Annotated in this window: 36 protein-coding genes (1 of these 36 cut by a window edge); 11 read left to right on the top strand and 25 right to left on the bottom strand. The window is 70.8% G+C overall.

Translation table 11 applies throughout. From position 1 onward, the window contains the following. Positions 1-229: 229 nt before the first annotated feature. On the bottom strand, positions 230-1,459 hold the full coding sequence (locus ACIGCK_RS09990; RefSeq protein ID WP_396665762.1) for a PrsW family intramembrane metalloprotease: 1,230 nt from the start codon (positions 1,457-1,459) through the stop codon (positions 230-232). Between the two features lie 37 nt (positions 1,460-1,496). Here ACIGCK_RS09990 and ACIGCK_RS09985 point away from each other — a divergent pair, with 37 nt between their 5' ends. Further along, positions 1,497-2,372, top strand: a complete 876-nt coding sequence (locus ACIGCK_RS09985) for a fumarylacetoacetate hydrolase family protein (RefSeq protein WP_396665760.1) — start codon at positions 1,497-1,499, stop codon at positions 2,370-2,372. Between the two features lie 12 nt (positions 2,373-2,384). Here ACIGCK_RS09985 and ACIGCK_RS09980 read toward each other — a convergent pair whose 3' ends face one another. The 5 genes from ACIGCK_RS09980 to ACIGCK_RS09960 form a co-directional block, all read right to left on the bottom strand. Further along, positions 2,385-3,851 (bottom strand): aspartate ammonia-lyase, encoded by a 1,467-nt coding sequence (locus ACIGCK_RS09980; RefSeq protein WP_396665758.1) that lies wholly within the window; start codon positions 3,849-3,851, stop codon positions 2,385-2,387. A gap of 115 nt (positions 3,852-3,966) precedes the next feature. After that, the gene (locus ACIGCK_RS09975) at positions 3,967-4,470 is read right to left on the bottom strand and encodes an aldo/keto reductase (protein WP_396665756.1); all 504 of its coding nucleotides are present in this window, start codon (positions 4,468-4,470) and stop codon (positions 3,967-3,969) included. Beyond that, positions 4,412-5,338: a metallophosphoesterase gene (locus ACIGCK_RS09970; RefSeq protein WP_396665754.1), complete on the bottom strand. Its 927-nt coding sequence runs from the start codon at positions 5,336-5,338 to the stop codon at positions 4,412-4,414. Before ACIGCK_RS09970 ends, ACIGCK_RS09975 begins: the two co-directional genes overlap by 59 nt. 20 nt (positions 5,339-5,358) lie before the next feature. Beyond that, entirely contained in the window at positions 5,359-5,685 is a 327-nt protein-coding gene (locus tag ACIGCK_RS09965) for a peptidase (RefSeq protein WP_330169797.1), read from the bottom strand. A gap of 5 nt (positions 5,686-5,690) precedes the next feature. Continuing rightward, positions 5,691-6,911, bottom strand: coding sequence for an anion permease (locus tag ACIGCK_RS09960; RefSeq protein ID WP_396665752.1), 1,221 nt, complete (start codon positions 6,909-6,911; stop codon positions 5,691-5,693). A gap of 220 nt (positions 6,912-7,131) precedes the next feature. On the opposite strand from ACIGCK_RS09960, the gene ACIGCK_RS09955 reads away from it, so the two are divergent. From ACIGCK_RS09955 to ACIGCK_RS09945, 3 genes are all read left to right on the top strand, one after another. Further along, positions 7,132-8,697, top strand: a complete 1,566-nt coding sequence (locus tag ACIGCK_RS09955; protein ID WP_396665750.1) for a molybdopterin-dependent oxidoreductase — start codon at positions 7,132-7,134, stop codon at positions 8,695-8,697. A 47-nt stretch (positions 8,698-8,744) separates the two neighbouring features. Then, positions 8,745-10,865, top strand: coding sequence for a S9 family peptidase (locus tag ACIGCK_RS09950; RefSeq protein ID WP_396665786.1), 2,121 nt, complete (start codon positions 8,745-8,747; stop codon positions 10,863-10,865). 209 nt (positions 10,866-11,074) lie between these two features. Next, complete coding sequence (locus ACIGCK_RS09945; RefSeq protein WP_396665748.1) at positions 11,075-11,932, top strand: endonuclease domain-containing protein; 858 nt, start codon at positions 11,075-11,077, stop codon at positions 11,930-11,932. Positions 11,933-12,016: 84 nt separating this feature from the next. Here the strand turns inward: ACIGCK_RS09945 and ACIGCK_RS09940 are convergent, their stop codons facing one another. The 4 genes from ACIGCK_RS09940 to ACIGCK_RS09925 form a co-directional block, all read right to left on the bottom strand. Continuing rightward, complete coding sequence (locus tag ACIGCK_RS09940) at positions 12,017-13,045, bottom strand: 6-phosphofructokinase (RefSeq protein WP_330169801.1); 1,029 nt, start codon at positions 13,043-13,045, stop codon at positions 12,017-12,019. A gap of 131 nt (positions 13,046-13,176) precedes the next feature. After that, entirely contained in the window at positions 13,177-15,342 is a 2,166-nt protein-coding gene (locus ACIGCK_RS09935; protein WP_396665746.1) for a DEAD/DEAH box helicase, read from the bottom strand. 315 nt (positions 15,343-15,657) lie between these two features. Next, positions 15,658-16,281, bottom strand: a complete 624-nt coding sequence (locus tag ACIGCK_RS09930; RefSeq protein WP_330169803.1) for a hypothetical protein — start codon at positions 16,279-16,281, stop codon at positions 15,658-15,660. A gap of 70 nt (positions 16,282-16,351) precedes the next feature. After that, on the bottom strand, positions 16,352-17,251 hold the full coding sequence (locus ACIGCK_RS09925) for a glycerophosphodiester phosphodiesterase (protein ID WP_396665745.1): 900 nt from the start codon (positions 17,249-17,251) through the stop codon (positions 16,352-16,354). 140 nt (positions 17,252-17,391) lie between these two features. Here ACIGCK_RS09925 and deoC point away from each other — a divergent pair, with 140 nt between their 5' ends. Then, positions 17,392-18,111, top strand: a complete 720-nt coding sequence (gene deoC, locus ACIGCK_RS09920; RefSeq protein ID WP_396665743.1) for a deoxyribose-phosphate aldolase — start codon at positions 17,392-17,394, stop codon at positions 18,109-18,111. Here the strand turns inward: deoC and ACIGCK_RS09915 are convergent. The 5 genes from ACIGCK_RS09915 to ACIGCK_RS09895 are packed head-to-tail and all read right to left on the bottom strand — an operon-like array spanning position 18,108 to position 21,543. Continuing rightward, complete coding sequence (locus ACIGCK_RS09915; protein WP_330169806.1) at positions 18,108-19,076, bottom strand: bifunctional riboflavin kinase/FAD synthetase; 969 nt, start codon at positions 19,074-19,076, stop codon at positions 18,108-18,110. The genes deoC and ACIGCK_RS09915 overlap by 4 nt on opposite strands. Then, positions 19,073-19,522, bottom strand: a complete 450-nt coding sequence (locus ACIGCK_RS09910; protein ID WP_396665741.1) for a hypothetical protein — start codon at positions 19,520-19,522, stop codon at positions 19,073-19,075. Before ACIGCK_RS09910 ends, ACIGCK_RS09915 begins: the two co-directional genes overlap by 4 nt. A gap of 46 nt (positions 19,523-19,568) precedes the next feature. Further along, entirely contained in the window at positions 19,569-19,937 is a 369-nt protein-coding gene (locus ACIGCK_RS09905; RefSeq protein WP_396665739.1) for a hypothetical protein, read from the bottom strand. After that, the gene (truB, locus tag ACIGCK_RS09900) at positions 19,934-20,857 is read right to left on the bottom strand and encodes a tRNA pseudouridine(55) synthase TruB (protein ID WP_396665738.1); all 924 of its coding nucleotides are present in this window, start codon (positions 20,855-20,857) and stop codon (positions 19,934-19,936) included. Before truB ends, ACIGCK_RS09905 begins: the two co-directional genes overlap by 4 nt. Continuing rightward, a complete protein-coding gene (locus tag ACIGCK_RS09895; protein WP_396665736.1) occupies positions 20,857-21,543 on the bottom strand; it encodes a uridine kinase in 687 nt (228 codons plus the stop codon). The genes truB and ACIGCK_RS09895 overlap by 1 nt, the downstream gene beginning before the upstream one ends. A 43-nt stretch (positions 21,544-21,586) precedes the next feature. Between ACIGCK_RS09895 and ACIGCK_RS09890 the strand changes: the two genes are divergently transcribed. Beyond that, on the top strand, positions 21,587-22,519 hold the full coding sequence (locus tag ACIGCK_RS09890) for an A/G-specific adenine glycosylase (RefSeq protein ID WP_396665734.1): 933 nt from the start codon (positions 21,587-21,589) through the stop codon (positions 22,517-22,519). Here ACIGCK_RS09890 and rbfA read toward each other — a convergent pair. From rbfA to nusA, 4 genes are all read right to left on the bottom strand, one after another. Then, entirely contained in the window at positions 22,465-22,920 is a 456-nt protein-coding gene (rbfA, locus tag ACIGCK_RS09885) for a 30S ribosome-binding factor RbfA (protein WP_396665732.1), read from the bottom strand. The genes ACIGCK_RS09890 and rbfA overlap by 55 nt on opposite strands. Before the next feature lie 113 nt (positions 22,921-23,033). After that, positions 23,034-25,853: a translation initiation factor IF-2 gene (gene infB / locus ACIGCK_RS09880; RefSeq protein ID WP_396665731.1), complete on the bottom strand. Its 2,820-nt coding sequence runs from the start codon at positions 25,851-25,853 to the stop codon at positions 23,034-23,036. A gap of 56 nt (positions 25,854-25,909) precedes the next feature. Then, a complete protein-coding gene (locus tag ACIGCK_RS09875) occupies positions 25,910-26,167 on the bottom strand; it encodes a YlxR family protein (RefSeq protein WP_396665730.1) in 258 nt (85 codons plus the stop codon). A 76-nt stretch (positions 26,168-26,243) separates the two neighbouring features. Next, positions 26,244-27,233 carry a transcription termination factor NusA gene (gene nusA / locus ACIGCK_RS09870; RefSeq protein WP_330172021.1) on the bottom strand — a complete coding sequence of 330 codons (990 nt, stop codon included), beginning with the start codon at positions 27,231-27,233 and terminating at the stop codon, positions 26,244-26,246. 174 nt (positions 27,234-27,407) lie between these two features. Here nusA and ACIGCK_RS09865 point away from each other — a divergent pair, with 174 nt between their 5' ends. Both ACIGCK_RS09865 and ACIGCK_RS09860 read left to right on the top strand, forming a co-directional pair. After that, positions 27,408-28,214 carry a DUF1206 domain-containing protein gene (locus tag ACIGCK_RS09865; RefSeq protein WP_396665728.1) on the top strand — a complete coding sequence of 269 codons (807 nt, stop codon included), beginning with the start codon at positions 27,408-27,410 and terminating at the stop codon, positions 28,212-28,214. Positions 28,215-28,235: 21 nt separating this feature from the next. Next, positions 28,236-29,042, top strand: coding sequence for a DUF1206 domain-containing protein (locus ACIGCK_RS09860; protein WP_396665727.1), 807 nt, complete (start codon positions 28,236-28,238; stop codon positions 29,040-29,042). A 7-nt stretch (positions 29,043-29,049) separates the two neighbouring features. On the opposite strand, the gene ACIGCK_RS09855 is transcribed toward ACIGCK_RS09860, so the two are convergent. From ACIGCK_RS09855 to ACIGCK_RS09845, 3 genes are all read right to left on the bottom strand, one after another. After that, positions 29,050-30,870 carry a lipase family protein gene (locus ACIGCK_RS09855; RefSeq protein WP_396665726.1) on the bottom strand — a complete coding sequence of 607 codons (1,821 nt, stop codon included), beginning with the start codon at positions 30,868-30,870 and terminating at the stop codon, positions 29,050-29,052. A gap of 60 nt (positions 30,871-30,930) precedes the next feature. Then, positions 30,931-32,697 (bottom strand): proline--tRNA ligase, encoded by a 1,767-nt coding sequence (locus ACIGCK_RS09850; RefSeq protein ID WP_396665725.1) that lies wholly within the window; start codon positions 32,695-32,697, stop codon positions 30,931-30,933. Between the two features lie 199 nt (positions 32,698-32,896). Further along, complete coding sequence (locus tag ACIGCK_RS09845) at positions 32,897-33,904, bottom strand: 1-aminocyclopropane-1-carboxylate deaminase (protein ID WP_396665724.1); 1,008 nt, start codon at positions 33,902-33,904, stop codon at positions 32,897-32,899. 377 nt (positions 33,905-34,281) lie between these two features. Here ACIGCK_RS09845 and treS point away from each other — a divergent pair, with 377 nt between their 5' ends. Beyond that, entirely contained in the window at positions 34,282-36,045 is a 1,764-nt protein-coding gene (gene treS / locus ACIGCK_RS09840) for a maltose alpha-D-glucosyltransferase (RefSeq protein ID WP_396665722.1), read from the top strand. Beyond that, positions 36,042-37,502: a phosphotransferase gene (locus ACIGCK_RS09835; protein ID WP_396665721.1), complete on the top strand. Its 1,461-nt coding sequence runs from the start codon at positions 36,042-36,044 to the stop codon at positions 37,500-37,502. Before treS ends, ACIGCK_RS09835 begins: the two co-directional genes overlap by 4 nt. 7 nt (positions 37,503-37,509) lie before the next feature. Here the strand turns inward: ACIGCK_RS09835 and ispG are convergent, their stop codons facing one another. Together ispG and ACIGCK_RS09825 are read right to left on the bottom strand one after the other, a co-directional pair. Continuing rightward, positions 37,510-38,640 (bottom strand): flavodoxin-dependent (E)-4-hydroxy-3-methylbut-2-enyl-diphosphate synthase, encoded by a 1,131-nt coding sequence (ispG, locus tag ACIGCK_RS09830; RefSeq protein WP_330172022.1) that lies wholly within the window; start codon positions 38,638-38,640, stop codon positions 37,510-37,512. Positions 38,641-38,705: 65 nt separating this feature from the next. Then, entirely contained in the window at positions 38,706-38,987 is a 282-nt protein-coding gene (locus tag ACIGCK_RS09825; RefSeq protein WP_396665720.1) for a 2TM domain-containing protein, read from the bottom strand. A gap of 180 nt (positions 38,988-39,167) precedes the next feature. Between ACIGCK_RS09825 and ACIGCK_RS09820 the strand changes: the two genes are divergently transcribed. Beyond that, a complete protein-coding gene (locus ACIGCK_RS09820; protein ID WP_396665718.1) occupies positions 39,168-41,096 on the top strand; it encodes an anthranilate synthase family protein in 1,929 nt (642 codons plus the stop codon). Positions 41,097-41,110: 14 nt separating this feature from the next. On the opposite strand, the gene ACIGCK_RS09815 is transcribed toward ACIGCK_RS09820, so the two are convergent. Then, positions 41,111-41,770 carry the 3' end of a M50 family metallopeptidase gene (locus tag ACIGCK_RS09815; RefSeq protein ID WP_396665716.1) on the bottom strand. It continues 660 nt past the right edge of the window, so the window shows 660 of its 1,320 coding nt (coding positions 661-1,320); the start codon falls outside the window, past its right edge; its stop codon occupies positions 41,111-41,113.

Here is a 41,770-nt window from a genome sequence, read left to right as displayed (position 1 = left end):
AACTCACTTCCCATGCCCCGAGCGTCACCATTTCGCGGGCAATCTCAAATGAGGCACCGAGGGCGTTTCGCGGGCACTTTACGTGAGTCTCGTCGGGACCTTGACAGCGCGCTCGGCGCGGAGCACGCTTGAGTTACGACCAACTCAGCGCCCGGGAGACACGCAGGCATCGCCGCGGCACCGGGCGCTGAGTCTTGGACGGTGTCGGACCGGGGCGCAGAGCGCCCTGTCAAAGGGCGAGCAGGGCCTGTCTCGCGGCAGCGGTGCGTTGCAGCAGCACGCGCTCGTCCTCCTGCGCCCTCGGGTCGCGCCCCGACAGGGACCGCTCCCGCGCCGCGGCCAGCGCGGTGGCGTCGTGGATGAACTCCCGCATGAGCGGTGTGCGATCGCCGCGCAGACCGCGCGCCCACTCGAGCCCGCGGCGGCGCCCGGCCGACGTGGCGAGCATGTCCACCTCCTCGGGAGTGAACCACCCGGCCTCCGCGTACTCGCCCAGCCGCCGGTGCGTCAGGCGCGACTCCTCGCGCTTGAGCGCCAGGACCCCGAGGGTGAACAGGATGAACAGCGGCACCTGGAGCGTGAGGTACAGCGCGAAGAAGTCGCCCAGCATCGCCGACCCGTTCCAGAACGCGTGCAGCGCGATCGCTCCGAGCAGGCCGAGCAGCCAGGGCCCGAGGATCGCGGTCCCGCGGGAACCACGGCGCGCGGCAAGACCTAGCGCGAAGCCGATGACGGCGGTGAACATCGCGTGAGCGAACGGAGAGAGGATGCCGCGGACGAAGAACGTGGCGCTCACCTCGGACACGCCGCCCTCGATGAAGCTGATCGCGAAGTACTGCACGTTCTCGGTGAGGGCGAACCCGGCGCCGACGAGCGCTCCGTACACGACGCCGTCCACCGGTCCGTCGAACGCCCGGCGCGCCGTCGCGATGATGAGCAGCAGCCCCAGGCCCTTGCCGACCTCCTCGACCACCGGCGCCTGGACGACCGAGGAGAACAGGTCGCGGGCGAAGGACCCGTCGGCACCGATCAGCGCCCCCACGCCCAGATCGACGAGGAGGGCGATCGCGACCGAGGCGATCGCACCCCAGGCGGCGGCGAAGACCAGCAGTCTGCGCGGCTCCGGCTCCCAGCGGTCGATCAGTCGCACGGCGAAGAGCACGACGGCGAAGGGCACGAGGGCGAGCACGAACCCCACGATCGACGCGCCGGCCCCGAGGAAGGTCAGGAAGTAGCCGACGAGGCCGACCAGGACGACGGCGAGCAGAGCGAACAGCCAGACGGAGGCGGTGCGCCCGCGCGTGGGCATCTTCGGCAACGGAGGCGGCGTGCCGATCGACGGCGGCGGGGGCGGGATGAGGGCGCCCCGCCCGGGGTGAGGCTGCTCCAGTGGTGAGGCGAAGTCGTGGGCTCGGGGCGAGGAGTCGCTCGCGGGCCAGGGCGGCGGTTGGTACGTCACATCGGCCAGCCTAGGCGCGGGCCGGTAGCGTGGGAGGGTGCGTTTCGCCCACATCGTCTCCCCCTCGTCCCCCGAACCCGCCCTCGTCGTCGTCTCCGGCGAGGAGGGGGTCGTCGTCTCCGAGCTGTGGGAGGGTGCTCCGAGCGACCTGCAAACCCTGATCGAGGGCGGAGACGACCTGCTCGCCCGGGTCCGCGACGCGATGGCGCAGCAGCCGGGGACGGCGACGCGGCATCCCCTCTCCTCCGTGTCGTTCGCGTCCGCCGTGAGCGCGCCGCCGCTGATCCTCGCGATCGGCCTCAACTACTCGGCCCACTCGAGCGAACTGGGGCTCAAGACCGATGCGGCTCCGACCGTCTTCACCCTGTGGCCCAATTCGCTCACCGGTCACGGCCAGACCACGACGTGGCCGCGGACGCTCAGCGAATCGGTGGACTACGAGGCCGAGCTCGGCGTCGTCGTGGGCCGGGCGGGAGCCGACATCGCGCCCGAGGATGCGCTCGATCACGTGTGGGGGTACACCGTGGTCAACGACATCACGGCCCGCGACATCCAGTTCTCCGAGGCCCAGTGGTCGCGGTGCAAGTCCTTCGACGGTTTCACGCCGACGGGCCCGTTCGTTGTGACCGCCGACGAGATCGCCGACCCGCAGAATCTCCACATCTGGGCCGTCGTCGACGGCCACACCGTCCAGGATGCCTCGACCGGTCAGATGGTGCGGTCGGTCGCGACCCTGGTGGCGCACCTCTCGCAGTCCGCCACCCTGCTGCCGGGGACGTTGATCTCCACCGGCAGCCCCGGGGGCGCGGGGTACTCGCGGGATCCGCAGATCTTCCTGCGCGATCGGTCCACGGTGACGGTGGGCATCGACGGCGTGGGCGAGCTGACCACGCACTGCCGCATCCTCGGCTGACCCCGATCCGCCCTAGAGGTCCTCGGCGGAGGAGACGGTCGGAATCGCCGCCGTCACCGCTTCGAGCCCCGACAGCCGCGCGGGCGAGAGCTGCTTGACGACCTCCTCGCGCGACATGAGCCCGGCCTCCACGACGAGGTCGGCCACGTTGCGCCCGGTCAGCAGCGCCGTCTTGGCCAGCGCCGCCGACGCCGAATAGCCGATGAAGGGCGTGAGGGCGGTGACGACGCCCACGGACGAGCCGACCATCGCGCCCAGACGCTCGCGGTTCGCGGTGATGCCGTCGACGCAGTTGACCCGGAGGGTGAACATCGCCTGCCGCATCCACGTGATCGACTGGAAGATCGAGTGCGCGATGACCGGTTCGAAGGCGTTGAGCTGCAGCTGCCCCGCCTCGACGGCCATCGTCACGGTCGTGTCGGCGCCGACGACGGCGAAGGCGACCTGATTGACGACCTCGGGGATGACGGGGTTGACCTTGCCGGGCATGATGCTCGAACCCGCCTGCCGCGCCGGCAGGTTGATCTCGCCGAAGCCCGCCTGGGGACCGGAGGAGAGCAGTCGCAGGTCGTTGCAGATCTTCGACAGCTTGATCGCATTCCGCTTGAGCGACGACGAGAACGACATGAAGGCGCCGGTGTCGCTCGTGGACTCCACGAGATCGGTGGCCGTCTGGAGATCCAGCGCGGTGATCTCCCGGAGGTGCCGCAGGACGGCGACCGAGTACCCCGGGTGCGCCGTGATCCCGGTGCCGATCGCCGTGGCACCCATGTTGATCTCGGTGAGCAGGTAGGCGTTCTCCTTCAGGCGGTTCCAGTCCTCGCGCAGCGTCGTCGCGAAGCCGTTGAACTCCTGTCCGAGGGTCATCGGAACGGCATCCTGCAGCTGCGTGCGGCCCACCTTCAGGATGTCGTGAAACTCGTCCGCCTTGGCCTGGAAGGATCGGCGAAGCAAGTCGAGCTGCTCGAGGAGGGCCCGCAGATCCAGGCTCAGACCCACCTTGATCGCGGTGGGGTAGACGTCGTTCGTCGACTGGCTGCGGTTGGTGTCGTCGATCGGCGAGAGGAATGCGTAATCGCCCTTCTCGCGTCCCGCCATCTCGAGCGCGACGTTGGTGATCACCTCGTTGGCGTTCATGTTCGTCGACGTGCCCGCCCCGCCCTGGATGACGCCGACGACGAACTCGTCGTGGAACTCGCCGTCGATGATGCGCTGGGCCGCCGCGTCGATCAGCGACGCCTTGTCCTCCGGCAGGACGCCGATCTCGCGATTGGCGCGCGCCGCGGCTTGCTTGACCATCGCGAGGCCGCGCACCAGGTCGGGATACACCGAGATCGGACGCTTGCTGATCGGGAAGTTCTCGAGCGCTCGTGCGGTGTGGATGCCCCAGTAGGCGTCGGCGGGGATCTCGAGCGATCCGAGGGAGTCGGTCTCGGTGCGGGTACGGGGCGCTGCGCCCACGTCCATGTGGGAGGCCATGTGGTGTCCTTGTGGGTCGATCACGGCGGATAGCGGGATGTGCCCCGAGCCTACCCGCGACGAACGCCGGGACCGACGCGAGGTGCGACGATCCCGGCGCCCGGTGTGTGCGCGATCAGCGATTCAGCGGCGACATGTCGGCGTAGCGGTCGCCCACCGCGGTGCCGACCTCGCCGAGCGCCGCGATCTGCGCGGCCGAGAGTTCCACGGCATCCGCCGCGACGTTCTCCTCCAGGGCCGCGATGCGGCGCGTCCCGGGGATGGGCGCGATGTCGTCGCCCTGCGCGAGGAGCCATGCGAGTGCCACCTGGGCGGGGGTCGCCCCGACTTCGCCCGCGACGGCCACGACCTTGTCGACGATCGCGAGGTTGGCGTTCAGGGCGTCACCGGCGAAACGCGGGTTGGAGCGGCGGAAGTCGCTCTCGTCGAGCTGGTCGAGCGAGCGGATGGCTCCGGTCAGGAATCCTCGCCCGAGCGGCGAATAAGGCACGAACCCGATGCCGAGCTCGCGGACGGTCGGCAGGATCTCGGCCTCGCCAGAACTTCGAGCGCACTCGAAGTCAAGCGTCCGGCGCGCGGTGCGGGCCGGGCTTGCGTGAGAACACCTCGAGGCGCTCATCGGGGGTGAGCCCGGACATCCGCTCGTACCACCCCGGACCGAAGAAGTCGCCGGACGGCGCCTCCGCGACGGGGACGACCGTGTGCGTGATCGTGTCGTCGTAGACGTGCACGAGGTGGAAGGACTGCCCGGCATCCATGCCGTTCACCGACGCCGCCGGACGGCCGAGGTCCATCGTGTAGCAGGTCGCCGACGCCACGCTCACGGGCACGCCCGCGAACGTGCCGTGGGTGGAGTAGTGGAGGTGCCCCGCGAGGATCGCGCGCACGTCGCCACCGTCGATGGCGTCGGCGAGGAGTTCCTGCCGCTGCAGTTCGAGGATGCCGAAGAGCGGCACATGGCTCGGGAGCGGCGGGTGGTGGAGGGCCAGGATCGTGCCGAGCGGGGCGGGGTCGCGCAACCGCTCGCGCAGCCACGCGAGCTGCGCGTCGTCGATGTCGCCGTGGTGCCAGCCCGGGACGGTCGAGTCGAGCGCGATGAGGCGCAGACCGCCCAGGTCCCACTCCCCCGTGATCGGCTCCTGCGTGGGCTCGCCGCCGAGCAGGTCGCGACGCATCTGCGGTCGCTCGTCGTGATTGCCGGCGACCCATACGATCGGCGCCGACAGACGCTCCGCGAGCGGCTCGACGACCTCGCGGAGGAGCCGGTACGCCTCCGGTTCGCCGAGATCGGTGAGATCGCCGGTGAAGACGAGCGCGTCGGGCGCGAGCTGCATCCCCTCGATGCGCTCGATCATGCGGCGCAGGTTCGCCTCCACGTCGTACACGCCGCCCAGGCGCCCGTCGCCGCCCAGGAGGTGGGTGTCGCTCAGGTGCAGCAGCGTGCGCAGCGGGGCGGGGTGACGGCCGAACGTGTAGGAAGTGCTCACGACGACAGCCTAGGAGCGGCTCACCCCACCACGATGAGGACGATGCCCGCGATGACGGCGAGACCGCACGCAGCGAAGCATGCGTATGCACCCGCGGCGGAGATGCGCTTCTGTCCCAGGGACAGCGGGTTCTTCTTGGCGGCCTTCGCCGCCGCCTTCTCTGCGCGCCGCGCCTGCTTCTCGCTGATGACCGTGATCGCGTCCGTGAACTCCGCCGGCGAGACGACGGGGACGCGACCCGCGCGCACGAGCAGGCGCAGGCCCAGCGCGTAGAAGCCGACCACGAGGATCGCCCCGACGAGGGCGGCGGCGAAGACCTGGAGGAATGCGAGCCAATCGATCGCCACGCCCGTCACCGCCCCGCCCTGTCGTCCTGCTCGCGACGCGCGGCCGCGGCGGCCTGACGGCGCGTGGGCGGCGGGTCGCCGGTCACCGTCACGGCGTGCCCGGACTCGGCGACCTCGCTCATCGCGTTGCCCGCATCGACGACGTTCCGGCGCGAGCGCAGGAACAGACCCACGATGATGACGAGGGCGATCGCGGCATCCACCATCACTCCCCACGTGCCGAACCAGACGACGACGAGCGCGGCGAGCGCTCCCACGAACCCGGCGGCCGGAAGCGTCAGCACCCAGCCGATCGCGATCCGCCCCACGGTGCGCCACCGCACCGCGGAGCCGCGACGCCCGAGGCCGGATCCGATGACTGAGCCGGAGGCGACCTGGGTGGTCGAGAGCGCGAAGCCGAGCGCGCTCGAGGCGAGGATCGTGGAGGCTGTGGACGTCTCGGCGGCGAACCCCTGGGCGGGCTTGACGTCGGTCAGGCCCTTGCCGAGGGTGCGGATGATGCGCCACCCGCCCATGTACGTCCCGAGCGCGATCGTGACGGCGCAGGCCACGATCACCCACAGCTGCGGGTCGGGGTCGCTCTGCCACCCCACGGTGAGGAGCGCGAGGGTGATGACCCCCATCGTCTTCTGCGCATCGTTCGTGCCGTGGGCGAGCGCGACCAGGCTCGACGTGAAGATCTGCCCCCACCGGAAGCCCGAGCGTCCGTCGGGCTTGCCGTCGTAGCGACGCGTCAGGGCGTAGGCGATCTTCGTGACGCTGAAGGCGATGAGGCCCGCCGTGACGGGCGCGATGACGGCGGGCAGGATGACCTTCGACATCACGACGCCGAAATCGATCGCGGCGACGCCGACGCCGACGAGGGTGGCGCCGATGAGCCCGCCGAACAGGGCGTGGGAGGAACTGGAGGGCAGCCCGAGCAGCCAGGTCAGCATGTTCCAGGTGATCGCGCCGATGAGCCCCGCGAAGATGATGGCCGGGAAGACGGCGCCCGAGATCTCATCCTCGCGGATCATTCCGCCGGAGATGGTCCGCGCGACCTCGGTGGACAGGAACGCCCCGACCAGATTGAGGACGGCGGCGAGCAGGACCGCCACCTTCGGCTTGAGCGCGCCGGTCGCGATGGGCGTCGCCATCGCGTTCGCGGTGTCGTGGAAGCCGTTGGTGAAGTCGAAGAAGAGCGCCAGTCCGATGACGAGCACGATGACGAGTGCTGCGGTGTCCACGTTCGCTTTCCGGGAAGGGGATGGGGCGTGCCGCGCGTGCGGCGTGACGAACGAAGAGTTCACCGGCTGTTCAGGGGCCGTTCACGGGCCGTGGAGAATCCTCGCACCGGCCCCCGTGTCGGTCAACTCCCGGCACCACGGCCCATCCCCAATCCGATCCACGCTCCGCCGCGGATGACCGAGAGGACGCAACACGGCGACCCGGGAAGGGAGCGGACCCATGCGCACGAGGACGACGGGAACAGCATCCCGGCTCAGCGGCTTCGTCTGGGCGGGCGTTGCCGGGATCGTCGCGGCGGCGGCCTTCCTCGCCGCCGCCGAGGTCGTCGCCCTGCTCGCGGGCCCCACCGCGAGCCCCCTGCTGGCCGTCGGATCGTTCGTCATCGACATCGCGCCGCAGTGGCTCAAGGAGTTCGCCATCTCGACCTTCGGCGCCTACGACAAGGTCGCCCTGCTCGCCGGGCTCACCCTCGCCGTCGTCATCGCCGCGGCGATCGCCGGAATCCTGGAGTATCTGCGCCCTCCGCTCGGCATCCTCGCCTTCGTCGTCGCGGGCGGCCTGTCGCTCGCTGCGACCCTCACGCGTGCCGGGACGGGCGCGTTCGCCTTCCTGGGACCCCTCGCAGGAACGATCGCCGCCGCGATCACGATCTTCCTCCTGGCCAGACGGCTGCGGGCCGCGGACCGCGTCTCCCCCGGGGGCGAGGATGCCGCGGGGCCCGACCGGCGCGGCTTCTTCCGCCTGGCGGGGATCGCCGCGGCATCCGCCCTCGTCGTGGGGGCAGGGTCGAGGATCCTCTCCGGGGTCACGACATCGATCACCGCGGCGCGCGAGGCCCTTCGCATCCCGGACCCGCGATCGAGGGTCACGGTGCCGGAGGGCGCGAAGCTCGAGGTCGAGGGCATTTCGCCGCTGTTCACCCCCAACGGCGACTTCTACCGCGTCGACACCGCCCTCACCGTGCCGGAGGTCGATCCGGCATCCTGGCGCCTCGTCGTCGACGGGATGGTCGATCGCCGTGTCGAGCTCGGCTTCGACGACCTCGTGGGCATGGGGCTCGACGAGTACTCGATCACCCTCACGTGCGTCTCCAACGAGGTGGGCGGAGGGCTCGTCGGATCGGCCCGCTGGCTCGGCGTGCCCGTGCGTGATGTGCTCGCGACGGCCGGCGTGTCGGCGGACGCCGACATGGTGCTCTCCCGCAGCATCGACGGATACACGGCGAGCACGCCGCTGGATGCCCTGACCGACGACGGCCGCGACGCGATCTTCGCGGTCGCGATGAACGGCGAGCCGCTCCCCCTCGAGCACGGCTTCCCCGTGCGCATGGTCGTTCCCGGGCTCTACGGCTACGTCTCCGCCACGAAGTGGGTGACGGAGCTGAAGGTCACGACCTTCGCGGAGGACGAGGCCTACTGGACGCCGCGCGGCTACGCCGCCGAGGCGCCGATCAAGATGTCCTCGCGCATCGACACGCCGCGATCGGGAACCCCCGTGAGCGCGGGTACGGTGGCCGTGGCGGGCGTGGCGTGGGCCCAGACGGTCGGCATCGAGCGCGTCGAGGTGCGCATCGACGAGGGCGAGTGGCAGAGCGCGCGGCTGTCCGTTCCCGTCAACGAGGACACCTGGGTGCAGTGGGTGCTGGAGTGGGATGCCGAGCCCGGCACGCACTACATCACCGTGCGGGCGATCGATGCCGAAGGGAACATGCAGATCGAGGAGCGTGCGCCCATCGCGCCGAACGGGTCCTCGGGATGGCAGCGCACACTCATCACCGTGAACTGAGGCGCGGCGCCGGCGGCGAGGCCCTGGACTAGCGTGGACGGGTGAGCATCGACGAGACCACGCCGGCAGCACCCCTCCCCCCGATCGCCCTGCGTGCGCCGCGGAGCCGGGCGTTCCACGGCGACTCCGTGCACGACGACTACGAGTGGATGCGTGCGAAGGACGACGCCGCGGTCATCGCCCACCTCGAGGCGGAGAACGCCTACACCGAGGCGCGCACGGCCCACCTCGAGGGCCTTCGCGAGGCGGTGTTCGCGGAGATCAAGGGACGCACCCTCGAGACGGACCTCTCGGTGCCGTCGCGCCGCGGGCAGTGGTGGTACTACGGTCGGACGGTGGAGGGGAGCCAGTACGGCATCCAGTGCCGCGCACCCATCTCTAACCCCGACGACTGGGAACCGCCGAGGCTGGAGCCGGGCGTGGATGTTCCCGGGGAACAGATCCTGCTCGACGGGAACATCGAGGCCGACGGCCACGACTTCTTCTCCCTCGGCTCCTTCGGCGTGTCCGACGACGGCACCCGGATGCTGTTCGCCGTGGACGTGGCCGGAGACGAGCGCTACACGATCCATGTGAGAGACCTCGCAACGGGCGCCGCGCTCGGCGAGGAGATCCCCGGGACGGCCGCCGGGGCATCCTTCTCCCCCGACGGCGCCTCCATCGTCTACACCACCGTCGACGACGCGTGGCGACCGGACACACTCTGGCTGCACACCGTGGGAACGGCCCCGGCGGATGACGTGAGGCTCTTCCACGAGCCCGACGACCGGTACTGGCTCGGCGCCGGCTTCACGCGCAGCGACCGGTACCTCGTGATCGGGCTGGGTTCCTCCATCACGTCCGAGGCGTGGCTCGTCCCCGCCGACGACCTCCGAGCGGAGCCCACCGTCGTGTGGCCGCGCCGCGAGGGCGTCGAGTACTCGGTCGACCACGCCGTGATCGACGGCGAGGACGCGCTCTACATCCTGCACAACGACGACGCCCTGGACTTCGAGCTGGTGCGCGTCGCGGCGGGCGACCCCGCCGGTCGCCGCGAGACCGTTCTGCCCCACACCCCGGGCGTGCGCCTGCTCGATGTCGACTGCTTCCGGGACTTCTCCACCGTGGAGTACCGCCGCGGGGGTCTCGCCCGCATCGGTCTGCTCGATCACGGCAGCTCCGAGGTCCGCGAGCTGAGCTTCGAAGAGCCCCTTTACGCGGCCGCGTTCGGCGGCAACCGAGAGTGGGCGCCCCCGCTGCTGCGGCTGGCGTACGACTCCTTCGTGACCCCCAACACCGTGTGCGACTACCGGCTCTCCGACGAAGCGCTGCTCGTCCGGAAGCGCCAGCCCGTCCTCGGCGGTTACGAGAGCTCCGACTATGCGCAGGCCCGGGTGTGGGCCCCGGCCCAGGACGGCACGCAGGTCCCCGTCTCACTCGTGTGGAAGCGCTCGTTCGGCGAGGCGGGCGCCGCCCCCCGCCCCCTCCACCTGTACGGCTACGGCTCGTACGAGCACTCGATCGAGCCCCGGTTCTCGGTCGCGCGCCTCTCCGAGCTCGACCGCGGAGTCGTCTTCGCCGTCGCCCACGTGCGCGGCGGCGGCGAGATGGGGCGGCAGTGGTACGAGGACGGCAAGCTCGCCCGCAAGAAGAACAGCTTCACCGACTTCGTCGACGCCGCGCGGCACCTCATCGAACAGGGGTACACCACTCCCGACAGGCTCGTCGCCGAGGGCGGCAGCGCCGGGGGCCTTCTCATGGGCGCGGTCGCGAACCTCGCGCCCGAGCTCTTCGCAGGCATCCTCGCGGAGGTGCCTTTCGTCGATGCCCTGACGACGATCCTCGACCCCACCCTCCCCCTGACGGTCATCGAGTGGGACGAGTGGGGCGACCCGCTCCACGACCCCGACGTCTACGCGTACATGAAGTCCTATTCGCCGTACGAGAACGTCCGAGAGGGCGTCTCCTACCCGCGCATCCTCGCCGTCACGTCGCTCAACGACACCCGTGTGCTCTACGTGGAGCCCGCGAAGTGGGTCGCCCGCCTGCGCGAGGTCGGCGCCGACGCGCTGCTCAAGTGCGAGATGGTCGCCGGGCACGGCGGCGTCTCCGGGCGCTACAACGCGTGGCGGGAGCGAGCCTTCGAGCTCGCCTGGCTGCTCGACGTGCTGGGCGTCGCCGAGGTCTGAGCCCCCTCGACGGCGGTGGTCCCGCCGTCGGCGGCAGGAGATCGGCCCAGAACAGGATGCCCCGGCGACGTTCGTCCTGTCTCCAGCCGTTCACCTGCACCCGCTCGCCGGTCGCGCGAGTGCATATCCCCAACCCGGCTGTGCTGCAGCCGTCCACAGAACCGTCGGCCGTCACCGCCCTGACGCGCCATCGACGCGACAGTTGCAGCATGCTCGATCCTTCGGAATTCACCGCCTGGCTCCGGGCTCAGGGCGGCGTCGCTCACACGCGCACGGCCCGGGTCGCCGGATTCTCGAAATACGACATCGACGTCGCCGTCCTACACGGCGCCGCGAGCCGCGTGCGGCGCTCGTGGCTCGTCGGTCCGAGCGCGTCCCCGTGGCGGCATGCCGCGGCATCCGTCGGCGGACGTCTCACGTGCCTGAGCGCGGCAGCCGAATGCGGCCTGTGGACGCCGGAGCATCAGACGATCCACGTCGCCGTCTCCGCCACGGCCTCGCGCCTGGAAAGTGCGGGCATGCGTCTCCACTACGCGACGGGTCCGGCCCCCGTCGCGCGCACCAGCGCGACCGAGCCGATCCTCAACGTGCTCTTCCACATCGCGCGCTGCGTGCCCAGGCTGGATGCTCTGGCGGTGTGGGAGTCCGCGCTGAATCGAAAGGTCGTGGACTCGGCGACGCTTTCGCGGGTCGTGTGGCGGAGCACCGCCGCCTCCGCCCTGTCGGCCGCGGCCCCCGCGCTGTCCGACTCCGGCATCGAGACGGTCTTCCGGGAGCTCATGGCGAGCATCGGCGTGACGGTGCGCCAGCAGGTGTGGGTCGACGGACATCCTCTGGACGCTCTGATCGGCGACCGACTGGGGATTCAGCTGGACGGATTCGCGCATCACAGTTCTGCCCGCGACCGCCGCCGCGACCTCCGTGCCGATGCACGGCTCGTACTGCGCGGATACACGATCCTGCGCTTCGACTATCAGCAGGTGCTCTTCGATCCGGCGTATGTGATCGAGACGATCTCGATGGCCATCGCCCAGGGTCTCCATCTCGCGGGGCGACCGTCGAAGTGACCCGATGGGGCAGGAGATCGGCCCGGAACAGGACGTTCTCCGGCCCGTCGTCCTGTCTTGGGCGACTTTCCTGTTCTCGGCGACTCAGCCGAAGAGCGCGGCGGCCTCGTCGTAGCGGTGGCGCGGCACGGTGTTGAGCTCGCCCAGCGCGTCGACGAACGGCACGCGCACGATCTCGGTACCTCGCATCGCCACCATCTGGCCCCAGGCGCCGTCGACCACCGCATCCGCCGCGTGCAGCCCCAGGCGGGTCGCGAGCACGCGGTCGAAGCCGGAGGGCGAACCGCCGCGCTGGATGTGGCCGAGGACGGTCGCACGGGTCTCGACGCCCGTGATCCGCTCGATCTCGGGCGCCAGCACCTCGCTGATGCCGCCGAGCCGCGGCCGGTTGAAGGCGTCGAGCCCCTTGTCGGAGTACGCCTCGTCCATCCCCGTGAGCGTGAAGCCCTCGGAGACGACGACGAGCGGCGCGCGACCGCGGTCGTGCGCGCTCGTGACCTGCGCGCAGATGTCGTCGATCGAGAGGGGCACCTCGGGGATGCAGATGACGTGCGCCCCCGCCGCGATCCCGGCGTGAAGGGCGATCCAGCCCACGTGGCGTCCCATGACCTCGGCCACCATGCAGCGCTGGTGCGAGTCGCCCGTCGTACGCAGGCGGTCCATGGCATCGGTGGCGATGTTGACTGCGGTGTCGAAGCCGAACGAGTAGTCGGTGGCCCGCAGGTCGTTGTCGATCGTCTTGGGCACACCGAGGACGTTGATGCCGTCCTTGGAGAGCCGGTCGGCGGCGGCGAGCGTGCCTTCGCCGCCGATCGCGATGATGCCGTCGATGCGGTGGCCGTACAGCGTCTTCGCGATGTTCTCGGCCCCGCCGCGCGGTCCGTCGTACGGGTTCGTGCGGCTCGTGCCGAGGATCGTGCCGCCCACCTTCGACAGGCCCTTCACCTCGTGGCGGGTGAGGGGGAAGAAGTCGGCGTCGACGACGCCGCGCCAGCCGTCGCGGATGCCGACGAACTCGAGGTCGTACGTCGTCGTCCCCTTCAGCACCACTCCCCGGATGACCGCGTTCAAACCGGGGCAGTCGCCGCCGCTGGTGAGGATGCCGATCTTCATGGGAGTCCTTGCTGTGGGGTACGGATTACCGGCGACGCTGCCTGTCCGACACTATCGCCGGATGACCGAGCGTGCCACACGGGCCGACGGCGCCCCCGCAGACCCTGCTGGGCACGCCGTCGAGAGCGGCGTCACTCGCCGCCGAGCGAGCGCCGCGTGAGGTGCATGAGCGCGCTCAGCTGCACCGAGTCGCTCGAGCCCGGCTCGACCGCGACGCCGTCGAGCGCGCGGAGCGCGAGGCCCTGCTTGGAGTCGATCAGCTCGGCGATCTTGGTGTCGATCGTGTGCGCCGCGATGATGCGCCACGCCGTCACGGGCTCGTCCTGACCGATGCGGTGCACCCGGTCGATGGCCTGGGTCTGCTCCGCGGCCGTCCACGACAACTCGGCGAGGACGACGTTCGACGCCGCCTGCAGGTTCAGTCCCACGCCCGCGGCCGTGAGCGAACAGACGGCGATCCCCACACCCTCGTCGGTGTTGAAGTCGTCGATCGCCTGCTGCCGCACGGGTGCGCTCTGGTCGCCGCGGATCGACACCGTGCGAAGACCGGATGCCGCGAAGTGGGCCTCGGCGGCATCCATGACGTCGATGTGCTTGGCGAAGAAGACGACCTTCCCCACCGACCGCTGCAGCTGCACGGCGTAGTCGGCGGCGAGCTGCGCCTTCGCCTGACCGATGCGTCGCACCATCGTGAAGACGTTCTCGGAACCGGAGCCGGCGGCCTTGGACTCGTCGAGCTCGTTCTGCGCGACGAGGCGGACGATGTCCTCGTCGATCTCGCCGCCCACGCTCGCCCCCCGGCCGCTCGCGCCACGTGCCTCCACGATGCGCCGGTATCGGGCCGCGAGCCGCTCCCCGAGTTCCCGCTCGGCATGGCGGATCGAGCGTCCGTACTCGTCGTCGAGCTCGACGGGCAGGTCGGCGATCAGCTTGTCGGGCAGGTCGGCCGCGACATCCTTCTTCTTGCGCCGCACGATGCCCATGGAGATGACGGCATCGCGCGCCTCGGGATAGAAGGCCTTGTCGGCGGGGGTCAGACCGGTGGCGTCGAGCTTCTCCATGAGCTCGGGACCCGGCTTCTCCCCGTTCGTCCAGCCGAGGAAACGCCAGATCGCGTCGAAGTCCTCAACATCGTTGATGAGCGGCGTCCCGGTGAGGGCGAGCAGCAGCGGGTCTCCCCCGGGCGTGGCCTCCCGGATGCGTCCGGCGAGCGCCAGCACGTTCTGCGAGCGCTGCGAGGACAGGTTCTTGATGAAGTGCGCCTCGTCGACGACCATGCCCTTGAGGCCGATCGAGCTCAACCAGGACAGGTGCCGGTCGAGGATCTCGTAGTTCACGATGAACACGTCGGCGAACGCGTCGATGTCCGCGCCATCGCCCTGGATCACCGTCGCGCGGCGGTGCGGAGTCCAGCGCTCGACCTCGCGCGCCCAGTTCATCTTCACGACGTTGGGCACGACCGCCAGCAGCGGATACGCGTCGGCGACGGATGCCGCGAGCAGCGACTGCGCCGTCTTGCCCAGTCCGGGCTCGTCGGCGAGGAGGAAGGTGCGGTGCCCCTCCCGGACGGCTTCCAGGAAGCGCGACTGGTGGGCCATGACCTCGCGTCCTCGGGGCGAGAGCCTGTCGAACTCCGGCAGGGGAGGCAGATCCATGGATGCCGCGCCCCCGCCGGCGCCGGTCTCGAAAGCCTTGTAGAGCGGGCCCATGAGCTCCCAGCCGTCCAGTCGCCGCCGCGGGTTCTCCCGCCGGATCGGACGGGAGAGGTCGGGCGCGAGGAAGGGATTGGCCATCTGGCGCGACTCGATCGCCGGCGGGGTCACCTGCCGCTCCGCGAGGGCGGTCGGAACGACCGGCTGCGCCACCGGGGCGACGTCGGTGATGATGAGTTCGTCTGCGGCCAGCTCTGCTCCCGACTCCAGCAGCCAGTCGCGGCGCATCCGGCGCGCGACCGGAGACGTGGCCTGGTCGACTTCGAGGAGCTGGATGAGCGAGGTGTCGCGCGCCGCCGTCTTGGCGAGGATCGTCGCGACCCCGTCGAGGCGCTTGAGCAGTTCGCCGCGGACGGCATCCGACACCGACGTGTCGGCCTTCACACGGGCGCGCTCCTCGCGCACGAGGAACGCGATGACCTGGAACTTGACCCGGTTGGTGGGCCCCAGCTTGCCGCGCTGGGCCTTCGCCTCGACCTCGCGAACCTTGCGGGCGAGGATCGGGATGAGGGGGGCGTCGTCATCGCGACGTGCGGACGACTGCTTGCGGCGCCGCTGTAGCTGCGCCTGTGCCGTGCTCGGCATGCTCCTCCTGAGCGTGTGCGCCGGTCGATCCGGCGGTTCTGACGTCGGAAACCGACGACGGGCGTGGCGTCCCGCGGGCGATGGATGCGCCTTGCGCCTCGGGCGACGCTCGCCGCGGCTGCGTGCGAGGGCCCGCGCGAGGACGACCGCGGGATGGGACCTCGATCCTGCGCCGGAAGGCGTGCCTCGACGCTCGATTCCGATGGTCCCCTGTGGGTGCGGATGCCGCTCCCTCGCCTCAGTCTACGCCACGGGCCGCTCGCCGCATAACGTCCTGCGTATGCGGCGTATTCCGACGAGCGTCGGCGCGCGGGATCAGCCCCAGAGCGTGGCGACGACGTCGTCGGTGTAACCGGGAGGATCGAAGTTGATCCAGCGCGTCGCGACCCAGCCATTGCCGTGGAGGTGGTGCGTCTCCCCGAAGGCGGCGATCTCATCCTCACCCGACCGGGCGCAACGCGTGCCGGCCTCGTCATCGGCGCATGTGAAGCCCTCGGTCGAGAGCGCCTCCCGCACGAGGGCCGCCTGCGACGCGTCGACCACCGTGACGTTCGTCGCGAGACCCACCTCGCTCGGCACGCCCCAGGAGCAGCGCAGCGTCGGGGCACCGGATTCGATGATCTCGAGGGCCGTCACGACCTGGGTCGCGTGCATCGTCACGCCCGGATCGTTCAGCGGCGGGTTCTGCTCCTCGAGCAGCGCGAGCATGCCGGCGGAGTAGATGTCCTCGCACGATGCGGGCATCTCGATGTCGGCGGATGCCTCGGGTGACGCGCTGTGCGAGGGGTCGGGCGTCGCCGTCGACGGGTCGGGCGACGGGTCGCCCGTGCTGGTGGGCACGGGGGTCGGCTGGGCGACACAGCCGACGAGCAGCAGGGCGGCGACCGACGCGGTTCCGAACAGAGCAAGGGCACGGGCGGGCAGGCTGCGGGCGGACATGCGATCCTCTCGACGCGGGCGACGCGTCCGAGCCTAGTCACGCGGGTCGGCTCGGTGGGGTCGCCCGATCTCACCGAGGTTCGGATACCTCTTCCGAGAGCCAGTCCGCGAGGCGCGCCGGGACATCGGTGACGATGCCGTCGACCCCCGCCCGCAGGGCCTCGCGCCACTTCCCGTCGTCGTTGAACGTGTAGACGACCACCCGCATCCCCGCCGCGTGCAGTTCGTCGATCACCTCGGGCCGCTCCAGCACCTCGCGTCCCGCCGCGATCACCCCCCGCACCCCGAGGGCGCGCGCTGCGCCGACCACGTCGTCGGGCAGCTGGCGGAGGATGGCGAGCCGCGAGATCACCGTGTTCTGGGAGGCGACGAGCGCGAGGGTGCGGGCGTCGAAGCTCGCGACCGCGACCCGGCGTTCGAGGCCGTGCCGGGCGATCGTCGCGACGAGCGAGGCGACGGAGTCGGCATCCCACTCCCCCTTCAGCTCCACGAGAGCGCGCAGGGAGGAGGACGCCAGCTCGGCCAGGAACTCCTCCGCCGTCGGCACGGGCGTTGCGGCGAAGTCGGGCCCGAACCACGACCCGGCATCCAGCCCCCTGATCTGGGCGAGGGTCGACTCGGCCACGGCGCCCCGGCCGTCCGTCGTCCGATCGACGGTCGCGTCGTGCATGAGCACGGCGTGACCGTCGGCGGTGAGGGCGATGTCCACCTCGACGTACTCGTACCCCGAGGCGATCGCCGCGCGCACGGCGGGCATCGTGTTCTCGGGCGCCCCCTCGGAATCACCCCGGTGCGCCGCGATGAAGGCGGCGTCGCCCGGGTCGCGCGCCTCGCCGAGCAGCTCGCTGGCGGTCACGGGGGCGCGGGAGGCGCCGAGCGTCGCGACGAGGACCCCCGCAACGACGAGGACGCACATCACGATGAGTGCGGGCAGCCGCTCGGTGCGGGCGGATACGGCAGGTTCGGGCATCGGGCGTGTCCTCCACGGTGACGTCGTCGTCTACGTCGTGCCAGATTACACACACCGTTATGCGTTCGTTATATTTTCCGCTCGCACACCCTCGTTCCGGCGGACTGCCCGGGCCTGGCCCCGCGACGTAGGCTTGACGCATGCCCACGGACATCACGCAGGAGCAGCTCGCTGCCACGATCGACCACGCGATCCTCAAGCCCGAACTCACCCGCGCAGAGGTGGATGCCGAGCTCGACACGGCCGCCGAGTGGAGCGTGTTCAGCGTCTGCGTGCGCCCCTCCGACATCGCCTACGCCGTCGCCCGGCTCGAGGGCAGCGGCGTCGCCGTCGGCACCGTCATCGGCTTCCCGCACGGCACCACCTCGACGGCCGCGAAGGTCGCGGAAGTCGCGCAGGCCGCGGCCGACGGCGCCGTCGAGTTCGACATGGTGATCAACATCGCCGCGCTGCGATCGGGTCTCGACGAGGAGGTCGTGCAGGACATCGCCGCCGTGAAGGAGGCGGCGGGCCAGCATGTGCTGAAGGTGATCCTCGAGACCAGCCTCCTCGACGAGGAGCAGATCTCCCGCGGCAGCCGCCTCGCGGAGGAGGCGGGCGCCGACTTCGTGAAGACGTCGACCGGATTCGCGGGCGGCGGCGCGACGGCCGCGCACGTCGCGTTGATGCGACGCACGGTCGGGGACACCGTGCAGGTCAAGGCCTCCGGAGGCGTGCGCGGGCTCGACACCGCTCTCGCGATGCTCGACGCGGGCGCGACGCGCCTGGGCACGAGCGCGAGCGCGACCATCCTCGGCGAGCTCGCCGCCCGTCTCTCGGGCGCCGAGGCGAGCGCTCGCACCGACGAGAGCTCGTACTAGCGGCAGGGCGCCGCCAGCACCTCGCGGGCTCGGACGACGTCGTCCGCCATCTGGACCTTGAGCGCGTCGAGGCCGCGGAAGGCCACCATCCCGCGGATCCGCTCGACGAACTGAACCTCGACCTCGTGGCCGTAGAGGTCCAGTCCTTCCCGGTCGAGCACGTATGCCTCGACCTGGCGGCGGGTCACGTCGTCGAACGTGGGGTTGTCCCCCACCGAGATGGCCGCCGGATAGCGCACGCGCGATCCCGCGCGGTGGGCGGAGGTTCCGTCCACGAGCCACCCCGCGTAAACGCCGTCCGCCGGCACGAAGCCCTCGAGCTCCGGAGTGAGGTTGGCGGTGGGATAGCCCAGCTCGCGACCGCGCTTGGCGCCATGCACGACCTCGCCCCAGACGGAGCTCGGGCGGCCCAGCAGCTTGGCCGCATCGGCGACGTCGCCCGCCGCGAGCAGCTCCCTGATCCACGTCGAGGAGACGCGCCGGCCGTGGACGCTTCGGATATCGGCGATCTCGTCCACGGCGAAGCCGGCCTCGGCGCCCATGCGGCGCAGAAGGGCGACGTCGCCCTTCCCCCCGCGACCGAAGCGGAAGTCGGTTCCGACGAGAACCGTACGCGCCCGGAGCGCCTCGACGAGCACGCTCTGCACGAACTCCTCCGCGGGCTGCGCCGCGAGCGTCTCGTCGAATCGGAGCATGAGCGTGGCATCGATACCCGTCTCCGCCAGCAGCGCGGCCTTCTGCGTCACGCCGAGGAGCGAGGGCGGACACTTCTCCGGAGCGAGGATCGCGAGCGGATTGCGGTCGAACGTCACCGCGACGGTGCGGGCGCCCGTGCCCGCGGCATCCACCAGCATGCGCTCGATGATGGCACGATGACCCGCGTGGAGCCCGTCGAACTTCCCGATCGCGACGACCGTCTCCCCGAAGTCGGCAGGCACCTCGGAGGGGTCGTGGAAGAGGATCACGAGCCCGCCGCCGTCAGCTGCGCCCCGGGGACGCGGCTCGTTCGCGGCGGGTGCGCCACGAGCCACCACAGACCGAAGAACGGCAGTACGAGCGGGATGAACAGATACCCGTAGCCGAAGACGGACCAGACGCTCGGATGCCGGAAGAGCTCGGGCAGCGTGAGGCTCAGGGTGCCCACGACGATCACGCCGGCCAGCTCGAAGCCGATCGCGACCCAGGCGATGAGGTACCAGGCCCGAGTACCCGCGAAGATCAGCGCCAGCGTGGCGACGATGTAGACGACGGCGGCCGCGGCGGAGAGGGAGTACGCCAGCGGCGCCTCCTCGAAGCGCTCGGCGATCTGGACGAACGAGCGGCCCGTGGCGGCGAGGGCCATGACGGCGTAGACGATGACGAGGACGCGGCCGACGCCGGTCATGCGGCGGGAGGGGTGGGACGAGGTCATGACGGGTCAATCCTAGGCCGGATCCCGCGTGCGATCCGCCGCCCGATCACGCGACCTGCACCGTCCAGATGACGTGCATGCGCCACACCATGACCGCGACGGAGAGCGCGACGATCCCCATGATCACGGTGCTCCACCGACTGCGCTCGATGAGCGCCCACGCGACGCCTCCCAGCGGCAGCAGCACCGCCGAGACGAGATACACCCAGAACTCGAGGATGCTGCCCGTGGGCGGGTTCCCCGCGAGGGGCGCGATGATCGCGATCACCACCTGGACGATCAGAAGCACCTCGATCAGCGCGAGCGACCCCACCGTGAGATCGCTCGGTCGTCGCCCGGCCAGGCCGGCGATGACGCACAGCAGCCCCGCCACGACCGCCACCGCGACCTGTGCGATGGTCACTCCCAGGATCATCCCGGCTCTCCCGTCCCGCTCGTCGCCCGCCCCGGATCGGGCAGGTTCATGACGCTCTTGATGTCGGATCCGCGCGCCTCGACCACTCCGACGAGCAACCCGGCCGGATCGATCGCGGCCCGCGGGCCTCCCCCCAGGCGGCTCGACGCGCCCGCCAGGCGCTTGCCCTGCCGCAGATCGCGCGCCTCCTCGGCGGACACGTCCAGGCGGCCCAGCACCCGGGCGCCGACCGTGGCGGGATCGATCGGGACCGCCGAGTCCAGAGCGTCGACCCGCACGGCATCGTCGACCGAGAAGGCCCCGACACGGGTCCGGCGCAGCGCCGTCAGATGGCCGCCGACCCCGAGGGCGGCGCCGAGGTCACGGGCGAGCGCGCGGATGTACGTACCGCTGGAGCAGTCAACGACGACGTCCAGCTCGATGCCGTCGGGAACCCGCCGTGCGGCACCCGCATCGAACCGGGAGACCGTGACCTCGCGGGCCTCGAGCACGACGTCCTCGCCGGCCCGAGCGAGGTCGTAGGCGCGCCGTCCGGCCACCTTGATCGCCGACACGCGGCTGGGCACCTGGGAGATGCGTCCCGTGAGCGACGCGACCCCGGCGGCGATCGCCGCGTCGGAGACGGCGTCCAGGGACGAGGGATCCGCGCGCCCGGTGACCTCGCCATCGGCGTCGTCGCTGTCGGTCGTCACGCCGAGCAGGATGGTCGCGTGGTAGGTCTTGTCGAGACCCACGACGAAGGTGAGCAGTCGGGTCGCGGCTTCGACCCCGAGCACGAGGAGGCCCGTCGCCATCGGATCGAGCGTGCCGGCGTGGCCGATCTTGCGGGTGCCGAAGGCACGGCGCGCCCGCGCGACGACGTCGTGGCTCGTCATCCCGCCCGCCTTGTCGACCAGCACCACCCCGGCAGCCGGCGCCATCAGGCGCTCCCCGTGAGGACGCGGCGCGGGGCCTCGGGGTCGGTGTTGTCGATGACCGCCGCGGCGCGGGTGCGCGGATCGACCTCTGCCATGTACGACTCCTGACCTCGGCGACGGTAGCGGTTGGACGGCGCTTCGGGGTCCGGATCGGAGCCGTCCGGCAGGGCCATCCGCGCGGAGGCGACATCGGGCGGCGTATCGAGCCAGACCGACCAGTCCCAGATGTGCGCCAGCTGCGGGCGATGCAGGAAGACGCCGTCGACGACGAGCACCGCATCCGCGGGCCCCGTCACCCAGCGCGCCTCGATGGGCGCGTCGCGCACCGCATCCCACGCCGCGAGCTGGAAGCCGATGGATGCCGCGGTGCGGCTTCCCTCGCGGAACGGGTCGATCAGCACCCGGCGGAAGCTGCTGTAGTCGTAGGAATCCTCGTATCGGCCCCGTCCCGAATCCTCTCCCGGGGTCGAACGCTCCGCTCGGGGGCGGTGGAAGCCCTCGATCGATGCACGGAAGACGTCCGTGCCCTCCTCGGCGAAGGCCTCCGCCAAGCCGTCGGCGAAGATCGTCTTGCCGGACCCGTCGACGCCGTCGACCGCGAGGACGACACGGCCGCGCGGGCATCGGGCCCGCACCTCGTCGCGCAGCGCCCGCAGCACACTCGTGCGGGCGGTGACGGGCAGGCGCATGGGCTCCAGCCTACGCGCGCCGGGTCGCCGTAGGCTTGCGTCCGTGCCTGCGCCGCTTCCGCCCCTCGCCCTCAACGAGTGGTTCCGACGCAGCGCCCGCGACCTCCCCTGGCGACGACCCGGCTTCGGCGCCTGGGGAATCCTCGTGAGCGAATTCATGCTGCAGCAGACACCGGTGACGCGCGTCATCCCCCGCCTGGAGGCGTGGCTGCGCACCTGGCCCTCCCCCGCAGCACTCGCCGCCGCCACGCCGGCCGACGCCGTCCGGGAATGGGCGAACCTCGGCTATCCGCGACGCGCGATCTGGCTGCACCGCGCCGCGGGCGAGATCGCCACGCGACACGCGGGGCGGGTGCCCGACGATGTCGAGCACCTCCTGGCACTCACGGGCATCGGCGACTACACGGCGCGGGCGGTCGCCGTCTTCGCCTACGGCAAACGCGAGCCGGTGGTCGACACGAACACACGGCGGGTCATCGCGAGGGCCGTGCAGGGACGATCCCAGCCGGGGCCGCCGTCGCGAGGCGACCTCGCCGCGATGGCCGCGCTCCTGCCGGAAGACGACCGCGAGTCGGCCGTCTTCAACGCCGCGATGATGGAGCTCGGCGCCGTGATCTGCACGGCACGCGCTCCGCGATGCGGCGAATGCCCGCTCCTCGACGCATGCGCGTGGGTCGGTGCGGGCAGGCCCGACACGGGAGACCTGCGGAGGAAGCAGGCGCGCTACGAGGGCAGCGACCGGCAGGCGCGGGGGGCCGTCCTGCGCGCGCTGCGGGCGGCCCCGAGGCACGAGGCCAGGACCGAACGCGTCGTCCCCGACTGGCCCGACGCGGCGCAGCGCGACCGAGCGATCGTCTCGCTCGTCGACGACGGACTCATCGAGGCCTTCGGCGACCTCATCCGCCTTCCCGGCGGCGGACCTCAGGCGTCGTCGTCCTCGGAGTCGTCGGAATCGGCGTCGCGCGCCGGCAGATAGGGGTCGGCGTCGCCGGCGAAGGTCGCCGTCGCGGCGATCCCTGCGACGGCCGCATCGCGCTCCCGCGCCTCGCGCAACAGCTCCTCGATGTGCCCGGCGTTCTCCGGCAGGGCATCGGCGATGAACTCCAGGGTGGGTACGAGGCGGACGTTCAGCTGACGACCCACCTCGCTGCGAAGCATGCCGGTCGCCGACCGCAGCGCGTCACCGGTGGACGCGCGCTCCTCGTCCGTGCCGAGCACCGTGTAGAAGACGCTCGCGTGCTGCAGGTCGCCCGTCACCCGCACGTCCGTGATCGTGACGAAGCCCAGGCGGGGGTCGCGCAGACCGCGGTCGAGCCGCTCCGCGATGATCACCCGGATCCGATCGGCCAGCCGTGCCGCCCGTGCATGATCCACCATGTCTCCTGCTCCTCACCGCCCGGCGCGCTTGCGCCCGGCCTTCGCCTCAACTGCTCAAGCCTACGCACAGCGGCGGATGCCGAAGCATCCGCCGCTGTGCGTCATACCAGGGGTCAGCCCCGAGGCTTCTCGACCATCTCCGTGGTCTCGATCTCGTCGCCGACCCGGATGTCGTTGAATTTGCCGAGACCGATACCGGCCTCGTAGTCCGTGCGCACCTCGGTGACGTCGTCCTTGAAGCGACGCAGCGACTCGATGGCCAGGCCATCGGCGAGCACGACACCCTCGCGGATGACGCGCGCCTTCGCGTTGCGCGTGATGGTTCCGCTGCGAACGATGACACCGGCGATGTTGCCGAACTTCGAGGAACGGAACACCTCGCGGATCTCGGCGACACCCGACTGCACCTCTTCGAACTCCGGCTTGAGCATGCCCTTGAGCGACTGCTCCACGTCGTCGATCGCGTTGTAGATGACCGAGTAGAAGCGGATGTCCACGCCTTCGCGCGCGGCGCGCTCGCGCGCCTTCGTGTCGGGGCGGACGTTGAACCCGATGATGATCGCGTTGTCGATCGTCGCGAGGTTCACGTCGGACTCCGTCACCGCACCGACACCGCGGTGGATGATGCGCAGCTGAACCGAGTCGTCGACCTCGATCTTGAGCAGCGACTCCTCGAGCGCCTCGACGGCACCCGAGACGTCGCCCTTGATGATGAGGTTGAGCGACTCGACCTTGCCCTCTTCGAGAGCGCGGGTGAAGTCCTCCAGCGAGATCCGCTTGCGCGCCTTGGCGAGAGCGGCGTTGCGCTCCGCGGCCTCGCGCTTCTCAGCGATCTGACGCGCGAGACGGTCCTCCTCCGTGACGAGGAAGGTGTCACCGGCGCGCGGCACCGAGTTCAGACCCTGCACCTGCACCGGACGCGACGGAGCGGCCTCGGTGACGGCCTCGCCGTTCTCGTCCATCATGGCCCGCACGCGGCCGAACGCCGTGCCGGCCACGATCGCGTCGCCGACACGCAGGGTTCCGGACTGGATGAGCACGGTCGCGACCGAGCCGCGGCCCTTGTCGAGCTTGGCCTCGATCGCCACACCACGGGCCGCCTTGTTCGGGTTGGCCGTGAGGTCCAGGCCCGCGTCGGCCGTCAGAAGCACCGCGTCGAGCAGCTCCTGGATGCCCTGGCCCTTGATGGCCGAGACATCGACGAACATGACGTCGCCGCCGTACTCCTCCGCCACGAGCCCGTACTCGGTGAGCTGCTGGCGCACCTTGCTGGGATTCGCGTCGGGCTTGTCGACCTTGTTGACCGCGACCACGATCGGCACGTCGGCCGCCTGCGCGTGGTTGAGCGCCTCGACGGTCTGAGGCATGATGCCGTCGTCCGCCGCGACCACGAGGATCGCGAGGTCGGTGACCTGCGCGCCTCGGGCACGCATGGCCGTGAAGGCCTCGTGACCCGGCGTGTCGATGAACGTGACGGCGCGCTCGACGCCGTCGTGCTCGGTCCACACCTGGTAGGCGCCGATGTGCTGCGTGATGCCGCCGGCCTCTCCCGCGACCACGTTGGCGTTGCGGATCGCGTCGAGAAGACGCGTCTTTCCGTGGTCGACGTGTCCCATGACGGTGACGACGGGGGGACGGATCTCGAGATCCTCCTCGTTCTCCGCCTCGAGCTCCGCCTCAAGGTCGAGACCGAAGCTCTCGAGGAGCTCCTTGTCCTCATCCTCGGGCGAGACCATCTGGATCTTGTAGCCCAGCTCCTCGCCGAGGACCTCGAAGGTGGCCTCGTCGAGCGACTCCGTCGCGGTCGCCATCTCACCCAGGTTGAACAGGATGGTGACGAGCGTGCCGGGCTGCACCGTGTAGCCCGTGAGGTTCTCGATCTTGTCCGCGAAGTCGGAGATCGACGCACCGCGACGCATGCGGATGATCTGCCCGTTGCCCCGCTGGACGTTGACGCCGCCGACCGACGGCGCGTCCCTCATCTCGAACTCTTGACGCTTCGCCCTGCGCGACTTGCGCTGCTTGGACTTGCCGCCTCCCTTGCCGAAGGCACCGGCGGTGCCACCGCCGGGCCCGCGGCCGCGTCCGCCACCGCCACCGGGACGCCCCGCGAAACCACCGCCGGGACGACCCGCGAAGCCACCGCCGCCGGCACCGGGGCCGCCGCCGCCGGGACGACCGGGACCGCCGGGACGCTGCTGGAACGGCGCGCCGGGACGACCGCCGCCACCGCCGGGACGACCCGCCCCGCCGGGACGCGGCGCACCGGGGCGCGGGGCGCCCGGGCGCGGCGCCTGGGGCCGCGGGATGTTCCCCGGCGTGGGCCGCTGACCCATCCCCTGCTGCGAGGCGAACGGGTTGTTGCCCGGACGGGGGCCCGAGGGACGCTGCCCCATCCCCTGCTGCGAGGCGAACGGGTTGTTGCCCGGCCGGGGCGCGCCGGGGCGCGGACCGCCCGGCTTGGGCGCCGAATCGGACGGAGCGGACTTCGAGGATCCCGACGCGGACGGAGCCGGGGATGCCTGGGATGCCGGGGATGGAGCGGTCTCCGAGGGAGCGGGGCCCGATGCCGCGGGGGCCGCGGGGGCGGGCGCAGCGGGTGCCGGCGTCGGTGCGGCATCGGCCACCGGCGCGGCGGCGGGCGCCTCAGCCGCGGGCGCGGCCGGGGTCGCTGCGGGAGCACTCGGGCGGGCGGGCGCCGGGCGAGCGGGGCCGGGGCGACCGGCCGGGCGCGCGGGCGCCGGGGCCGAGGACGCGCCCTGCGGCGACCCGTCGGCCTGCAGCGCGGCGCGGAGCTTGCGAGCCACGGGGGGCTCGATGGTGGACGACGGGCTCTTGACGAACTCGCCGAGTTCCTTCAGCTTGGCCAGAGCGACCTTGCTGTCGACGCCGAGTTCTGAAGCGATCTCGTGCACGCGTGGTTTGGCAGCCACAAATTCTCCTGTCTGAGTCCACCCAGACAGGGCAGACCGTTAGTCGCGGACGGGTCTCATTTCGAGCCGTTCACTTTGTTTCCATAGCCGTTCAGCCGTTTCTCGAGGGTCTGCGTGTCAAGCGGGCTCGACGCGCGCAGTGCTCGTACGAATGCCCTGCGCTGGATGGCTTTCGCCACGCACTCGGGAGTGTCGTGGACCCACGCGCCTCGTCCCGGCCGGACCGCACGCTCGTCGGGGATGAGAGTCGAATCCTCCGCCACAACACGAAGAAGGGCGGTTCGGGGAGCACGCGTGCGGCAACCGACGCACATTCGTACAGTTTCCATACTACACCTCCCGCCCCGGAGCTCGCCCGGAACGCACGGCTGGGCGACCGAAGCCGTGCGCTCAGTCGCCTTCCAGGACGCTGTCGGGCTGTATGTCGATCTTGGCCCCCGTCAGCTTCGCGGCGAGGCGGGCGTTCTGGCCCTCCTTGCCGATCGCGAGCGAGAGCTGGTAGTCGGGAACGAGCGCCCGCACGGCCTTCGTCGATGCGTCGATCACGAAGCTCGAGGTCACCTTCGCGGGCGAGAGCGCGTTCGCGACGAACTTGGCCAGTTCCGGATCGAAGTCGACGATGTCGATCTTCTCGCCGCCGAGTTCCTCCGTCACCGCGCGCACGCGACGCCCGAGTTCGCCGATGCAGGCGCCCTTCGCGTTGATCGAGGGGTCGTTGGCCTTCACGGCGATCTTCGTGCGGTGGCCCGACTCGCGAGCGAGCGAAACGATCTCCACCAGCCCACCGGCGATCTCGGGCACCTCCAGCGCGAACAGCTTGCGCACGAGTCCGGGGTGGGTGCGCGAGACGGTGATCGCGGGCCCCTTGGTCCCTCTGGACACGCTCGTCACGTAGACCCGAAGGCGCGATCCGTGGCGGTACTCCTCGCCGGGGACCTGCTCTTCGGGCGGAAGGATCGCCTCGATCGTTCCCAGATCGACGTGGATCATGCGGGGATTCGGGCCCTGCTGCACGACGCCGGCGACGATGTCGCCCTCCTTGCCGCGGAACTCGCCCAGCACGGCGTCGTCGGCGATGTCCCGCAGCCGCTGGCTGATGACCTGCTTCGCGGCGAAGGCCGCGATGCGGCCGAAGTCGTCGGGAGTGGTCTCCTCCTCGCCGACGACCGCCCCCTCCTCGTCCGTGACGGGCAGGAAGACCGCGACGTGGCCCGTCTTGCGGTTCACCTCGGCGCGCGCCCCCGAGGGCAGCTCGCCGACGGACGATGTGTGCTTGGCGTAGGCGGTCAGGATCGCCTGCTCGATGATCCGCACCAGTTCGTCGAAGGGGATTTCCTTCTCCCGCTCGATCGACCGCAGCAGCCCGAGATCGATATCCACGATGACCTCCCTATTCAGCTCTCGTCGCCGCGTCAGGCGCGACGACATCCCCCCTACGTTACCGGATGCGCGTCACGCGCACCCCACGCAGGACGCACACCGATCGTCCCCACGATCGACTTCTTCTCCCTTCCGCGGGCCGTTGCAGCCGTGACAGGAACATAGGCTGTCCCCATGGACCGCGCGGCGCCCCGGCGTGCCGCGCGCGAAGCGGCAGACACGACGTGGTTCCGCCTGCTCGCCCGAGCGGGGTATGGCGCCAGCGGTCTCGTCCATCTCCTCATCGGCGCCATCGCCCTCATCGTCGCCTTCGGCGGCGACGCCACGCCAGACCAGTCCGGGGCGTTGGGTGCCATCGCGGGGATGCCGTTCGGTTTCGCGGTCCTGTGGACGGTCGCCGTGGCGCTGTGGGCGCTCGGGGCGTGGAAGATCGTGGAGGGGATCCTCGTCCGGGGCACACCGCCACTGCGGCGGTGGATGCGACGCTTCGGCCAGTGGGGGCAGGGCGTCGTCTTCGCGGCCATCGGCGGGATCGCCGCGGCCGTGGCCATGGGCGCCCGTGTGAGCAGCGAGGAGGCGACCGAGGCGGTCAGCCGCGGCGTGCTCCGGGTCCCGGGCGGTGCGTATGTCCTCGCTGCCGCGGCCGTCGTCGTCGGCGCCGTCGGGATCTCGTTCCTCGTGATGGGATTGCGGCGCAGCTATCGCACGCAGGTGCGGGTTCCCGACGGAGCCCTGGGCGCGGCCATCGACGTGATCGGCGTCGTGGGGTTCGTCGCGAAGGGTGTCGCCCTCGCCGCCGTCGGAGTGCTCCTGGTCATCGCCTCGATCCGTGGGGAGGCCAAGACGGCGGGTGGGCTCGACGGGGCCCTCACCGCACTGCTGCGGCTCTCCCTGGGCCCCGTCGTCGTCGGCGCCATCGGTGCGGGACTCATCGCGTACGGCGTCTTCTGCTTCTTCCGGGCCAGGTACGCGCGCCTCTAGGCGCGGCCCTACGCTGAGCAGATGGGTTCTGACACCGCCGACGGCCTCGCACGCACCGCATCCTCCCATCCGGCCGTTCGTGTCCTGGCTCGCGCGGGCTACGCCGCCAACGGGGTCGTCCACCTGCTGATCGGCGCGGTGGTGCTCGCCGTGGCGTTCGGAGGCTCCGGCGAGGGCGACCAGCAGGGCGCCTTCCGTGCGATCGCACAGGCCCCGCTCGGCGGGGTCGCGCTGTGGGCCCTCGCTCTCGCGCTCGCGGCCCTGACGCTCTGGTACATCGCGGAGGGCATCCTCGCGTCGGGCGAGAGCACCGCGCGCCGGTGGGGACGTCGGCTCGCCGAATGGGGAAAGGCGATCGTCTACGCGTCGTTGGCGGCCACCGCGGTCTCGATCGCCCTGGGCGCACGCCCCGACGGCGACGAGAGCACGCGCAGCATGAGTCAGGCGCTGCTCGCACTGCCCGCAGGCCCCTTCCTCCTCGGAGCGATCGGGGTCGGCGTGGTCGTGGTCGGCGGCGTCTTCGTCGTCCGGGGCGTCACGCGCGGCTTCCTCCCGAAGATCACGCCGCCCGGCGGCATCCTGGGTCGCGTCGTGACCGCCACGGGCGTCGTCGGGTACATCGCGAAGGGCGTCGCGCTCGCCGTGGTCGGGGCCCTGCTCACGACCGCCGCCGTGACCGTGGACCCCGGCGCTTCGGGCGGCCTGGATGCCGCGATCAAGTCGCTCCTGGCCCTTCCCTTCGGTACCGCGCTCGTCGCGGCCGTCGGCATCGGACTCATCGCCTACGCGGTCTACTGCTTCTTCCGCGCGCGCTACGCCCGCCTCTGACGACCGCTCAGCCGCAGTCGTCGCCCGTGACGGGGATGCCCTCGAAGCGCGCCTGCGTCCACGTGATCATGCTCTGAAGCAGCGGCGATCCGGGGAGCATGACGCCGGTGTGGTCCTCGCCGCCCAGGCGGCGGATCTGGAGGGCCGCCCCCTCGGCGCACCGCTCGGCGACGAACTGCTCGTACAGCGCCGCGGGGATGACCTCGTCCTGTTCCCCCCAGGCGATCAGGACGGGCGAGTCCCACGGACCGGTCGCGGCGTTCTGGGCAAGCCGCTCCCCGAGCGCCCCCGTCGTGAGATCCCCGTCGTAGAGCGGCCGGTCCGCGGACACCCCGAGGGCCGCGAGCACCGACACGATCACGCCGGGCTCCGTCGGACATCGCTGGGTCATCTCCCGCACCAGGGCGCGGCCTCCCGGCGCGACGTAGTCGTCGACGTCGACATCGGGGTAGGTGTCGGCGTACGGCACCAGCACCCAGGAGATCAGGACCGACAGCATCGCCTGCCCCTGCGAACGTCCCAGCTGCTGCGCAAGAGCGAGCGGATCCGCGGCGGGTGAGAGCGCGACCGTGCCGACGACGTCGAACTCGGGCGCGTACTCCGGCGCCAGCTGTGTGGTCCACAGGGCGGCGTGTCCCCCCTGGGAGTGCCCCCACACCGCGACTTCGTCGCCGAGCCAGAGGCCCTCGATCTGATCCGCGGCGCGCACGGCGTCCAGGGAGGATCGGGCCTCGCCCTCGCCGATGAGGTAGGGGAAGACGCCCTCGGCGCCCTGCCCGGTGTAGTCGGAGGCGACGACGGCCCATCCCCGTTCGATCGCCTCGTTGACGCTCGGGATCGCCCATCGCGTGGCGTAGCTGTCCATCAGGCTCGGCGCGCACCCGCGCGCGACCCCCGTCGTCCCGTGATTCCAGATCACGACGGGCAGGGCCCGGGGCGGGCGGTCGGCCGGATAGATCACCATCCCGCTGGCGAGCGCACGGCGTCCGAACGAGTCCGTCGTGGAGTAGAGGATGCGCCGGACCTCCGCCCCCGGCGGAATGCGGCCCGTGTAGGCGTCGTCGCGCAGCAGCGTTCCGGGCGCGCTCGGGGGTTCGTCGGGCGCATCGTAGAAGGCGTCGACGACCGGCGCACCCTCCTGCAACCAGGTGCTCACTCCCCAGGACCCGGCCGCGGTCGCCAGCAGCACCAGGGACAGCCCGAAGCGCGCGACATCCCCCCAGATCCGTGCGCGGCGCGAGGACGGACCCTGTCCGATGCGCTCCGACCGCCCGCGCACCCGGCGGGCGGCGCGCAGGGCGAGCGACGCTCCGAAGATGACCGTGCGCACACCGAACACCACCGCGACGACGAGGAGCGTCACATCGGGCCAGGCCAGGGCGAGCACTCCGAACGCGACCTGCGCGGCGCCCGACGCGGCGGCGAGGACCCGTTCGCTGACGCGTCCGCGGAACACGCCCCCGGCGGCGGCGAGCCCCGCGACGACGAGCAGGATCGCGATCACGTCGGGCAGCAGATCGAGGCTGCCGCCGAGGAAGACGAGGATGACCGCGCCTCCCACGATCCACACGCTCGACGCGATCGTGTTCCATGCTCGGGGGATGTCGCGCGGGGAGACGAGCTCGATGACCCCCGACGCGATGGCACTCACCCCGACGTAGACCGCGAGCACCCACAGCGAGGTGAGCGGTCTCATCACGATGAAGATGCCGAGGAGCACCAGCGCCGTGCCGACGACGACGCCCACCCACGCCGGCGCACGTTCCACGAGCCGCCGCAGGGCACCGCGCCGCGGCAGCGGCACGACACGGGCGCGTGGCGGGTTCATCCGCGTCATGTTAGGTCGCGTCCTTGAGCGCGCGCCGACAGGGCACGCCGGGCGAGCACGTCAGGAGGACAGTTCGGCGACGGCGTCGTCCACCGGCAGGCTCCGGCGGTCGCCGGTGCGGCGATCCCAGAGCTCGACCTCGCCGTCGGCGGCACCGCGGCCGACGATGAGGATGCGCGGAACGCCGATCAGCTCGGCGTCGCCGAACTTCACACCCGGCGACACCTTCGCGCGGTCGTCGTAGAGCACGTCGAGACCGGCCGCTTCGAGCCGGTCGGCGACCGAGGCGGCGAGCTCGAAGGCCACCGCATCCCGACCGGTCGCGACGACGTGGACGTCGAACGGCGCGACGGATGCGGGCCAGATCAGGCCCTTGTCGTCGTTGTTGAGCTCCGCGATGATCGCCAGGATGCGGGTCACGCCGATGCCGTACGAGCCCATCGTGACGGTGACGAGCTTGCCGTTCTCGTCGAGCACCTTCAGCCCCAGCGCCTCGGCGTACTTGCGGCCGAGCTGGAAGACGTGGCCGATCTCCATGCCGCGCGCGAGGTGCACGGGGCCCGAGCCGTCGGGGGCCGGATCACCCTCGCGCACCGTGGCGACCTCGACGAACCCGTCGGCGGCGAAGTCGCGCCCGGCCACGAGAGAGTGCACGTGCTTCTCGTGGGCGTTCGCTCCGGTGATCCAGGACGTGCCGTCGACGACGCGCGGATCGAGCACGTAGCGGATGCCGGTGGCCGACTCCTCGCCGAGCAGCGGACCGGTCGGCGACCAGGGCCCGATGTAGCCCTTCACCAGCAGCGGGTGCCGCTCGAAGTCGGCCTCGGTGGCGGCCTCGACGGCCGCCGGCGCGAACGCGACCTCGACGCGCTTGTCGTCGACGTCGCGGTCGCCGGGCAGACCCACCACGACGAGCTCGCGCGTGCCGTCGAGGTGCGTCAGGGCGAGCACAACGTTCTTGAGCGTGTGCGCGGCCGTCCACTCCCCCTCCGCCGGGGCGTCGAGGTGAGCGTTCGCGTGGGCGACCAGCGTCGCGATGGTGGGGGTGTCGGGAGAGTCGTAGATCACGGGCTCGGGGAGCCCGTCGAACGGGATCGGCTCGGGCGCGACGGTCGTGAACGCCTCGACGTTCGCCGCGTAGCCGCCGTCGGAGCGCACGAAGGTGTCCTCGCCGACGGGCGTGGGGTGCAGGAACTCCTCGCTGCGGGAGCCTCCCATGGCCCCGGCATCCGCCTGCACGATGACGTACTCGAGGCCCAGGCGCGTGAAGATGCGCTCGTAGGCCTCGCGCTGCGCCTGGTAGCTCGCGTCGAGACCGGCATCGGTGTAGTCGAAGGAGTAGGCGTCCTTCATCGTGAACTCGCGCCCGCGCAGGAGGCCGGCGCGGGGGCGCGCCTCGTCGCGGTACTTGTCCTGGATCTGATAGATCGTCAGGGGCAGGTCCTTGTAGGACGAGTAGAGGTCCTTCACGAGCAGCGTGAAGACCTCCTCGTGGGTCGGCGCGAGCAGGTAGTCGGCACCCTTGCGGTCCTGCAGGCGGAAGAGCGCGTCGCCGTACTCCTCCCAGCGACCGGTCTGCTCGTAGGGCTCGCGCGGCAGCAGCGCCGGGAAGTGCACCTCGTACGCGCCCGCGTTCGCCATCTCCTCCCGGACGACGGCCTCGATCTTCGCCTTGACCTTCAGGCCCAGCGGCAGCCAGGCGAAGACGCCCGGCGCCTGGCGGCGGATGTAGCCGGCACGCACGAGCAGGCGATGGCTCGTGACCTCGGCGTCGGAGGGATCCTCACGGAGCGTGCGGAGGAAGTAGTGCGAGAGACGGGTGACCACGATCGTCAAGCTTAGTTCGCGGGATGCCGCGGCCCGCGGCATCCCGCGCCCGCTCGCTCCCCTGCGACGGTCGTGGCGGCCCCGCTCCCCTGTCACGAACGGGTCGCTCCGCCCCGCTCACCTGTCACGAACCGCTCGCTGCGGGATCCGGACGGAGCGTTTCGTGACAGCCGAGCGTCGCCGACGCCGCCGCGGTGGTCTAGCGGAACAGGCCGCTGTACGCGTTGAGCGCCGGCTGGCCTCCCAGGTGCGCGTAGAGCACGTTGCTCGTGGCCGGGATGTCTCGAGACGACACGAGGTCGATGAGGCCGGCGAGCGACTTGCCCTCGTAGACGGGGTCGGTGATCATCCCCTCGAGCGAGCCGCCGAGGCGGATCGCGTCGAGGGTCGACGCGACGGGGATGCCGTAGAGGTCGCCCGCCCAGCCCTCGAGGATCGTGATCTCGTCGTCGCGGAGTTCGCGACCGAGGCCGATGAGCTCGGCGGTGTCGCGCGCGATCCGCTCGACCTGCGCACGGGTCTTCTCGATGGTCGCGGAGGCGTCGATGCCGATGACCCTGCGGGGACGTTCCTGCCCCGCGAAGCCCGCGATCATCCCCGCGTGCGTCGATCCGGTGACGGTGCACACGATGATCGTGTCGAAGAAGACTCCGAGCTCCCGCTCCTGCTGCTCGACCTCGTAGGCCCAGTTGGCGAAACCCAGACCACCGAGCCGGTGGTCGGACGCGCCGGCGGGGATCGCGTAGGGCTTGCCGCCTTCGGCCTCGACCTCGTCGATCGCCTGCTGCCAGCTGGAGCGGATGCCGATGTCGAAACCCGCGGCATCCAGCGTCACCTTCGCGCCCATGATGCGGGAGAGCTGGATGTTCCCGACGCGGTCGCTCAGCGGATCGGGCCAGTCCACCCAGTTCTCCTGCACCAGACGGGCCTTGAGGCCGAGCTTTGCGGCGACCGCGGCCACCTGGCGGGTGTGGTTCGACTGGTAGCCGCCGATCGAGACCAACGTATCGGCGCCCTGCGCCAGCGCCTCGGGGACGAGGTACTCGAGCTTCCGGACCTTGTTGCCTCCGAACGCGAGCCCGCTGTTGACGTCTTCGCGCTTCGCCCAGATCTGCGCGCCGCCCAGATGCTGCGTCAGCCGCGGGAGGTGGTGGATCGGGCTCGGCCCGAAGGTCAGCGGGTAGCGCTCGAAGTCGGTGATGGCCATGTCTTCCCTGTCGTTCGCGGCGAGTGGTGGCCTGATCGTCCCACAATATTCTGCATATTGCACCGCTGTGCGCCCTTTAGGCGGTCGGGCCGTGCGCCGAATCCCCGCGAACGGTCGCGACACGCCGCGCGACACCCGCCGGGTGCGGCATGTCGCGACCGTTCGCGACGACACAGGATGCCGCGGCCGCACCGGCGTGCGCGAGCCCTCGACCCACCCCGGCCATACTCCTCCGGGCGCCGTCCGCGCAAGCCGCAGCCGGATGATCGCCCTGCGCGGGAGCCTGTGACAGGTTAGAGATGTGGTGCGCTTCCCGCCCGCGGCCCCGTGAGGTCGAGGACCAGCGACGACCGCCCCCTGAAGGTGAGGACGAACGCATGACCGCAGAGCCCGCCCCGTACACGGCCTCGATCCCGATCCTGACGCAGGAGCCGTTCCCGGACACCCCGGGCAGCCCCGAACCGGAGTGGTTCAAGACGGCGGTCTTCTATGAAGTGCTCGTCCGATCGTTCAAGGACGGCGACGGCGACGGCACGGGCGACTTCCGCGGCCTGATCGACAAGCTCGACTACCTGAAGTGGCTGGGCGTCGACTGCCTGTGGGTGCCGCCGTTCTTCCCTTCGCCGCTGCGCGACGACGGCTACGACGTGGCGGACTATACGGGGGTGCTCCCCGAGCTCGGCACGACCGCCGATTTCCAGGAGTTCCTCGACGCGGCGCACGCCCGCGACATCCGCGTGATCATCGACTTCGTGATGAACCACACGAGCGACGAGCATCCGTGGTTCCAGGCCAGCCGCAACGACCCGGACGGCCCCTTCGGCGACTTCTACGTCTGGAGCGACACCGACGAGCTGTACGAGGACGCCCGGATCATCTTCGTCGACACCGAGCCGAGCAACTGGACGTGGGACCCGGTGCGCAAGCAGTACTACTGGCACCGGTTCTTCTCGCACCAGCCCGACCTCAACTTCGACAACCCGAAGGTGCACGAGGCGATGATCGACGCGATGCGCTTCTGGCTCGACATGGGGCTGGACGGATTCCGGCTGGATGCCGTGCCGTATCTCTACGAGCGGCCGGGCACGAACGGCGAGAACCTGCCCGAGACGCACGAGTTCCTGAAGAAGGTGCGCCGGATCGTCGACGCCGAGTACCCGAGCCGCGTCCTGCTGGCCGAGGCGAACCAGTGGCCGGCCGACGTCGTCGACTACTTCGGCGACGCGGATGTCGGGGGCGACGAGTGCCACATGTGCTTCCACTTCCCCGTCATGCCGCGCATCTTCATGGCGGTGCGCCGGGAGTCCCGGTTCCCGATCAGCGAGATCCTCGCCGAGACGCCCTCGATCCCCTCCGGCTGCCAGTGGGGGATCTTCCTCCGCAACCATGACGAGCTCACGCTCGAGATGGTCACGGACGAGGACCGCGACTACATGTGGAACGAGTACGCGCAGGATCCGCGGATGAAGGCCAACATCGGCATCCGTCGTCGCCTCGCTCCCCTGCTCGACAATGACATCGACCGCATCGAGCTCTTCACCGCACTGCTGCTGTCGCTGCCCGGCTCGCCCGTGCTGTACTACGGGGACGAGATCGGCATGGGCGACAACATCTGGCTCGGCGACCGCGACGGCGTCCGCACCCCGATGCAGTGGACATCCGACCGCAACGCAGGGTTCTCGACCGCGAATCCGGGCAAGCTCGACCGACCGATCGTGCAGGACCCGGTGTACGGGTACCTCGCGGTCAACGTCGAGGCTCAGCAGGAGGACCGCTCGTCGCTCCTGCACTGGACGCGCCAGATGATCCAGGCGCGCAAGCGCCACCCGGCTTTCGGGCTCGGCAGCTTCAACGACCTGGGCGGCTCGAATCCGTCGGTGCTGTCGTACTCCCGCGAGCACACGAACGAGGACGGCAGCGTCGATGTGATCGTGTGCGTGAACAATCTCTCCCAGTTCCCCCAGCCGGTGGAGCTGGACATGCGTCGTTTCGAGGGCATGGTGCCCGTCGAGCTGATCGGTGGAGCCCCCTTCCCGCGGATCGGGGAGCTGCCCTACCTGTTGACGCTGGGCGGCCACGGTTTCTACTGGTTCCAGCTGCACGAACCGGCGAACGAATCCGAGGAGGTGGGGTTGCTGTGACCTCGATAGACCACGCCCTGATCGAGGGCTACCTGGTGCGTACGCGCTGGTTCGGCGGCAAGGGGCGCCCCTTCGCCGTAACGCGGGCGCGCGTGCTCGCCGACCTGTCCGGCGACCAGGATCGACCGCACGTCACGGTGTACCTCGTGACCGTCGAGTACGCCGACGAGGCGGGCGGCACCGAGCTCTACCAGGTGCCGCTGGCCGGCTACGACGACCTCGAGGAGCGGATCAGTCACGCCTACGTGGGTGCGCTCGAGGCGGACGGGCACGTACGCCACGTCTACGACGCGGTCCACGACCGTGACGCCATGGCCCTGTGGCTCGACGGGTTCGTGGCCGCGGAGGACGCCGGTCACGCCGAGGTTGGCGGGCTGCGCTTCCGCCGCCTGCCGGGCGAGCACGTCGACGCCGACCTGCGACCCTCGCCGATGACCGGCGAGCAGTCGAACTCGTCGGTGCGCTTCGACGAGACCGCGATGATGAAGATCTTCCGCAAGCTCAGCCCGGGCGTGAACCCCGACATCGAGATCCACGAGGAGCTCACGCGCGGCGAGTCGGAATACGTCGCGGCGCTGTACGGATGGATCGAGACGACCGTCGACGGCGAGGTGCTCCAGCTGGCGATGCTGCAGGAGTTCTTGCGCACGGCGACCGACGGGTTCGAGCTCGCCCTGGCGAGCGTCCGAACCCTGCTGGCCGACCTCGAGCAGGAGCCCGACGATTCCGGCGGCGACTTCGCCGGGGAGGCGGCGCGCCTGGGCGAGGCCCTCGCCGCGGTCCACGCCCTCATGCGAGAGCGGTTCCCCGCCGAGCGGCGCGGACCGGAGGCCAGCGCCGAGCTGGCCCGGGCCATGACCGAACGGCTCGATCGGGCGCTGCGGGTGGCACCGGAGATCGAGGCCTTCGCGCCGCGGCTCCGCGACGCCTACGCGGCGGTGGCGACCCTGGACGGACTGGACGTGCAGCGCGTCCACGGCGACCTTCACCTCGGTCAAACGCTGCGGACCTCGCGCGGCTGGCGCATCGTCGACTTCGAGGGCGAGCCCGGCCGGCCGTTCGCCGAGCGGTCGTGGCCCGACTCGCCGTGGCGGGATGTCGCGGGCATGCTGCGCTCGTTCGACTACGCGCCCGGCGTGGTCGAGATGTCGCTGGCCGGCTCCGGCCGCATCCCCGACGAGGCCGAACAGACCCTCCGCGCGGAGCGGGCCGCGGAGTGGGCGAGCCGCGCGCGCCGCCACTTCATCGACGGCTATGTCGCCGCACTCGCATCAGAGGTGGAGCCGGACGAGGGCGGCGGGCACCCGAGGGATGACGGGCGCGAGGAGGAGCGGCGCGTGCTGCTCGACGCCTATGTCGCCGACAAGACGGTGTACGAGGTCGTCTACGAGAAGCGCAACCGGCCGGGATGGACCGGCATCCCGCTTTCGACCCTCGCACGCATCGACGAGGGGTGACGTCCGCTCAGGCGGTGATCACCTGCGCGGTTCCGGGGGCCGCGTTCGGGCCCATCTCGTCGGCGATGCGGTTCGCCTCCTCGATGAGCGTCGCGACGATGTCGGCCTCTGGGACGGTCTTGATGACCTGACCCTTGACGAAGATCTGCCCCTTGCCGTTGCCCGAGGCGACGCCGAGATCCGCCTCGCGCGCTTCACCGGGCCCGTTGACGACGCAACCCATGACGGCGACCCGCAGGGGCACGGTCATATCCTTCAGGCCCTCGGTGACGCTGTCGGCGAGCGAATAGACGTCCACCTGGGCGCGCCCGCATGAGGGGCACGAGACGATCTCGAGCTTGCGCTCCCGCAGGTTCAGGGACTGCAGTATCTGGTGTCCGACCTTGACCTCCTCGGCCGGCGGGGCGGACAGCGAGACGCGGATCGTGTCGCCGATCCCCTCGCCGAGCAGGATGCCGAAGGCCGTGGCGGACTTGATGGTGCCCTGGAACGCGGGGCCGGCCTCGGTCACGCCCAGGTGCAGCGGCCAGTCGCCCATCTGCGCGAGCAGGCGATAGGCCTGCACCATGATTACGGGGTCGTTGTGCTTGACGGAGATCTTGAAGTCGTGGAAGTCGTGCTCCTCGAACAGCGACGCCTCCCAGCGCGCGCTCTCGGCGAGGGCCTCGGGCGTCGCCTTGCCGTACTTCTCGAGCAGGCGCGGGTCGAGCGATCCCGCGTTCACACCGATGCGCAGGGACACCCCCGCAGCCTTGGCAGCGGCGGCGATGGCACCCACCTGATCGTCGAACTTGCGGATGTTGCCGGGGTTGACCCGCACGGCCGCGCACCCCGCGTCGATCGCCTGGAAGACGTACTTGGGCTGGAAGTGGATGTCGGCGATGACGGGGATCTGGCTCTTCGCGGCGATGATGTGGAGCACGTCGGCGTCGTCCTGCGACGGCACCGCGACGCGCACGATCTCGCAGCCGGAAGCGGTGAGCTCGGCGATCTGCTGGAGCGTCGCGTTGATGTTCGTCGTGGGCGTCGTCGTCATCGACTGCACGCTCACGGGCGCGTCGCCCCCGACGAGGACCTTCCCGACCTTGATCTGACGGCTCTTGCGACGCGGGGCGAGGGTGTGGGGGACCTTCGGCATCCCGATGTTCACGGCTGGCACCTCTTCAGCCTACGTGGTGACGAGGCGCCGGGGCCGACCGCGACTCAGTCCGAGAGCCGCTTCATCTCGCTCTGGATGCGGCTCTCCGTCGGCGCGCCGCCGCCGGATCCGAAGGCGGCGACGCCCGCGAAGACGACCCCGATGGCGATGCCGACGATCGGCCAGACCGGCCAGAAGCCTTCGATGCCGCCATCCATGCCGCCCGAGAACGCCCAGATCAGGACGAACAGCAGACTCAGCACCACCCAGGCGACCAGGGCCTGCCAGAAGCGACTCTTCGCCTTCAACCGGCTGATCGCGCGCCTGCGCAGTTCGTCGTCGCTCATGGCCGAAGCCTAGGGCGGGACGCGGTTCGAGCGCATGCTATCGTGACGGAATGTCCGCGAACCGTGCCTCCTGGCCCGCCATCTAGGCGGTGTGTTCGCGTTCCCACGAAACCTGACCGCCCGAGGGCGGTCTTTTCGTGTGAGCGACCGCCCCACCGGGCCGAGCCGAAGGACCCAACGATGACCGGCCATCGCACCCCGCCCGCCGCCGACGGCAGCGCGCTCCTCGCCCGACTGCGCGAGCCGGAGTCCGATCGCCCCCTCGTCCTGATCGCCCGCGACGGCGCCGATGTCGAGGTGCTCACGGGCACCGTGCTCGACGTCGAAACCCTCGCCGAGATCCCGCTGCACGCCCAGGACGGCTCCGCCCAGGAGGTGCTGGCGCTCGTCCCCTACCGGCAGGTGCGCGAGCGCGGGTTCGACTGCCACGACGACGATGCACCGCTGCGCTGCGTCATCGTGTCCGAGCGGGGCACCCTCCCCCGCGACGAGGCGATGCGTCTGCTCCCCGATGCGCCGGTGACGCTCCAGGACGCGGGGTTCGATGTGAGCGACGAGGACTACGCCGCGATCGTGCGCGAGGTCATCGCCGACGAGATCGGGCGCGGCGAGGGCGCGAACTTCGTCATCCGTCGTGACTTCACCGCGCGCGTCGACGCGGATCCGCGCGAGAGCGCGCTGACGTGGTTCCGTGCGCTGCTCCAGCAGGAGCGGGGCGCGTACTGGACGTTCGCCGTCATCACCCCCGGACACGCCGCCGTCGGAGCGAGCCCCGAGGCGCACGTCAGCGCCCAGGGCGGCGTGGTCACGATGAACCCGATCTCGGGCACCTTCCGTCACCCGCAGGGGGGCGCGACGCCCGAGGGGCTTCGCGCATTCCTCGAGAACACCAAGGAGACCGAGGAGCTCTTCATGGTGGTCGACGAGGAGCTGAAGATGATGAGCGCGGTGTGCTCCGACGGCGGCCGCATCACCGGCCCGCATCTCAAGGAGATGTCACGCCTCACCCACACGGAATACATGCTGCGCGGCCTCAGCACGCTCGACCCGCGCGACATCCTCCGCGAGACGATGTTCGCCCCGACCGTGACCGGCTCCCCCATGCAGAACGCCTGCGCCGTCATCCGTCGGCACGAGAGGACCGCGCGCGGGTACTACTCCGGCGTCGCGGCGCTGTTCACCCCGGCGGCGCCGGATGCCGCGGTGTCGCACGACCTCGACGCGCCCATCCTCATCCGCACGGCGTATCTGAAGGACGGCGCCCTGCGCGTGCCGGTCGGCGCCACACTGGTTCGCCACTCGGACCCGTACGGCGAGGTCGGCGAGACGCACGGCAAGGCCGCGGGCGTGCTCGGGGCGATCGGCGCGATCCCCCGCGATGTCGAGGTCGACGCCGATGCGCCGACCGCGAGCCGTCGCCTGCTCGGAGACGACCCGGAGATCGCCGCGCTGCTGCGCTCGCGCAACGAGCGCCTCGCCCCCTTCTGGCTCGAGCCGCAGGACCCGGATGAGACGGGTCCCTTCTCCGGCCGCTCGGCCGTCGTCGTCGACGTCGAAGACCGCTTCACGACGATGCTCGCGCATCAGCTCCGCCACCTCGGGCTCGACGCCCGCATCGTCCCGTGGGACGAGCTGACGGACGCCGACGTCGACGAGGCCGAGCTGCTCGTGACCGGCCCCGGCCCAGGAGACCCGCTCGACGTCGCGACGCACCGGATCGCACGCCTCCGCCAGGTGGTCGCGCGTCGCCTCGACAGCGGAGCGCCCCTCCTGGCCGTCTGCCTCAGCCACCAGGTGCTCGCAGACCGGCTCGGCATCCCGCTCGCGCCGCTCGCCCGTCCGCACCAGGGCGTGCAGCTGCGGGTGGATGTCTTCGGCGAGCGCGTCTCGATCGGCTTCTACAACACCTTCACGGCGCGCGTCGCACCCGGCACCGACCGGATCGGGGACACCGAGGTCTCGGCCGATCCCGACTCCGGCGACGTCTACGCCCTCCGGGGGCCGGGATACGCCAGCGTCCAGGGTCATCTCGAGTCGATCCTCTCGCGCGACGGAATCCGCACGCTCGAGAGGCTCGTCGCCGACGCCCTCGCCCCCGCGCGCCGCTGAGGGCCGCAGGGAGGCTAGAGCAGCTGGATCGGGTTGACGAGGTCGGCGAGGATCAGCACGGCTCCCATCCCGATGAGCAGCACCACGACGACGAACGTGACCGGCACGAGCTTCGTCGCATCCACGGGACCAGGCGGCGGACGCCGGAACGACTTCGCCCACGCTCGCTTGATCCCGTCCCACAGCGCCACGACGATGTGTCCGCCATCCAGCGGCAGCAGCGGGATCAGGTTGAAGACGAACAGCGCGATGTTCAGCGACGCGAGCAGGCCGAGGATGCCGGCGACGCGGTTGAGCACGGGGGCGTCGATGGCGGCCACCTCGCCCGCGAGGCGCCCCACGCCGACGACCGAGAGCGGGCCGTCGGGGTCTCGTTCGGATCCCGTGAAGAGCGATATCGCCGTGTCGGTGAGCTTGACCGGCAGCTGCACGATGACGCCCGCGACGGCACCGACGTTCTCGATCGCCGCCTCGGGACCCGCCCAGACGGGCTGCCTGACGTACTCGGCGGTGGGCGAGAAGCCCACGAAGCCCACGGCCTCGGTGGTCGCCTCGCCCGCGGCATCCGTTGCGGGTCGCTCGGCGAGCATCGGCGTGACCGCGACCGCGCTCTGCCGCCCGTCGCGCTCGATCGTGAAGGTCAGCTGCCGGTCCGGGCTGTCGCGGATGATCGC

The organism is Microbacterium sp. NPDC078428 (assembly GCF_044542535.1).
Classification (GTDB): Bacteria; Actinomycetota; Actinomycetes; order Actinomycetales; family Microbacteriaceae; genus Microbacterium; species Microbacterium limosum.
This window is presented reverse-complemented; position numbering and strand designations above follow the sequence as displayed.

Coding starts and splice junctions, on each gene's coding strand:
- rbfA (WP_396665732.1), bottom strand. CDS start 22,920: ATGGTGGATCATGCACGGGCGGCACGGCTGGCCGATCGGATCCGGGTG.
- ACIGCK_RS09865 (WP_396665728.1), top strand. CDS start 27,408: ATGGACCGCGCGGCGCCCCGGCGTGCCGCGCGCGAAGCGGCAGACACG.
- ispG (WP_330172022.1), bottom strand. CDS start 38,640: ATGCCGAAGGTCCCCCACACCCTCGCCCCGCGTCGCAAGAGCCGTCAG.
- ACIGCK_RS09820 (WP_396665718.1), top strand. CDS start 39,168: ATGACCGGCCATCGCACCCCGCCCGCCGCCGACGGCAGCGCGCTCCTC.
- ACIGCK_RS09860 (WP_396665727.1), top strand. CDS start 28,236: ATGGGTTCTGACACCGCCGACGGCCTCGCACGCACCGCATCCTCCCAT.
- ACIGCK_RS09940 (WP_330169801.1), bottom strand. CDS start 13,045: ATGAAGATCGGCATCCTCACCAGCGGCGGCGACTGCCCCGGTTTGAAC.
- ACIGCK_RS09945 (WP_396665748.1), top strand. CDS start 11,075: ATGCTCGATCCTTCGGAATTCACCGCCTGGCTCCGGGCTCAGGGCGGC.
- ACIGCK_RS09975 (WP_396665756.1), bottom strand. CDS start 4,470: ATGAGCGCCTCGAGGTGTTCTCACGCAAGCCCGGCCCGCACCGCGCGC.
- ACIGCK_RS09910 (WP_396665741.1), bottom strand. CDS start 19,522: ATGACCTCGTCCCACCCCTCCCGCCGCATGACCGGCGTCGGCCGCGTC.
- ACIGCK_RS09980 (WP_396665758.1), bottom strand. CDS start 3,851: ATGGCCTCCCACATGGACGTGGGCGCAGCGCCCCGTACCCGCACCGAG.
- ACIGCK_RS09875 (WP_396665730.1), bottom strand. CDS start 26,167: ATGTGCGTCGGTTGCCGCACGCGTGCTCCCCGAACCGCCCTTCTTCGT.
- ACIGCK_RS09845 (WP_396665724.1), bottom strand. CDS start 33,904: ATGGCCATCACCGACTTCGAGCGCTACCCGCTGACCTTCGGGCCGAGC.
- ACIGCK_RS09955 (WP_396665750.1), top strand. CDS start 7,132: ATGCGCACGAGGACGACGGGAACAGCATCCCGGCTCAGCGGCTTCGTC.
- ACIGCK_RS09855 (WP_396665726.1), bottom strand. CDS start 30,870: ATGAACCCGCCACGCGCCCGTGTCGTGCCGCTGCCGCGGCGCGGTGCC.
- truB (WP_396665738.1), bottom strand. CDS start 20,857: ATGGCGCCGGCTGCCGGGGTGGTGCTGGTCGACAAGGCGGGCGGGATG.
- ACIGCK_RS09925 (WP_396665745.1), bottom strand. CDS start 17,251: ATGCCCGAACCTGCCGTATCCGCCCGCACCGAGCGGCTGCCCGCACTC.
- deoC (WP_396665743.1), top strand. CDS start 17,392: ATGCCCACGGACATCACGCAGGAGCAGCTCGCTGCCACGATCGACCAC.
- ACIGCK_RS09825 (WP_396665720.1), bottom strand. CDS start 38,987: ATGAGCGACGACGAACTGCGCAGGCGCGCGATCAGCCGGTTGAAGGCG.
- ACIGCK_RS09895 (WP_396665736.1), bottom strand. CDS start 21,543: ATGCGCCTGCCCGTCACCGCCCGCACGAGTGTGCTGCGGGCGCTGCGC.
- ACIGCK_RS09935 (WP_396665746.1), bottom strand. CDS start 15,342: ATGCCGAGCACGGCACAGGCGCAGCTACAGCGGCGCCGCAAGCAGTCG.
- ACIGCK_RS09930 (WP_330169803.1), bottom strand. CDS start 16,281: ATGTCCGCCCGCAGCCTGCCCGCCCGTGCCCTTGCTCTGTTCGGAACC.
- treS (WP_396665722.1), top strand. CDS start 34,282: ATGACCGCAGAGCCCGCCCCGTACACGGCCTCGATCCCGATCCTGACG.
- ACIGCK_RS09905 (WP_396665739.1), bottom strand. CDS start 19,937: ATGATCCTGGGAGTGACCATCGCACAGGTCGCGGTGGCGGTCGTGGCG.